58 protein-coding genes, 1 pseudogene and 2 other annotated features are annotated in these 55,687 nt (G+C 42.0%); of the genes and pseudogenes, 55 read left to right on the top strand and 4 right to left on the bottom strand.

From position 1 onward, the window contains the following. The 18 genes from cpu_RS13930 to ptsP form a co-directional block, all read left to right on the top strand. Positions 1 to 203: hypothetical protein (locus tag cpu_RS13930; RefSeq protein WP_234970190.1), on the top strand; the 203-nt coding region annotated here is incomplete at its 5' end. Positions 204 to 226: 23 nt separating this feature from the next. Next, positions 227 to 442: a binding site (T-box leader), on the top strand. A gap of 92 nt (positions 443 to 534) precedes the next feature. Beyond that, positions 535 to 1,416, top strand: coding sequence for a branched-chain-amino-acid transaminase (ilvE, locus tag cpu_RS05005; protein ID WP_075858949.1), 882 nt, complete (start codon positions 535 to 537; stop codon positions 1,414 to 1,416). A gap of 12 nt (positions 1,417 to 1,428) precedes the next feature. Further along, a complete protein-coding gene (gene ilvD, locus cpu_RS05000) occupies positions 1,429 to 3,090 on the top strand; it encodes a dihydroxy-acid dehydratase (RefSeq protein WP_075858948.1) in 1,662 nt (553 codons plus the stop codon). 11 nt (positions 3,091 to 3,101) lie between these two features. Next, positions 3,102 to 4,760, top strand: coding sequence for a biosynthetic-type acetolactate synthase large subunit (gene ilvB, locus cpu_RS04995; RefSeq protein WP_075858947.1), 1,659 nt, complete (start codon positions 3,102 to 3,104; stop codon positions 4,758 to 4,760). Between the two features lie 11 nt (positions 4,761 to 4,771). Next, on the top strand, positions 4,772 to 5,284 hold the full coding sequence (gene ilvN / locus cpu_RS04990) for an acetolactate synthase small subunit (RefSeq protein ID WP_075858946.1): 513 nt from the start codon (positions 4,772 to 4,774) through the stop codon (positions 5,282 to 5,284). 1 nt (position 5,285) lies between these two features. Then, positions 5,286 to 6,278 carry a ketol-acid reductoisomerase gene (gene ilvC / locus cpu_RS04985; protein WP_075858945.1) on the top strand — a complete coding sequence of 331 codons (993 nt, stop codon included), beginning with the start codon at positions 5,286 to 5,288 and terminating at the stop codon, positions 6,276 to 6,278. A gap of 12 nt (positions 6,279 to 6,290) precedes the next feature. Further along, positions 6,291 to 7,955 carry a biosynthetic-type acetolactate synthase large subunit gene (ilvB, locus tag cpu_RS04980; RefSeq protein ID WP_075858944.1) on the top strand — a complete coding sequence of 555 codons (1,665 nt, stop codon included), beginning with the start codon at positions 6,291 to 6,293 and terminating at the stop codon, positions 7,953 to 7,955. Positions 7,956 to 8,027: 72 nt separating this feature from the next. Then, a complete protein-coding gene (locus cpu_RS04975; RefSeq protein WP_200800640.1) occupies positions 8,028 to 9,557 on the top strand; it encodes a 2-isopropylmalate synthase in 1,530 nt (509 codons plus the stop codon). Next, positions 9,557 to 10,822 (top strand): 3-isopropylmalate dehydratase large subunit, encoded by a 1,266-nt coding sequence (gene leuC, locus cpu_RS04970; RefSeq protein WP_075858942.1) that lies wholly within the window; start codon positions 9,557 to 9,559, stop codon positions 10,820 to 10,822. Before cpu_RS04975 ends, leuC begins: the two co-directional genes overlap by 1 nt. After that, positions 10,822 to 11,310 (top strand): 3-isopropylmalate dehydratase small subunit, encoded by a 489-nt coding sequence (gene leuD, locus cpu_RS04965; protein WP_075858941.1) that lies wholly within the window; start codon positions 10,822 to 10,824, stop codon positions 11,308 to 11,310. The genes leuC and leuD overlap by 1 nt, the downstream gene beginning before the upstream one ends. Then, positions 11,279 to 12,403 (top strand): 3-isopropylmalate dehydrogenase, encoded by a 1,125-nt coding sequence (leuB, locus tag cpu_RS04960; RefSeq protein ID WP_075858940.1) that lies wholly within the window; start codon positions 11,279 to 11,281, stop codon positions 12,401 to 12,403. The genes leuD and leuB overlap by 32 nt, the downstream gene beginning before the upstream one ends. Continuing rightward, on the top strand, positions 12,381 to 13,955 hold the full coding sequence (gene cimA / locus cpu_RS04955) for a citramalate synthase (RefSeq protein WP_075858939.1): 1,575 nt from the start codon (positions 12,381 to 12,383) through the stop codon (positions 13,953 to 13,955). The genes leuB and cimA overlap by 23 nt, the downstream gene beginning before the upstream one ends. Positions 13,956 to 14,191: 236 nt before the next feature. Continuing rightward, positions 14,192 to 14,959 carry a DeoR/GlpR family DNA-binding transcription regulator gene (locus tag cpu_RS04945; protein WP_075858937.1) on the top strand — a complete coding sequence of 256 codons (768 nt, stop codon included), beginning with the start codon at positions 14,192 to 14,194 and terminating at the stop codon, positions 14,957 to 14,959. A 20-nt stretch (positions 14,960 to 14,979) separates the two neighbouring features. Next, positions 14,980 to 15,918 carry a 1-phosphofructokinase gene (pfkB, locus tag cpu_RS04940; RefSeq protein ID WP_075858936.1) on the top strand — a complete coding sequence of 313 codons (939 nt, stop codon included), beginning with the start codon at positions 14,980 to 14,982 and terminating at the stop codon, positions 15,916 to 15,918. A 29-nt stretch (positions 15,919 to 15,947) separates the two neighbouring features. Continuing rightward, the gene (locus tag cpu_RS04935) at positions 15,948 to 17,312 is read left to right on the top strand and encodes a PTS fructose transporter subunit IIC (protein ID WP_075858935.1); all 1,365 of its coding nucleotides are present in this window, start codon (positions 15,948 to 15,950) and stop codon (positions 17,310 to 17,312) included. Between the two features lie 78 nt (positions 17,313 to 17,390). Beyond that, on the top strand, positions 17,391 to 17,843 hold the full coding sequence (locus tag cpu_RS04930; protein WP_075858934.1) for a PTS sugar transporter subunit IIA: 453 nt from the start codon (positions 17,391 to 17,393) through the stop codon (positions 17,841 to 17,843). Between the two features lie 21 nt (positions 17,844 to 17,864). Beyond that, positions 17,865 to 18,134, top strand: a complete 270-nt coding sequence (locus cpu_RS04925) for an HPr family phosphocarrier protein (protein ID WP_075858933.1) — start codon at positions 17,865 to 17,867, stop codon at positions 18,132 to 18,134. Continuing rightward, entirely contained in the window at positions 18,134 to 19,870 is a 1,737-nt protein-coding gene (gene ptsP, locus cpu_RS04920; RefSeq protein WP_075858932.1) for a phosphoenolpyruvate--protein phosphotransferase, read from the top strand. Before cpu_RS04925 ends, ptsP begins: the two co-directional genes overlap by 1 nt. A gap of 125 nt (positions 19,871 to 19,995) precedes the next feature. Here ptsP and cpu_RS04915 read toward each other — a convergent pair whose 3' ends face one another. The 3 genes from cpu_RS04915 to cpu_RS04905 are packed head-to-tail and all read right to left on the bottom strand — an operon-like array spanning position 19,996 to position 22,228. After that, the gene (locus cpu_RS04915) at positions 19,996 to 20,421 is read right to left on the bottom strand and encodes a hypothetical protein (protein ID WP_075858931.1); all 426 of its coding nucleotides are present in this window, start codon (positions 20,419 to 20,421) and stop codon (positions 19,996 to 19,998) included. A gap of 17 nt (positions 20,422 to 20,438) precedes the next feature. Then, positions 20,439 to 21,494, bottom strand: a complete 1,056-nt coding sequence (locus tag cpu_RS04910; protein WP_077177176.1) for an RMD1 family protein — start codon at positions 21,492 to 21,494, stop codon at positions 20,439 to 20,441. 5 nt (positions 21,495 to 21,499) lie between these two features. Further along, positions 21,500 to 22,228 carry a metallophosphoesterase family protein gene (locus cpu_RS04905; RefSeq protein WP_075858929.1) on the bottom strand — a complete coding sequence of 243 codons (729 nt, stop codon included), beginning with the start codon at positions 22,226 to 22,228 and terminating at the stop codon, positions 21,500 to 21,502. Positions 22,229 to 22,347: 119 nt separating this feature from the next. Next, positions 22,348 to 22,567: a binding site (T-box leader), on the top strand. Between the two features lie 258 nt (positions 22,568 to 22,825). Between cpu_RS04905 and ileS the strand changes: the two genes are divergently transcribed. The 30 genes and pseudogenes from ileS to cpu_RS04770 all read left to right on the top strand — a co-directional run bounded on the left by ileS (position 22,826) and on the right by cpu_RS04770 (position 47,949). Then, positions 22,826 to 25,600 carry an isoleucine--tRNA ligase gene (gene ileS / locus cpu_RS04900; RefSeq protein ID WP_075858928.1) on the top strand — a complete coding sequence of 925 codons (2,775 nt, stop codon included), beginning with the start codon at positions 22,826 to 22,828 and terminating at the stop codon, positions 25,598 to 25,600. A gap of 120 nt (positions 25,601 to 25,720) precedes the next feature. Beyond that, positions 25,721 to 25,894: a YrzR-like zinc ribbon domain gene (locus cpu_RS13760; RefSeq protein ID WP_200800639.1), complete on the top strand. Its 174-nt coding sequence runs from the start codon at positions 25,721 to 25,723 to the stop codon at positions 25,892 to 25,894. A 22-nt stretch (positions 25,895 to 25,916) separates the two neighbouring features. Continuing rightward, complete coding sequence (locus cpu_RS13600; protein ID WP_159433970.1) at positions 25,917 to 26,075, top strand: hypothetical protein; 159 nt, start codon at positions 25,917 to 25,919, stop codon at positions 26,073 to 26,075. A gap of 22 nt (positions 26,076 to 26,097) precedes the next feature. Next, positions 26,098 to 27,132, top strand: coding sequence for an AI-2E family transporter (locus cpu_RS04895; protein ID WP_075858927.1), 1,035 nt, complete (start codon positions 26,098 to 26,100; stop codon positions 27,130 to 27,132). A gap of 110 nt (positions 27,133 to 27,242) precedes the next feature. Further along, complete coding sequence (gene alaS, locus cpu_RS04890) at positions 27,243 to 29,867, top strand: alanine--tRNA ligase (protein WP_075858926.1); 2,625 nt, start codon at positions 27,243 to 27,245, stop codon at positions 29,865 to 29,867. A 324-nt stretch (positions 29,868 to 30,191) separates the two neighbouring features. Further along, on the top strand, positions 30,192 to 30,449 hold the full coding sequence (locus cpu_RS04880) for an IreB family regulatory phosphoprotein (protein WP_075858924.1): 258 nt from the start codon (positions 30,192 to 30,194) through the stop codon (positions 30,447 to 30,449). Between the two features lie 3 nt (positions 30,450 to 30,452). Beyond that, positions 30,453 to 31,406, top strand: coding sequence for an aldo/keto reductase (locus tag cpu_RS04875; RefSeq protein ID WP_075858923.1), 954 nt, complete (start codon positions 30,453 to 30,455; stop codon positions 31,404 to 31,406). A 16-nt stretch (positions 31,407 to 31,422) separates the two neighbouring features. Then, complete coding sequence (ruvX, locus tag cpu_RS04870) at positions 31,423 to 31,839, top strand: Holliday junction resolvase RuvX (RefSeq protein ID WP_075858922.1); 417 nt, start codon at positions 31,423 to 31,425, stop codon at positions 31,837 to 31,839. Between the two features lie 15 nt (positions 31,840 to 31,854). Further along, positions 31,855 to 32,136: a DUF1292 domain-containing protein gene (locus tag cpu_RS04865; protein ID WP_075858921.1), complete on the top strand. Its 282-nt coding sequence runs from the start codon at positions 31,855 to 31,857 to the stop codon at positions 32,134 to 32,136. 102 nt (positions 32,137 to 32,238) lie between these two features. Next, entirely contained in the window at positions 32,239 to 33,633 is a 1,395-nt protein-coding gene (locus tag cpu_RS04860) for a VanW family protein (protein WP_075858920.1), read from the top strand. Positions 33,634 to 33,650: 17 nt separating this feature from the next. Continuing rightward, a pseudogene (gene galE / locus cpu_RS04855) lies at positions 33,651 to 34,634 on the top strand (UDP-glucose 4-epimerase GalE). After that, positions 34,635 to 36,170, top strand: coding sequence for a murein biosynthesis integral membrane protein MurJ (gene murJ / locus cpu_RS04850; protein ID WP_075858919.1), 1,536 nt, complete (start codon positions 34,635 to 34,637; stop codon positions 36,168 to 36,170). It begins immediately after the preceding pseudogene. Positions 36,171 to 36,300: 130 nt separating this feature from the next. Beyond that, positions 36,301 to 37,314, top strand: a complete 1,014-nt coding sequence (gene mltG, locus cpu_RS04845) for an endolytic transglycosylase MltG (RefSeq protein WP_075858918.1) — start codon at positions 36,301 to 36,303, stop codon at positions 37,312 to 37,314. 11 nt (positions 37,315 to 37,325) lie between these two features. Next, complete coding sequence (locus tag cpu_RS04840) at positions 37,326 to 38,561, top strand: peptidase U32 family protein (RefSeq protein WP_075858917.1); 1,236 nt, start codon at positions 37,326 to 37,328, stop codon at positions 38,559 to 38,561. Beyond that, positions 38,533 to 38,745 (top strand): DUF4911 domain-containing protein, encoded by a 213-nt coding sequence (locus cpu_RS04835; protein ID WP_075858916.1) that lies wholly within the window; start codon positions 38,533 to 38,535, stop codon positions 38,743 to 38,745. The genes cpu_RS04840 and cpu_RS04835 overlap by 29 nt, the downstream gene beginning before the upstream one ends. A gap of 141 nt (positions 38,746 to 38,886) precedes the next feature. After that, positions 38,887 to 39,657, top strand: a complete 771-nt coding sequence (locus cpu_RS04830; protein ID WP_075858915.1) for a helix-turn-helix domain-containing protein — start codon at positions 38,887 to 38,889, stop codon at positions 39,655 to 39,657. Positions 39,658 to 39,737: 80 nt separating this feature from the next. After that, on the top strand, positions 39,738 to 39,944 hold the full coding sequence (locus tag cpu_RS04825; protein ID WP_075858914.1) for an FmdB family zinc ribbon protein: 207 nt from the start codon (positions 39,738 to 39,740) through the stop codon (positions 39,942 to 39,944). Positions 39,945 to 39,978: 34 nt separating this feature from the next. After that, positions 39,979 to 40,713 (top strand): class I SAM-dependent methyltransferase, encoded by a 735-nt coding sequence (locus tag cpu_RS04820; protein WP_075858913.1) that lies wholly within the window; start codon positions 39,979 to 39,981, stop codon positions 40,711 to 40,713. 15 nt (positions 40,714 to 40,728) lie between these two features. Further along, positions 40,729 to 41,052: a thioredoxin gene (gene trxA, locus cpu_RS04815; RefSeq protein ID WP_075858912.1), complete on the top strand. Its 324-nt coding sequence runs from the start codon at positions 40,729 to 40,731 to the stop codon at positions 41,050 to 41,052. Between the two features lie 32 nt (positions 41,053 to 41,084). Further along, positions 41,085 to 41,276, top strand: coding sequence for a 4Fe-4S binding protein (locus cpu_RS04810; RefSeq protein WP_075858911.1), 192 nt, complete (start codon positions 41,085 to 41,087; stop codon positions 41,274 to 41,276). Positions 41,277 to 41,285: 9 nt separating this feature from the next. Next, positions 41,286 to 41,900 (top strand): methyltransferase domain-containing protein, encoded by a 615-nt coding sequence (locus tag cpu_RS04805; RefSeq protein WP_075858910.1) that lies wholly within the window; start codon positions 41,286 to 41,288, stop codon positions 41,898 to 41,900. Positions 41,901 to 42,038: 138 nt separating this feature from the next. Beyond that, positions 42,039 to 43,397: a radical SAM/SPASM domain-containing protein gene (locus tag cpu_RS04800; protein ID WP_075858909.1), complete on the top strand. Its 1,359-nt coding sequence runs from the start codon at positions 42,039 to 42,041 to the stop codon at positions 43,395 to 43,397. Between the two features lies 1 nt (position 43,398). Continuing rightward, on the top strand, positions 43,399 to 44,091 hold the full coding sequence (locus cpu_RS04795) for a DUF5714 domain-containing protein (protein ID WP_075858908.1): 693 nt from the start codon (positions 43,399 to 43,401) through the stop codon (positions 44,089 to 44,091). A gap of 50 nt (positions 44,092 to 44,141) precedes the next feature. Beyond that, a complete protein-coding gene (locus cpu_RS13755; RefSeq protein ID WP_200800638.1) occupies positions 44,142 to 44,285 on the top strand; it encodes a hypothetical protein in 144 nt (47 codons plus the stop codon). A 25-nt stretch (positions 44,286 to 44,310) separates the two neighbouring features. Next, on the top strand, positions 44,311 to 45,591 hold the full coding sequence (gene trxB, locus cpu_RS04790) for a thioredoxin-disulfide reductase (RefSeq protein WP_075858907.1): 1,281 nt from the start codon (positions 44,311 to 44,313) through the stop codon (positions 45,589 to 45,591). Positions 45,592 to 45,723: 132 nt separating this feature from the next. Next, complete coding sequence (locus cpu_RS04785) at positions 45,724 to 46,011, top strand: CC/Se motif family (seleno)protein (protein ID WP_264175347.1); 288 nt, start codon at positions 45,724 to 45,726, stop codon at positions 46,009 to 46,011. A gap of 23 nt (positions 46,012 to 46,034) precedes the next feature. Continuing rightward, entirely contained in the window at positions 46,035 to 46,499 is a 465-nt protein-coding gene (locus tag cpu_RS04780; protein ID WP_075858905.1) for a cytochrome c-type biogenesis protein, read from the top strand. A 31-nt stretch (positions 46,500 to 46,530) separates the two neighbouring features. Continuing rightward, the gene (gene lgt / locus cpu_RS04775; protein ID WP_268761774.1) at positions 46,531 to 47,265 is read left to right on the top strand and encodes a prolipoprotein diacylglyceryl transferase; all 735 of its coding nucleotides are present in this window, start codon (positions 46,531 to 46,533) and stop codon (positions 47,263 to 47,265) included. Continuing rightward, positions 47,246 to 47,554 (top strand): mercuric transport selenoprotein, encoded by a 309-nt coding sequence (locus tag cpu_RS14380; RefSeq protein ID WP_501161793.1) that lies wholly within the window; start codon positions 47,246 to 47,248, stop codon positions 47,552 to 47,554. The genes lgt and cpu_RS14380 overlap by 20 nt, the downstream gene beginning before the upstream one ends. Positions 47,555 to 47,571: 17 nt before the next feature. Beyond that, positions 47,572 to 47,949, top strand: coding sequence for a rhodanese-like domain-containing protein (locus cpu_RS04770; RefSeq protein ID WP_075858903.1), 378 nt, complete (start codon positions 47,572 to 47,574; stop codon positions 47,947 to 47,949). Positions 47,950 to 47,969: 20 nt separating this feature from the next. Here the strand turns inward: cpu_RS04770 and cpu_RS04765 are convergent, their stop codons facing one another. After that, on the bottom strand, positions 47,970 to 48,209 hold the full coding sequence (locus cpu_RS04765; protein WP_075858902.1) for a glutaredoxin family protein: 240 nt from the start codon (positions 48,207 to 48,209) through the stop codon (positions 47,970 to 47,972). A 148-nt stretch (positions 48,210 to 48,357) separates the two neighbouring features. Between cpu_RS04765 and cpu_RS04760 the strand changes: the two genes are divergently transcribed. The 7 genes from cpu_RS04760 (at position 48,358) to cpu_RS04730 (ending at position 55,545) form a co-directional block, all read left to right on the top strand. Beyond that, complete coding sequence (locus cpu_RS04760) at positions 48,358 to 48,783, top strand: ferritin-like domain-containing protein (RefSeq protein ID WP_075858901.1); 426 nt, start codon at positions 48,358 to 48,360, stop codon at positions 48,781 to 48,783. Positions 48,784 to 49,067: 284 nt separating this feature from the next. Further along, positions 49,068 to 50,069, top strand: a complete 1,002-nt coding sequence (locus cpu_RS04755; protein WP_075858900.1) for a phosphatase PAP2 family protein — start codon at positions 49,068 to 49,070, stop codon at positions 50,067 to 50,069. Positions 50,070 to 50,168: 99 nt separating this feature from the next. Beyond that, positions 50,169 to 51,107: a methylmalonyl Co-A mutase-associated GTPase MeaB gene (meaB, locus tag cpu_RS04750; protein ID WP_075858899.1), complete on the top strand. Its 939-nt coding sequence runs from the start codon at positions 50,169 to 50,171 to the stop codon at positions 51,105 to 51,107. Beyond that, positions 51,107 to 51,688, top strand: coding sequence for a cob(I)yrinic acid a,c-diamide adenosyltransferase (locus cpu_RS04745; protein WP_075858898.1), 582 nt, complete (start codon positions 51,107 to 51,109; stop codon positions 51,686 to 51,688). The genes meaB and cpu_RS04745 overlap by 1 nt, the downstream gene beginning before the upstream one ends. Positions 51,689 to 51,803: 115 nt before the next feature. Beyond that, positions 51,804 to 53,438 (top strand): AMP-binding protein, encoded by a 1,635-nt coding sequence (locus cpu_RS04740; protein WP_075858897.1) that lies wholly within the window; start codon positions 51,804 to 51,806, stop codon positions 53,436 to 53,438. 30 nt (positions 53,439 to 53,468) lie between these two features. Next, positions 53,469 to 55,121, top strand: coding sequence for an acyl-CoA mutase large subunit family protein (locus cpu_RS04735; RefSeq protein WP_075858896.1), 1,653 nt, complete (start codon positions 53,469 to 53,471; stop codon positions 55,119 to 55,121). A 16-nt stretch (positions 55,122 to 55,137) separates the two neighbouring features. Then, entirely contained in the window at positions 55,138 to 55,545 is a 408-nt protein-coding gene (locus cpu_RS04730) for a cobalamin B12-binding domain-containing protein (protein ID WP_075858895.1), read from the top strand. Positions 55,546 to 55,687: the final 142 nt, after the last annotated feature.

Here is a 55,687-nt window from a genome sequence, read left to right as displayed (position 1 = left end):
TGATGGCATACTCATCATCTCCTTTGTTCTCTATTATACAAAATAAAAAGATAGTAGACTTTTATCTGTCTACTATCTTTTTACCAGTTCCGATTACCTTTCCCGGTTATTTTTTTGTAAAGGTTATGAGAAAAAAGAGAAAAATTTTTGAACATTGTATACATTTTGTTATTTTATTGACAAGTAAGCTTGGTCTTTTATAAAATTATCAGCAAAACATTTTGCAGAAAAGGCAGTGAATGGGAGCGGTGCAAAAGGAAGGCCCCAGAGAGCCGGGGGTAGCTGGGAACCCGGTGCCTGAGTTTTGCACAGATCGCCCGGGAGCTTTCCGGTCGAAGGTTTTAGTAGGCCGGAACGGTTTATTACCGTTATCCCAATTAAGCGGCCAGGAACCTTTCCTGGCAAGCAGGGTGGTACCGCGGGCAAAACCCCCGTCCCTGAATAGTTCCAGGGACGGGGGTTGTTTTTATATATTTTTAAGATTTTTTTGCATAAAAATGAAAAAATTTTAATAAAATTGCGGAGGTGTGGGCTATGGGGTTGATTATTTATTTAAATGGGGAGTTTGTTCCGGAAGAGGAGGCTAAAGTTTCGGTATTTGACCACGGGCTTTTATACGGGGATGGGGTGTTTGAAGGGATTAGAGCATATCATAACCGGGTTTTTAAGTTAAAGGAACATATAGATCGACTTTACGAGTCGGCAAAGGCGATTCTCTTAGAAATCCCCCTATCCAGGGAAGAAATGGCTGAAGTTGTGCTGGAGACAATGCGGCGAAATAATTTACGGGAAGGCTATATTCGGTTAGTAGTTGCCCGAGGGAAAGGAGATTTGGGCTTAGACCCCCGAAAGTGTTCCAAGGCTACGGTATTTTGTATTGGAGCATCCATTACCCTTTATCCGGAGCGTTTTTATGAAGAAGGGCTTGAAGTAATCACTGTTCCTACCCGGAGAAACCTAAACGAGGCTTCAAGCCCCAGGATTAAGTCATTAAACTATTTAAACAATGTTCTAGCCAAGATTGAAGCTAATCTGCACGGGGTTTTAGAAGCTATTTTATTAAATCAAGAGGGTTATGTAGCTGAGGCTACCGGTGACAATATTTTTATTGTTAAAAATGACCGTTTAATTACTCCCCCTCCTTATGCAGGCATTTTAGAAGGGATAACCCGTAATACGGTAATGGATTTAGCACGAAAACGGGGTATCCAGGTAGAAGAAAAGCTGTTTACCCGTTATGACATTTTTAATGCCGATGAATGCTTCTTAACCGGTACTGCAGCGGAGGTAATTCCTGTAGTTAAGGTTGACGGCAGAATTATTGGTAACGGCGTTCCGGGGCCAGTGACCAAAACGTTAATAAAAGATTTCCGGGAATATGTTTATACTGATGGTCCATTTATTTTTAACGAGTAAAGGAGGAAGAAAATGCCAAGTAACCTCATAAAAAAAGGAATCAGCAAAGCTCCCCACCGGAGTCTCTTAAAAGCTTTGGGAATAACTGATAGCGAAATGAGCCGTCCTTTTATTGGAGTAGTACACAGTTTTTCCGAAATTGTGCCGGGACACCTGCACCTTAGGACGGTAGTAGATGCGGTAAAATCTGGAGTGAGGAATGCTGGCGGTGTTCCCTTTGAGCTTCCGGTAATAGGAGTTTGTGATGGGATTGCGATGAATCACGAAGGGATGAAATACTCCCTGGCTAGCCGTGAGCTTATTGCTGACTCGGTGGAAGTCATGGTAAAAGCCCACCAGTTTGATGCTCTGGTGTTTGTTCCCAATTGCGATAAAATCGTTCCGGGAATGTTAATTGCTGCAATGCGTTTAAATCTTCCAGCCATCTTTGTAAGCGGCGGACCAATGTTAGCAGGAAAGGTAAATGGCAAGGCAGTTTCTTTAAGTAATGTTTTTGAAGGGGTTGGGGCAGTTGCCGCCGGAAAAATGACCGATGAAGAGCTTTTGGAGTATGAAAATCACGCCTGCCCTGGTTGTGGCTCTTGCGCTGGCATGTTTACTGCCAACTCAATGAACTGCCTGACCGAGGCTATAGGGATAGCCCTTCCTGGAAACGGCACTATTCCGGCGGTGTATGCCGAGAGGTTAAGACTGGCCAAACTTACCGGGGAAAAGGTTTTAGAGCTTTTACAAAACAATATCCGTCCCCGGGATATTTTTACCCGGGAAAGTCTCTTAAATGGTTTAGCCGTAGATATGGCTCTGGGGTGTTCAACCAATACTGTTTTACATTTAGCGGCGGTAGCCTATGAAGCAGGGGTGGAGTTTGATTTAAATTTAGTTAACGAAATTAGTGAAAGAACTCCTAATCTCTGCCGGTTAAGCCCTGCTGGCCCCCATCACATGGAAGACCTTTATTTTGCCGGGGGCATTCCGGCGGTGATGAAAGAGCTTTCCAAGAAAGGTTTGATTAATGAAGAACTTTTGACCGTTTCGGGGAAAACGGTAGGGGAAAATCTGAAAAATGCTGTCAATAAAAATTCCGAAGTTATCCGTCCCATTGATCATCCTTACTCGGAGACGGGGGGCTTAGCAATTTTGTTTGGAACCCTGGCACCCCAGGGAGCGGTGGTGAAAAAATCAGCGGTTTTACCGGAAATGCTAACCCATACCGGTCCTGCCCGGGTTTTTGATAGTGAAGAGGAGGCTACCAACGCGATTTTAGCGGGGCAAATAAATAAAGGGGATGTGGTGGTAATTCGCTTTGAAGGCCCCAAAGGGGGGCCCGGGATGAGGGAGATGCTAACTCCTACGTCAGCGCTTGTCGGTATGGGCTTAGACCGGGACGTGGCTCTAATTACCGATGGCAGGTTTTCAGGAGCAACCCGGGGAGCAGCGATTGGTCATGTTTCCCCGGAAGGGTATGAAGGTGGGCCGATAGCTTTGGTTCGGGAAGGAGACTTAATAAAAATAGATATTCCGGGACAAAAGATTGATCTTTTGGTAGAAGAAGAAGAACTTAACCGGAGAAAAGCTCAACTGAAACTTCCCGAGCCCCAAATTAAAGCAGGCTACCTGGCTCGGTACCAAAAACTGGTGAGTTCTGCTAATTTAGGTGCGGTGTTTTTAAAGTAGAGGTGAAAGATATGGAGCTAACCGGAGCACAAATTTTAATTAAAGTTTTGGAGGATTTAGGGGTAGATACGGTTTTTGGGTATCCAGGAGGAGCGGTTTTGCCGATTTATGATGCCCTTTACGATTCAAAGATTACCCATTACTTGACCCGGCATGAACAGGGGGCTGCCCATGCGGCGGACGGATATGCCCGGGCATCAGGCAGGGTAGGAGTATGTTTTGCCACATCCGGTCCGGGCGCAACTAACTTGGTTACTGGCCTCGCAACCGCTTATATGGATTCGGTGCCGGTGGTTGCCATTACCGGACAGGTGGCTACTTTCCTTTTAGGGAGGGATTCTTTTCAGGAGGCCGATATTACCGGAATAACTATGCCAATCACCAAACATAATTACTTGGTGAAAGACCCGGGGGAAATTGCCCAAACGGTGGTGGAAGCATTTTACATTGCCCGGACGGGACGACCGGGACCGGTTTTAATCGATATTCCCAAAGATGTCTCGGCAGCAAAAGCCCATTATAAATTTCTCGAAAAAGTTGAACTTCCAGGGTACAAACCAGTTCTTACTCCACGGGAGGAGGAAATAAAAAAAGCGGCGGCGCTTATAAACGACTCCGAGCGTCCGGTGGTTTTTACCGGGGGCGGAGTAATAAATGCCGGTGCTGAGCAGTTATTGCTACAATTGGCTGAAAAAATAAATGCACCGGTAGTTGCGAGTTTAATGGGGCTGGGCGGATTTCCGGGGAATCATCCCTTATTTTTAGGGATGCTGGGAATGCATGGAACTAAACCGGCAAACTATGCTGTTAGCGAATGCGATCTCTTGCTGGCAGTGGGGGTACGGTTTGATGATCGGGTTACCGGAGATGTAAAGAGCTTTGCACCTAAAGCCAAAATTATTCATTTGGATATTGATCCTGCCGAAATTAACAAAAATGTGCGGGTAGAAGTGCCACTGGTGGGGGATGTAAAGAACAGCCTTCAACTTTTGTTAGGGATGATAGAAGAAAAAAAGCCGGAAAAATGGTTGGAGTTTGTTGATGAGTTAAAGGAAAAATACCCTTTAACTTATAATCAAGAGTGTGGTTTAAAGCCCCAAAAAGTTATCGAAATTCTTTATCAGCAAACTGGCGGAGAAGCGATAATTGTCACCGATGTTGGACAAAACCAGATGTGGGCAGCCCAATATTACAAGTTTAACACACCCCGTAGCTTCATTTCGTCAGGAGGACTTGGAACCATGGGTTTTGGCCTTCCGGCGGGCATTGGAGCACAAGTGGCAAGACCGGACCGCCAGGTGGTGGTAGTTACCGGTGATGGCGGCATTCAGATGAATAGCCAGGAACTTATGACTGTCGCTGCTTATAATATTCCGATAAAGGTGATTATTTTAAATAACGGTTATTTAGGAATGGTGCGGCAGTGGCAGGAACTTTTCCACCAGCGCCGCTATTCCCATACGGAACTTGTAAATCCAGAATTTGTTAAATTAGCGGAAGCTTACGGAATTTTTGGAGTTCGAATTAAAAAGGAAGATAATTTGGAGGAAAAGCTTTGGGAAGTTTTAAAACACCCGGGGCCGGTAGTAGCCGATATTTGGGTAGACCGGGAGGAAAATGTTTTTCCCATGGTGCCGCCGGGAGGCGCTATTAACAAAATGTTAGGCTAAGGGGGGATTAGATGCGGCATACTTTAGCGGTATTGGTGGAAAACAATCCGGGGGTCTTAGCCAGGGTCGCAGGGCTTTTTAGCCGGCGGGGATATAACATTGATAGCCTGGCGGTAGGCAGAACCGAAAATCCGGATATTTCGCGCATGACTATTGTAGTAGAAGGGGATGACCGGGTTTTAGAGCAGGTAGTAAAGCAGCTGCGAAAACTTGTCGACGTAATAAAAGTTCAGGATATTACCTCGGAACAGTATGTGAGTCGGGAACTCCTTTTATTAAAAGTAAATGCTGATTCCGAAACCCGGGGAGAGATTATGCAGATAGTGGAAATTTTTCGGGCCCGGATTGTCGATATTGGCCCTAAATCTCTGACCATTGAAGCCACCGGGGATGAGGAAAAAATCGAGGCAATTGAGAATGCTCTGAGGCCTTTTGGGATAAAAGAGCTGGTGCGTACTGGGAAAATTGCCCTTTTACGGGGTTCTAGAACATCAAATATCAATGGGACTAAGGAGGAGGAATAACATGAAAAAAGTTTACTATGATCAAGATGCTAATTTAGAACTTTTACGGGAGAGAAAAATTGCGGTTATTGGATATGGCAGCCAGGGTCATGCTCAGGCACAAAACTTAAAAGACAGCGGTTTAAATGTAGTGATAGGCCTTCATGAAAAGAGTAAAAGCCGGGAAAAAGCAGAAGCCGATGGTTTTACAGTAATGAATGTGGCTGAAGCTGCGGCCTGGGCGGATATTATTCAGATATTGGCTCCGGATCAGACCCAAGCCCAAATTTACCGGGAAAGCATTGAAAAACATTTAACGACCGGAAAAGCTTTAATGTTTTCCCATGGCTTTAACATTCACTACGGGCAAATTGTACCGCCAGCCGATGTAGACGTGTTTTTGGTGGCACCGAAAAGTCCGGGCCATTTAGTGCGGCGGATGTATGTGGAAGGCAAAGGAGTGCCAGGATTAATTGCGGTTTACCAAGATGCTACCGGAAAAGCGAAAGACTTAGCCCTTGCCTATGCCAAAGGGATTGGCTGTACCCGGGCAGGAGTTTTTGAAACTACCTTTAAAGAAGAAACGGAAACGGACCTTTTTGGCGAACAGGCGGTATTATGTGGAGGGGTTACGCACTTAATTAAAGCGGGTTTTGAAACTTTAGTCGAAGCGGGATATGCTCCGGAAATGGCTTATTTTGAATGTTTACATGAAATGAAGTTAATTGTGGATTTAATTTATGAGGGTGGCTTCTCGTTAATGCGGTATTCCATTTCCGATACCGCTGAATACGGTGACTACATGGTTGGTCCCCGGATTATTACCGAAGAAACCAAAAAGGAAATGAAAAAGGTTTTAGAAGAAATTCAGAACGGTACGTTTGCGAAAAACTGGATTTTAGAAAATATGGCGGGACGCCCGGTATATAACGCCATTAAACGTCAGGAAAAAGAACACCTCATTGAAAAGGTGGGAGCGGAACTTCGGCAAATGATGCCATGGCTGAAAAAGTAGGGGGGATGTCTTTTGGAGATTACTGGTGCCAGGGCTTTAGTAAAAGCTCTTGAACTGGAAGGTGTTTCAACGGTTTTTGGCTATCCCGGGGGAGCGGTGGTGCCTCTTTATGAGGCCTTACGCCAATCAAAAATTCAGCACGTTTTAGTGCGCCATGAGCCGGGGGCAATACATGCCGCTAACGGTTATGCCCGGGCTTCGGGGAAAGTAGGAGTATGCATTGCTACCTCCGGACCGGGGGCCACCAACCTGGTAACCGGAATTGCTACGGCTTACATGGATTCAGTACCGGTAGTGGTGATTACCGGCCAGGTACCCACTACAATGGTGGGGACTGATGCTTTTCAGGAAGTAGATATTACCGGCATAACCATGCCAATTACCAAGCACAACTTTTTGGTGAAAAATCCGGCGGATATACCAGCAATTGTGAAAAAGGCCTTTTATATTGCTTCTACCGGTCGACCGGGCCCGGTATTAATTGATCTACCAAAAGATGTAGCCTCTCGAACTATCAACTTTCAATATCCGCAGAAAGTAGAGATCCGCGGGTATAAGCCTAATTTAAAAGGCCATCCCCAGAAAATTGCCGAAGCGGTAAAGGTCATAAGTCAGGCGAAAAGGCCGGTAATTATTGCTGGCGGCGGCATAATAGCCGCTAACGCCAGCCAGGAACTCTATGAGTTTGCCGTAAAGGCAGATATTCCGGTAACTAATACCCTCATGGGACTTACTTCCTTTCCCCAGGACAGCCCGCTTTTCTTAGGGATGCTCGGACTGCACGGGACCCGTTATGCTAATTTAGCGGTAACCGAAAGTGATATTTTAATTGCCCTGGGGGTACGGTTTGCCGACCGGGTAACGGGAGAGTTATCCGGCTTTGCTCCAAAAGCAAAAATTATTCATATTGATGTAGACCCGGCGGAAATCGGCAAAAACGTTAGGGCTGACGTTCCCATTGTTGGTGATGTAAAAAATGTTTTACAGGAGATGTTAAAATTAATTGAACCGCAAAACCACCAGGAGTGGCTGTCTAAAATAAACTCCTGGAAAGAAGATTTTCCCTTAAAATACGAAAAAGATGAGTATATAAAACCGCAGGAAACTATTAAACTTTTAGGAGAAAAGGTTTCGGATGATACCATAATTGCTACCGATGTGGGACAGCATCAGATGTGGACAGCGCAATTTTACCCTTTTAGAAAACCCCGTACTTTCTTAACCAGCGGTGGCCTTGGCTGCATGGGTTACGGGTTGCCGGCAGCTATTGGTGCGGCAATAGCTTTTCGGGATAAACAGGTAGTATTAATCACCGGCGATGGTAGCTTTCAAATGAATATGGGAGAGCTTGCTACTGCCAGGGAACAGAATTTATCTTTAAAGATTATCTTGTTTGTTAATAGAAAACTGGGAATGGTTAAGCAGTTGCAGGAATTTTATGCTAACAAAAATTACTTTGGTATTGATTTAGGTTTTATTCCGGATTTTGTGGCTTTAGCAAAAGCTTATGGGATTCCAGGACGGAAAATTACCAAACCGGAAGAGGTAGACGAGGCTTTAAACGAAATGCTTGGGCATAAGGGAATGTACCTTCTAGAAGTAGAAATAAGTCCCGAGGAAAAAGTGCTTCCTATGGTGCTCTCGGGGGCACCTATCGGGGAAGCGGTGGATTGGTAATAACGGTGGTAAGTGGTCGGTGGTCGGTCTTCCTCACCGATTACTTGCAAAAAAGCTGGAAGGGTGAGATTGATGGATAGGGTTAGGATTTTTGATACGACCTTAAGGGATGGGGAGCAGTCTCCAGGAGTTAGTTTAAACGTCCACGAGAAATTGCAAATCGCCCGGCAACTACAAAAGCTGGGCGTTGATATTATAGAGGCTGGTTTTCCGGTAACGTCGCCAGGAGATAAAGAAGCCGTTTTCCTAATTGCCCGAGAAGTAAAAGGGGTGGTAGTGGCAGGGCTTGCCCGGGCTTCAGCGTTGGATATCGAAACCGCTTGGGAAGCCTTAAAAGAGGCCGAAAACCCAAGGATTCATACTTTTATCGCTACTTCCGATATTCATTTAAAATACAAGCTGAAAATGGACCGGGAGGCGGTAATTGAACGGGCAGTAGCAGCAGTAAAACTTGCGAAAAAATACACTTCCGATGTGGAGTTTTCGGCGGAAGATGCTTCAAGAAGTGATTTGGACTTTTTGTGCCGGGTCGTGGAAGCAGCAGTAAAAGCAGGAGCTACTACTATAAACATTCCCGATACCGTTGGTTATGCGGAACCGGAAGAGTTTGGGGAATTTATCCGCAAAATTTTAGAAAAAGTTCCGGTAATGGACCGGGCAGTCTTAAGCGTTCACTGCCATGATGATTTGGGCCTTGCGGTGGCTAATAGTTTAGCAGCTATAAAAAATGGCGCCCGGCAGGTGGAATGTACCATTAACGGAATTGGCGAACGGGCTGGAAACTGTTCCTTGGAAGAAATAGTCATGGCTCTTTATACCCGAAAAGATCTTCTACCCTTTTATACCGGAATTAAAACCGAGGAGATTTACCGGACCAGTAAGCTTGTTAGCAATTTAACCGGTATGCCGGTGCAGCCCAACAAAGCAATTGTGGGGAAAAATGCCTTTTCCCACGAATCGGGTATCCACCAGGATGGGGTTTTAAAGGAAAGGACTACTTATGAAATAATGAACCCAAAGCTAGTAGGTATTCCCGAATCCCGTCTCGTCCTTGGAAAACATTCGGGAAGACATGCGTTAAAGGAGAGGTTATTAGAGCTTGGTTATGAATTAACCGAGGAGCAATTAAACGAAGCTTTTATTAAATTTAAAGCTTTAGCCGATAAGAAAAAAGAAGTTACCGACCAGGATTTAGAAGCAATGATGGAAGAAGAAATAAGAAAAGTTCCCGAAACTTTTACCCTGGAGTATTTCCATATTTCTACCGGTTCAACGATTATCCCCACGGCCACGGTGGGCTTATTAAAGGAAGAGGAAAAATTAGAAGAAGCTGCCACCGGCGATGGACCGGTAGATGCCATTTATAAAGCTATCAATAAAATAACCGGTTTAACCCCGGTTTTAGAACAGTATTCAATTAACGCTGTAACTTCCGGTGAAGATGCCCTGGGAGAAGTAGTGGTGAAATTAAAAAATGGCCGCGGGAAAATTATTACCGGTCACGGAGTTTCCACCGATATTTTAGAAGCCTCAGCCAAGGCTTATTTAAACGGTATTAACAAAATACTGTTTGAATTTTCACTGAAAGGGGAGAAGCAGTAATGGGGATGACAATGACCGAAAAAATCCTGGCCTTCCATGCTGGCAAAGGCAAAGTTGAGCCGGGAGAGCTCGTATCCTGCAAGGTAGATGCGGTTTTAGCTAACGATATAACCGGGCCGGTGGCAATTAGTGAGTTCAAAAAAATTGGGGTGGAAGCAGTTTTTGACCGGGAGAGGGTTTATTTAATACCGGACCATTTTACCCCTAACAAAGATATTAAAAGTGCTGAACAGGCCAAAATTTTAAGGGATTTTGCCCGGGAGCAAAACCTTACCTATTATTTTGAAGTAGGTAAAATGGGCATTGAGCATGTGCTCCTGCCGGAAGAAGGGCTGGTATTGCCGGGAGAGGTGATTATCGGTGCCGATTCCCACACCTGTACTTACGGGGGGCTGGGGGCTTTTGCCACCGGGGTAGGATCTACTGACCTGGCAGCAGCTATGGCGCTGGGGGAAACCTGGTTTAAAGTTCCCGAGAGCATTAAGTTTTATCTTTATGGCGAAAAGCTTTTACCCTATGTTTCGGCAAAAGATATTATCCTTTATATTATAGGCCAAATTGGAGTTGATGGAGCGTTATATAAAGCTATGGAATTTGCTGGCTCAGCCCTAAAATTAATCTCCGTTGAAGGACGGCTTACTATGGCTAATATGGCTATTGAAGCCGGGGCAAAAAACGGCATTTTTCCGGTAGATGAGCTAACTTTAGAATACGTAAAGAGTAGAGCAAAACGGGAATTTCAAGCTTTTGCCAGCGATCCCGATGCCCGATACGAAGCGGTTTACGAAATTAACGTGGAAGAAATCGAACCGCAGGTAGCTCTTCCCCATCTTCCAGAAAATGCCGTGCCGGTAAAGGAGGTATCCGGCAAGGACATTGACCAGGTGGTAATTGGGTCCTGCACCAATGGCCGAATTGAGGATTTACGGGTAGCGGCTGCGATTTTAAAGGGGAAAAAAGTTAAAGATTATGTCCGGTGTATTATCATACCCGGATCCCAAAAGGTGTACCGCCAGGCTTTAAGGGAAGGGCTTATAGATATTTTCCTTGAAGCGGGAGCGGCAGTCTCTACCCCTACTTGTGGTCCCTGCTTAGGTGGACACATGGGGATTTTAGCCAAAGGGGAAAAGGCTGTTGCCACTACTAACCGAAATTTTGTAGGCCGGATGGGCCACGTGGAATCGGAAGTTTATCTAGCGGGACCGGCGGTAGCAGCAGCTTCAGCGGTAGTCGGAAGAATTGCCCATCCCGAGGAGGTGTTATAATGCGGGCTTTTAAGTTTGGAGACGATATTGACACCGATGTAATTATTCCGGCGAGGTATTTAAATACATCTGATCCTGCAGAACTTGCCAAACACTGTATGGAAGACGGGGATCCTGACTTTGCCAAAAAAGCAAAGCCCGGAGATGTGATTGTGGCAGGGAAAAATTTTGGTTGTGGAAGTTCAAGAGAACATGCGCCAATAGCTATTAAAGCTCTAGGCATTGAAGCGGTAATTGCCAAATCCTTTGCCCGAATCTTTTACCGGAATAGTTTTAATATTGGCCTAAAAATTTTGGAATGCCCCGAGGCGGCCGAGAAAATCCGGGATGGGGATGAGCTTTCCATAAATTATGATACCGGAGAAATAAAAAATCTTACTACTGGCGAAAGCTATTTTGCCAAGCCGATACCGGAATTCATGCAAAATATTATTGCCAAAGGAGGACTAATTAACTATGTCCGGGAGAAATTGCAAGGGACCGTTTAAGATTCTTGTACTGCCGGGGGATGGCATCGGACCGGAGATAACCCGGGAAGCGGTTAAAGTTTTAAAAGCGTTGAGCGAAAAAAGCGGCATTACCTTTAATTTTCAGCACGGGTTAATTGGCGGAGCAGCAATCGATGAAGTTGGTGTACCACTTCCGGCGGAAACAGTGGAACTGGGGAAAAAGAGCGACGCCATTTTATTAGGCGCCGTTGGCGGCCCAAAGTGGGATAATCTACCGCCGGAAATCCGCCCGGAATTAGGGGGACTTTTAAAAATCCGTAAAGTTTTTGACCTGTATGCCAACTTACGGCCGGTTATGTTTTTCCCGGAACTGAAAAATGCTTCCCCTTTAAAGCCGGACATAATTGAGGGTGTGGATATTTTAATGGTCCGGGAGTTAACGGGTGGCCTTTATTTTGGCGAGAAGAAACGGATTACTACGGAACAAGGGGAACAAGCGGTAATTGATACCTTGATTTATACCGAAAAAGAAGTGGAAAGGGTAGTAAGACTTGGTTTTGAGTTAGCACAAAAACGAGGAGGTAAACTTACTTTAGTGGATAAAGCCAATGTTTTGGAAAGTTCCCGTTTTTGGCGGGAAGTAGCAGAAGAGGTGAAAAAGGATTATCCTGAGGTAACTTTATCTTATATGTATGTAGATAACTGTGCAATGCAGCTTATAAGGAATCCCCGGCAGTTTGATGTAATCGTTACCGAAAACATGTTTGGGGATATTTTAACCGATGAAGGCTCGGTTTTGGCCGGTTCCATTGGACTTTTACCCTCGGCCAGCTTAAACGGAAAGTTTGGGTTATATGAGCCGATCCACGGTTCTGCACCGGATATTGCCGGACAAAACAAAGCTAACCCCCTGGCAACAATCTTATCGGCTGGAATGATGTTAAGATACAGTTTAGACTGCCCGGAAGAAGCGTTACTTATTGAAAAAGCAGTAAAAGCAGTATTACAAAAAGGTTACCGGACGGGTGATATTTTGGAGCCGGGTACTACGTTAGTTACCTGTGAAGAAATGGGTGATTTAGTAGCGGAAGAAATCTTAGGTGGGGTTTATGATGAAGGTTTACCTTTATGATACTACTTTAAGAGACGGAGCCCAGGCCGAAGGGATAAATTATACGGTTTCCGATAAATTAAAAATTACCAAGAAACTAATTGCCTTTGGCATTGATTATTTAGAAGGTGGGTGGCCGGGAGCAAATCCTAAAGATTTAGAGTTTTTCCAGGAAGCCAAAAAGCTTGATTTTAATAAAACTAAGCTTGCGGCTTTTGGTTCAACCCGCCATCCAAGGCTTTCGGTAAAGGATGATTCCAACCTCCATAATCTTCTTAAAAGCGAGGCACCGGTAATTACGGTTTTTGGCAAAGCCTGGGATTTACATGTGGAAATGGCGTTGGAGACGAGCTTGGAAAACAATCTTTTAATGGTTTATGAAACCGTAGCCTTTTTAAAAGATGCCGGCCGGGAAATGGTTTTTGATGCGGAACATTTTTTTGACGGTTTTAAAAATAATCCCGATTATGCTCTTAAAGTTATCGAACAGGCCGCCAGGGCTGGAGCCGATTTCATAGTATTATGTGATACCAACGGCGGAAGTTTGCCCAAAGAGATTCGGGCCGGGGTGGAAGCAGCTTTAAAAATTCACTCCCGTATCGGCATTCACGCTCATAACGATTCGGAACTGGCGGTGGCCAATAGTTTAGAAGCGGTAAAAGCCGGGGCCATTATGATTCAGGGAACAATAAACGGTTATGGCGAGCGGTGCGGCAATGCTAATCTTTGCTCACTTATTCCTAATCTTTGCCTAAAAATGGGGGTAGAGCTAAACTGTCAGGACAATCTTAAAAACCTGACCCGGCTTTCTAGGTATGTTGCGGAAATTGCCAACCTTCATCCTAATCCTTATCAGCCGTATACCGGGCAGAGCGCTTTTACCCATAAAGGCGGTGTTCACGCCAGCGCTCTTTTAAAAGATAAGGGAACTTATGAACATATACCTCCCGAGCTGGTAGGCAACCACCGGAAAGTTTCCATATCCGACCAGGCCGGAGTTTCAAACCTTCTTTTTAACAGTGAGAACCTGGGGTTATCGGAAGAAGAGGTAAAAACCTATGGCAAAGAACTGGTGGCGGCAATTAAGGCGATGGAGCACCAGGGTTACCAGTTTGAAGGGGCCGAAGCATCTTTGGAACTTTTAGTCCGAAAAGTTTCCGGAAAATTGCTTGAACCTTTTAAAATTGACAATTCAAAGCTCATTATTGAAATTAAAGAAGATGGTCGGGTCTTATCCGAAGCGGTGGTTAAAGTCCGGGTGGGGGATACCACAATTCATACCGCTTCCGATGGCAACGGTCCAGTAAACGCTTTAGATAATGCCTTAAGGAAAGCTCTTTTAGAAATATACCCCAATCTTTCGGAACTTAAGCTTACCGACTATAAGGTCCGGGTCTTAAACGAAAAAGCCGGAACCGAGGCGGTAGTGCGGGTGTTAATTGAATCGTCAGCCGGCGAGAAAAGTATCAATACCGTGGGAGTTTCCACCAATATCATTGAAGCCAGTTTAAAAGCTTTAACCGACAGTTTAATCTACTTTTTAATTAATAATAGTGAAGGGACTGTTTCTTAAAACAGTCCCTTTTTTAATGTTGGCGCTTGCTGACCTGGCTCATTTTTTATTTTGCAAAGCAAAATTTTTAATTGATTATTACCAAAATAACCAAATAAGCGGAATTTTTTTGCTTCATTTTTCTGAAAATATACTTGACAGGGTTCAAATTCCGTAATATAATCAAAAACAAACAAATACAATCAAAAATAATCACAAAATAATCAAATATAAACAAAAGCTTTGGGGGGACTGTTTTGTTTGGCGAAGAACGAAAACTAAAAATACTTAAATACATCCAAAAAAATACTCGAGCTTCGGTTCAGGAATTAAGCCAGTATCTTGCGGTTTCCGAAGCTACCATTCGCCGGGACTTAAAAGAACTGGAGAAAGCAAGGCTTATAAACCGCACCCACGGCGGAGCAATGGCTCTTCATGGGGTAAATTTTGAGCTGACCTTTCGGGAAAAGGAAGATAAGTTCAAACAGGAAAAAGAGGCTATTGCCCAAAAAGCTCTGGAATTTATTGAAGAAGGAGATACCATTATTCTCGATTCCGGTACAACGGTTTTTCAGCTGGCTCAAAGGTTGAAAAATTTTGCTCGTCTTACGGTGGTAACTAATTCGCTAATAATTGCCCAGGAACTGCAGCTAACCTCGGGAATTGAAGTGCATTTAACGGGCGGGATTTTAAGGCGGGAAACCCTGGCTTTAGTGGGCCCGATTGCTGAGGAGAGTTTAGAACAGATTAGGGTTGATAAAGCTTTTATCGCCACCAACGGTATTGATTTAAAAGAAGGATTAACCACGCCAACTCTTGCGGAAGCGGCGGTGAAAAGAAAAATGATTAAAGCGGCCAAAGAGGTCTTCTTACTGGCCGACCACAGTAAAGCGGGAAAAGTTACTTTTGCTCGCTTTGCCAAAATTACTGATTTAAATCACTTTATCACCGATTCCGGTATCAGTAAGAATTTCGCTATGGAATTAGGAAAGCTTGGGGTACAAGTAACAATTGCTGAGGTATAAAAGTCTTGGAGGCTAAAAAGATGAACAAATTAGTTTTTACAGTAACCTTAAATCCTGCCGTTGACAAAACAGTAACCGTGGAAAAACTTATAGTAGGTGGAGTAAACCGGGTACAAGAATTGCGGATTGATCCGGGAGGCAAAGGTATTAATGTGGCGAGGGTATTAAATAACTTTGGTACAGAAGTAGCAGCCTTTGGCTTAATTGCCGGCCACCAGGGTAGATTTATTCAAAGTAAGCTTGAAGGGGAAGGAATCAAAACTTATTTTATAAATGTTCCCGGTGAAACCCGAACTAATTTAAAAATTGTAGATATGGCTTCAACAACTACAACCGAAATAAATGAACCGGGCTTTTGGGTCGAGGAAAAAAAGCTTTATGAGTTTACGGAATTGCTATTATCACGTTTAAAGGAGGCTTCCTTTTTAGTTTTAAGCGGAAGTTTGCCGGCGGGCGTTTCTCCGGCTATTTATAAGGACTACATTGAAAACGCCCGTAAATTTGGAATAAAGACCTTTTTAGATGCCAATGGGGATGCGTTAAGAGAAGGAATTGCCGGTAAGCCTTTTGGGGTAAAGCCCAATCTTTTAGAACTTCAGGAATTAATGGGCCAAACCCTTGACACCACTGAAAAAATTGTTGATGCGGGGAAAACCCTGCTTAAAGAAGGAATAGCGCTGGTGGTCATTTCGCTAGGAAAAGATGGGGCAATTTTCTTAAGTAACCAGGAAGGATTTAAAGTCACTCCCTTTCCCGTGACACCACTTAGTACTGTAGGTGCGGGAGACACTATGGTAGCGGCAATAGTTTTTGCCCTCTTGCAGGGAAAACCGTTAATTGAAATAGCCCGCCTGGCTACCACGGCGGGAACAGTTGCGGCGGCTAAATCGGGAACCCAGGCGTGTACTTTGGCGGAGGTACTAGAAAAGCTTTCGCTGGTGCACGTTGAGAGGTTATAGAGTATTAAAACCAAGAAGGAGGAGTAATTATGAAAAAAATCCTGGCGGTAACCGCATGCCCTACAGGGATTGCTCACACCTATCTGGCGGCTGAAGCTTTAAAAAAGGCTGCCCAGGAAAAGGGTATAGAGCTCAAGGTTGAAACCCGGGGTGCGGTCGGAGTGGAAAATGAGCTAACGGCTAAGGAGATTGCCGAAGCTCAGGCTATTATTATTGCGGCGGATACCGAGGTAAATGAGTCCCGGTTTGCCGGCAAACCGGTTATTAAGGTTTCTGTGGGGGAAGCGATTAAAAACCCGGGAGCCTTACTGGATGAAGCCTTAAACAAAAAGGCTACAGCCTCTGATTTTATTAATCAAGTGCAACAGGTTAAAGAAGAAAAAAGTAATCAACGTACAGGGGTTTATAAACACCTAATGACCGGCGTTTCCTATATGATTCCCCTGGTGGTAGCCGGAGGCTTAACAATAGCTCTTTCCTTTGTCTTTGGTATTAAAGCTTTTGAACAAAAAGGTACTCTGGCGGCCGCACTTATGGATATCGGTGGCGGCGCGGCGTTTGCCTTGATGGTGCCGATTTTAGCAGGTTTTATTGCCTATTCCATTGCCGAAAAGCCAGGTCTGGCTCCAGGATTAATTGGCGGTATGCTGGCTTCTAAAATAGGGGCAGGTTTTCTTGGGGGAATTGTAGCAGGATTTCTGGCGGGTTATATTGCTAAAGGATTAAAAGATTATGTTAAATTGCCAAAAAATTTGGAAGGTTTAAAGCCTGTACTGATCATTCCTCTTTTCTCTTCTTTGGCCGTGGGCCTTTTGCTGATTTATGTAATTGGTACTCCGGTTAAGAGTATTATGGATGCTTTAACTACCTGGCTTAAGGGTTTAAGCTCCGGAAACGCCATTTTGCTGGGACTGATTTTAGGAGCAATGATGGCTTTTGATATGGGTGGTCCGGTAAATAAGGCTGCTTACACCTTTGCCGTAGGCTTACTGGCCAGCAATATTTACGAGCCCATGGCGGCAGTGATGGCGGCAGGTATGACGCCTCCTTTGGGATTGTGGCTGGCAACGGTCCTGGCTCCCCAGAAATATACCGAGGAAGAACGGGAAGCGGGTAAAGCGGCGGCAATTTTGGGCATATCTTTTATCACCGAAGGAGCGATACCTTTTGCGGCGGCCGACCCTTTACGCATAATTCCCTCCATCATGACTGGCTCGGCTATTGCTGCTGCTCTTTCCATGGCGTTTCACGTAACCTTGCGGGCGCCTCACGGTGGAATTTTTGTGCTCCCGATACCCAACGCAGTAGGAAATTTAGGGATGTACGTAGTGGCAATTGCTGCAGGAACTATCGTTACGGCCTTAATGGTTAACCTGTTGAAGAAAAACAAATAAGTTTAAACTTTTGAGGGATAATAAGGAGTGGGCTAAGTCCCATTCCGTAATTTTTTGCTTGGTTTAGGGGGTATAACGATGGAATTACAAAATTTAATTACCAACGATACAATTTTAATTGGCTTAAATGTTTCTAATAAAGAGGAGTGCCTTTATAAGTTAGTGGAAAGCCTTTATAAGGCAGGATTTGTTTTTGATAAAAAGGAGTATTTTGATGCTGTTTTAAGCCGGGAAAAAAGCGGTACGACAGGGATTGGTTTTGGTTTTGCCATTCCTCACGGTAAATCTAAAGGTGTGCAAAAAGTGGGGCTGGCTTTTGCCCGATTGGATAAGCCGGTGGACTGGCAGTCTTTGGACGGTAAGCCGGTAGAAGCGGTATTTATGATTGCCGTTCCCGAAGAGTCGGCTGGGAATGAACATTTAAAGATTTTAAGCGAGCTTGCTCGTAAATTAATGGATGATAAATTTCGGAATGAGGTTCTAAGTGCGTCTTCGGCTAGCCAAGTGGTAGAAATCTTAGGTAAATTATAAAGAACAGAGGCTGGTGAAATTATGTTTGCTAGAGAAGTAATCTTAACTAATAAAACCGGATTCCACCTGCGGCCGGCACAGCTTTTTGTCGAAAAGGCGGCAAAATACGAGGCAAAAATTTCGGTAAAAACCGATACTGGCGCAAACGTAGATGGCAAAAGCATTTTAGGGCTTATGGCTTTAGGACTAAAGCCTGGCGCAAAAATTACTATTCAAGCCGAAGGAATTGATGAAGTTGAAGCAGTAAATGCTCTGGTAGAGTTAGTAGAAAGAAAGTTTGGTGAGGAATAATGGGAGAGAAAAGAGTAACTGGTCTTGGTATTTCCGAAGGTATAGCTTTGGGCAAGGTATTAATTTATAAATCTTTTGCAGCTCAAAAAACCCGGAAATTTATTACGGAGCTGGAGGTAAAAGCGGAAAGCGAGCGTTTAAAAGCGGCAAAAGAACGGATAATTTCGGAGTTAGAAGAGTTAATTGCTAAAACGGAAAAAACCTTGGGGACAGAAAAAGCAGGAATATTAAAAGGCCAAAAAAGTTTTTTAGATGACCCTGCCTTTTACCCGGAAATTGAAAAACTAATTTTAGAGAGAAATTATTCTGCCGAAGCCGCAGTACAAGAGGTTGTTGAAAAGTTTGCTGAAATTTTTGCCGGCATGGACAGCGATTATATGCGGGAGCGGGCTCAAGATATAAGGGATGTAGGAAGGAGACTTTTGGTTCAGTTAACCGGCGAAAAACCTTTTCAACTAACTGAAATAAATGAGGAAATAATTTTAGCGGCAGAGGATTTAACACCTTCCGAAACCGTGCAGTTAAATAAAAAATTTGTTTTAGGTATTATCGGTAAAATTGGCGGTAAAACTTCTCATACTGCTATTTTAGCGCGCTCTTTAGGAATTCCTGCAGTTTTAGGTTTAGGTGAAGGATTTTTGGAACTAAAAGATGGAGATTATATAATTTTAGATGGCAGTAATGGACTTGTTATTATAAATCCTGAAGAAAAAACTCTTGAAGAATACCGGGAAAAGGTAGCTATAGAACAAGAAAGGAATCAAAACCTTAAAGAAATAATTATACTACCCGCAATTACCCGTGACGGTAAAAGAGTAGAGGTAGCGGCAAACATTGGGACACCTGAGGAAGCGGACCTTGCTTTGAATCAAGGAGCAGAAGGCATTGGCTTGTACCGAACAGAATTTTTGTTTATGAGCAAAAAAGAAATGCCTTCGGAAGAAGAACAATTTAAAGACTACCGGCAGGTTGCCGAAGTAATGGGGGATAAGCCGGTGATAATAAGAACCCTTGATATCGGGGGTGATAAGGAATTACCGTATCTTAACCTCCCCCAGGAAAGGAATCCTTTCTTAGGTTACCGGGCTATTCGTATTGGTCTTGAGCAAAAAGAGCTTTTAAAAATTCAGCTGCGGGCAATTTTAAGGGCCAGTGCCTATGGAAACCTTAAGGTAATGCTACCGATGATTTCAAGCCTTGAAGAATTTCGCAAAGTAAAAATGATTTTCGAGGAGATTAAAGATGAACTTAAAGCTTTAGATATTAGCTTTAATCCCAAAATAGAACTTGGAATCATGATTGAAGTCCCCTCAGCGGCACTTTTAGCCCCGGCGTTTGCTCAAGAAGTGGACTTTTTCAGTATTGGGACCAATGATTTAGTGCAATATTGTTTAGCGGTGGACCGAATGAATGAAAAAGTGGCTTTTCTTTACGACCATTTTCACCCGGCGGTTTTAAGATTAATAAAAATGGTGGCGGATGCTGCCAAAGCTGCAGAAAAATGGGTTGGCATGTGTGGTGGTATGGCGGGAGACCCTTTAGCGACTCCCCTTTTAGTGGGCTTAGGTTTAAAAGAGCTCAGTATGGAGGCAGGAAAAATTGGGAAAATAAAACAAATTATAAGAAAGCTTGACGCTCGGGATTGCCAGAAGCTTGCGGAAGAAGTATTAAAATTGCCTACCACCCAGGAAGTTCGGGAAAAGCTTTTGGAATACTCTAAAGCTAATATCTTATAAAAATTAAAACATTAATTTATCTAAAGTTAGGTGGACTGGCTTTAACCAGCACATCATTATAAAAAAACTCCGCGGATGCTGCGGAATTTTTTTTAGAGATAGTTTTGGTAGCCGAAAAATCTTTCTTAACGGCGGGATTTTTTCCTTTTTTTATCGTAATTCGACCAGACAATTCCGACTGCCGTTACAGCAGCTAAGGTAATCCCTTTAACTAATGCCCGCTTTGCAAGTTCTGGCTTTAAAAGGGGCGAAATTTTTAAGGCAAAAGGTAAAATTTTAGCAACTATAAGACTGATAAAGCCATTTAACCTTAAAAAGGAAGGGGCACCGTATAAAAGAAGAACTAAAAGAGGATGAAGGTTTAAGCGATTTACCAGAAAGCTTGCCAAAATGGTTAAAAGAATAAGGCTTGGGAGAAAAGTAATTAGAGTAGTTTTGGCTAAAGCGATAATTTTAGGCGTCCCGAGAAAAAGGAAATCATTGTAGGTAACATATAAGGCTGCAATAAAGCCAGCTATTGCCCAAAAAATCTTGTCAGCATATTTTTCCATTAAACGGCCTCCTTTAATTACTTAAAATAGGGTAAAAGTGCTAAAATAAATTCCAATAATATCAATAAGACAATAGTAACTTCTAACGCTAAAAAGCGGCTGGTTACTACTTCTTCCGAAAGCATGGAATAACTTCGCTCTAAAACATTTAATTTATGGCGAATTTGCTCTGCCCAGATATTGGTTCTAAAAATCCTTAAAGCCTGGGAATAGACCCGGGCGTAAAATACATCTTCAGTAACTTTTAAAGCATTTTGCACCCGCTCGGTAATTTCAGTAATATCAGCCACGGTTTTTAAAAGTCTTTTCATTATTGTCCGGTACTTGCCAAGTTTTTTGTAGCCCCATTCTTTTTCGGCCCGGTCGATATCCTGATACATTTCGTTTATTTCTTTTGTTAATAAACTGTCATAATACCGTAGCTCTAAGAGCTGGGATACGGCAAATTCTAGGAGATCGAGAACATCCATATTGCCGTCAGCGTCATAAACAAAGGCTGCATCCCAGGTAATAATGGTCAGATCGGTGTCGGCATAGGAAAAGCGGTTATTTAAAATTTCGGCCCGGGTAGCGGAGGACAGTGGCTCGTTGTCACCCAGAAGCAGAGGGACTGGATCATAATTAGGCTTTTGAGTTGTAAAAAATATCAGAAAATCTTCTTCAAAAAGTTCCAGCGAGGGCTTAATTAAAGCGGGAGTTAAAAGGTCTTTTAGAAATTTTACTTCTTTTTTAAAGACTTTATCAAACTCCTCGGTATTATTTAAATAAATCATAAGATCTACTAACTCGTCGTAGCCATTTAAACCTTTAAGATCCAAACTTAAATTTAAACTTAAGACTCCCCAGGCAAAAATTTTTCCTGATATTTTTGCTTGGAAAGTCTTACCTTTATAAGAATAGGAGCCGGTAGAATATTCAAAAATTAATGGCGGCTCCTCAATGTGAATAGCTTTGGGGGGAATTTTCTTAAGCTTTAACCGAAAGGGCCTTTTTTCCCCCAGGACTTCTTCAGCTTTTAAGAGATTTATTTCCTCGGCTATGTCAAAAAGGCGGTATAAAAAGACTTGATCCAAAACGATCACCCTCCAGTTACCTCTCCTAAAATAATCCGGGCCAGTTCCTCGGGCAGGCCATTTTTTCTAATTTCGGAAGCGGTTATTTCATAGGGATAGGAGATAAGGCGAAAATTTACGGCAAGGGTATCTTCTTCTACCTTTGCCAAAGCATAAATTGCCCGGGGGTCTTTGGTTTTAGGTTTGCCTACTGCTCCTGGGTTTAAAAAGTGACGTCCCCGGTGGGTAAAATAAAAAGGATAATGAGTGTGACCAAAAACAAAAACATCAATCTCCGGATAATCTTCGATAAGTTTATCAAATCGGGCAGGGAAAAGGTCTGGGGTTAAATACTCGTTTAACCGCTCAGGGGAGCCGTGAAACAAGAAAAATTTTTTACCTGCCACTTCAAACTTTATGGATTGGGGAAGGCTTTTTAAAAGTTCCTGATTTCCGTAAGTTAAAGTTTTTACAGTAAAAGTCAAAGATTTAGTTCCGATTTCATGTTCTTTTTCGGTTTTATAATCACAACCGCAGGTGGGCTTCTTAAAAGCTACACCATCATCATAATTACCAAGAACACCTTCAATTTTATTGTCCTTAATAAACTCGACGGTTTCATTGGGGTAAGGACCATAACCTACTAAGTCACCGGTATGGTAGATTTTAGCTACCTTATTTTTTTGGGCATCGGCCAAGACTTCTTTTAATGCAGGAAGATTGGCATGAATATCACCGAGAAAAGCCATGAGCATAGCTGTCACCTCATCTCAAGGTTAATTTTAGTATTCAAATAAGGCCTTATGCGTTCCTTGCGTGCAATTATTGACGAAATTTCATTTTAACAATATAATAACATATAAAATTAATTACGAAAAATCCTATGAACGGGACGAGTAGCAGGCCGATAAGTCCCAAAGCGAGCCGGGGAGGGTGGGAGCCTGGCGGGCAGGGTTTGGCGAAAATCCCCCGGGAGGAGGCGGCCGAAAGGCTTTAGACCGAGTAGGTTTGCCCGGCAGCTTGCCGTTATTTTAAAGAAGCGACCGGAGTTACCGGTAATTTGGGTGGTACCGCGGTTATAAGCCGTCCCTTAACCTTTTATGGTTAGGGGATTTTTTAGTTTAAGCGTCCTGGAAAGGTTTTTGTAGGGCGCATTCCTGTGCGTAATATTTTGTCGCCATCGAGCCGACCTTACGATTTGAGAGGTGTGAGGTGCGATGTGAGATATGAGATTATTAGGTTTAGCTTTCGCTGCCTAAGAATTAAAGCCAGCAGGAGCCGGCCCTATCTTTGTTTGTAGATTTAGTTTTGATTCACAAAAATTAACCTTATAAAAGGAGAGGATAGAGCCAATGGATTACGGAAAAACCTTAAACCTTCCAGTTACCGACTTTCCCATGCGGGGAAACCTTCCCGAGCGGGAACCGGAAATTTTAGAATATTGGAATAGTATTGACCTTTACCGGAAAGTGCAGCAAAAAAATCAGGGGCGCCCGAAATTTATCCTACACGATGGCCCGCCTTATGCCAACGGCGATATTCATATGGGCCACGTCTTAAACAAAGTGCTAAAAGATATTATTGTGAAATTTAAAAGTATGGATGGCTATGATGCCCCTTATGTTCCGGGCTGGGATACCCATGGCCTTCCCATTGAACAGCGGGCTATAAAAGATTTAGGAATTAACCGAAAAGAAGTAAGTCCCCTGGAATTTCGGGCCAAATGCAAAGAGTATGCCAAAAAATATGCCGAAATTCAAAAAGAGCAGTTTAAACGTTTAGGCGTCCGGGGCGATTGGGAGAATCCCTACTTAACCTTAATGCCTCACTTTGAAGCCAAACAAATTGAAGTTTTTGGGGAAATGGCCAAAAAAGGCTATATTTATAAAGGCTTAAAGCCGGTTTATTGGTGTCCGGTGTGTGAGACGGCACTGGCGGAAGCGGAAATTGAATATGCGGATAAAAAGTCTCCTTCAATTTATGTCCGGTTTAAGGTAATCGATGGGAAAGGGAAAGTTCCTGAAGACGCGTATCTGGTCATCTGGACGACAACTCCCTGGACCCTGCCGGCCAACGTGGCGATAGCTGCTCACCCGGAGTTTGATTATGTGCTAGTAAAAACTGAAAAAGGAGAATATGTAGTTGCCGAAGGGCTTTTGCCCCAATTTTTTGAAGCAACAAAATTAAGCGGTGAAATTATTAACCGCTATAAAGGAGAAGAACTTTCCGGGGTTGTCACCCGTCATCCGTTTATAGAAAGAGAGTCTATGGTTGTGCTTGCGGACTATGTAACTTTAGAATCCGGTACCGGTCTTGTGCATACTGCTCCCGGCCATGGTACCGAAGACTTTGAAACCGGAAAAAAATATAACCTTCCGGTATTGTCTCCGGTAAACCACCAGGGGGTCTTTACCGAAGGGGCAGGAAAATATGCGGGAATGAAAATTGATGAGGGCAACAAAGTTATTACTCAGGATTTGGAAGCCTCCGGGGATTTACTGGCCATGTCGTTTATTAAACACTCGTACCCCCATTGCTGGCGGTGTAAAAACCCGGTGATTTTTAGGGCTACCGAGCAGTGGTTTGCTTCTATTGACGGTTTTAGAGAACAGGCTTTAAAGGAAATTGATAATGTCGAATGGATTCCTGCCTGGGGTAAAGATAGGATTTACAATATGATAAGGGACCGGGGAGACTGGTGTATTTCTCGCCAAAGAACCTGGGGTGTGCCTATACCGATCTTTTACTGTGAAAATTGCGGCAAAGAAATTGTTACCGATGAAAGTATTAAAGCTGTTTCCGCTCTATTCCACCGGGAAGGTAGTGATGCCTGGTGGAAATACGAGGCGGAGGAGATTTTGCCCAAGGGCTTTAAGTGTCCCACATGTGGTGGGGAAAAGTTCCGTAAAGAAACTGATATCATGGACGTCTGGTTTGATTCCGGATCCAGTCATGTGGCGGTGTTGGAGCAGCCGGAATACTGGCCGGATTTGCGCTGGCCTGCTGACCTTTATTTGGAGGGTTCGGACCAGCACCGGGGTTGGTTTAATTCTTCCCTTTCTACGGCAGTTGCTACTAAAGGAAAAGCACCGTATAAAGCGGTATTAACCCATGGATTTTTGGTGGACGAAAAAGGAAGGAAAATGTCTAAGTCTTTAGGCAACGTGGTCGATCCTTTAAAAGTTATTAAAGAACTGGGGGCAGATATTCTGCGGCTTTGGGTTGCCTCCGCTGACTACCGGTCTGACCTTGCTATCTCCAATAACATTTTAAAACAGACCGCCGAAGGCTACCGGAAGATTAGAAATACTATTCGTTTCCTCTTAGGAAACCTCTATGATTACGACCATGAAAAGCATCGGGTGCCCTATGAGCGGCTCTTGGAAATCGACCGCTGGGTACTTGCCAAATTACACCGTTTAATTGCCCGGGTGGAAAAAGCTTATAAGGATTATGAGTTCCATGTAGTATTCCATGCGGTTCATAACTTCTGCGCGGTGTATATGAGTGCTATTTATTTAGACATTATTAAAGACCGCCTATATGTGGAACTTCCCGATTGTGAAAAGCGCCGTTCGGCCCAGACAGTGCTGTACGAAATCTTAGATACCCTTTTACGGCTACTGACTCCGGTTTTGGCTTTTACCACTGAAGAAGCTTACCGGTACTTTCCGGCAAAAGATAAAAAAGAATCGGTGCAGCTTTTGGATATGCCAAAAGTAGAGGAAAAATATTTAGATGTAGCTTTAGAAGAGACCTGGGATAAAATTTTAGAAATTCGTGATAAAGTCTTAAAAGCTTTAGAAACTGCCCGTCAGGGAAAATTAATAGGACATAGTTTAGATGCCTGGATTACTTTAAAAGCAGCCGGCGATCTCTACGAATTTTTAAGGGAAAGGGCTGCTATCTGGCCGGAAATCTTTATTGTTTCGCAGGTGGATATTAAAAATGAAGAAGTTTTTGGAGAAAACAACGAGTTACCTTTAGACGTGGTAGTTAATAAAGCTTTAGGAGAAAAATGCCAGCGTTGCTGGATGTATTCTCCGGAGGTAGGAAGTGACCACGAATTTCCCGGCACCTGTCCCCGATGTGCCGGTGTTTTGCACGAACTTAGTAGAAACGGATAATTTCCTAAAAATCGCCTGACTTCTTTGTCAGGCGGTTTTTTTCTTAAATTAAAGAAGGTATGAAATTTCCGCATCCCGGTAATAATACCATTAAAATTACTGCGGTGCGGAGGGGATATAATGAATTGTCCGATATGCCAAGGCAGAGCTACCGGTAAGATCGGAACTGACCAGTATTTTTGCTGGAACTGTTGTGTGGAATACCGGATTAATAAAGAAGGGGTGCAGATTTACGAATTGGGTGAGGACGGAAGTTTGATGGCTTTTGATCCTTACAATCAGCAGCTCTATTAAAAAGTAAGGGAGGTAGCAGTATATGCGGCGGGATTTTATCGGCGGCTTGTTAGCTGGAAGTTTAATTGGGCTTACCTTAGCGGCATCGGTTACTACCCGGAAAGACGGCCGGAAAATGGTTATGCGGGAGGGTGGCAGGATCCGAAAAAAATTTATGGGCATTCTCGATGATTTAACCTAGAGGTGGAAATAGGTGACATACCATGTTTTTTAGAAAAAATCTTTTTTTTCTTTTAAAACTTCTCGGAATAATTGCTGCCCTTATCTTTTTTTACCGGATAAGGGCAGTTTTTTTCCCTTTTATTTTAGCGGGCTTTTTAGCTTATCTCCTGCACTGGCCGGTGGATCTACTGGAAAAATGGGGAATAAAGCGGGGGTTTGGAATAATACTCCTGTATCTGGTCTTAGGCTTTATAATCTTTCTTATAGCAAAATTTTTACTCCCTTCTTTTGTACGCCAAGTCAATGATTTATTGGTGGTTCTTCCCGGTTATTTAAACCAGGTCCAGGCCTTTTTAGACCGCCAGCAGGAAGGAATTGATCGGGGCACTCTTCCGCCAGAAATAAAAAAAAGCTTAATGACCCAAATTGATACCTTGGAAAAAAGTTTAGCCCAAATGTTAAAAAGTATTTTAAGCGCCTTATGGGGAGTATCTTCCCGTTTATTTGATTTTCTTTTAGCCCCCATCTTAGCCTATTATATCCTAAAAGATGTCCATAAATTAAAAAAAGGTTTTTTATCTTATCTTCCCCCTCATTTACAGGATGAGGCGCTTATTTTCCTGAGGGTTTGCGACAATGTCTTTGGCCGGTTTATAAAAGGGCATTTGTTAATTTGCCTGGCGGTAGGAATAGTAACCGGTTTAGTGCTTTACTTGCTAAAGATGCCGTATAGTTTTCTTTTGGGGCTTCTGGCGGGGGTAATGGAGTTAATTCCGTATTTTGGACCAATTCTTGCAAGCATCCCCATCCTGGCTATCGCTCTATTAAAGGGAAAAATTTTATTTTTTAAAACTTTGGTGGCAATCGTTTTAATTCAACAGCTGGAAGGAAACGTCCTTGCTCCTAAAATTTTGGGAGATAGCTTAGGACTTCATCCTTTAACGGTTATATTTTTGCTGCTTTCCGGCTTTACTTTGGGAGGAGTTGCCGGCATGATTTTAGCAGTGCCTGTAGCTGCTACTGCCCGGAATCTTTATATTCTTTTCCGGCGAAGGGGTATTACTACTAAAAATTAGTACTTTATTTTTAGAAAATAAACCATAGGGAAATTTCATCTTGTTGACAGTAAAATTTTTGGTAAAGTATAATTAGATAAAATTAAAGCCGTTTGAATGGGGGAAATTGTGTGTTAGGACACGAAATCCGGGAAAAATTCTTGAAATTTTTTGAAAGCAAAGGTCATAAAATCCTGCCCAGTGCTTCCCTTATCCCTGCTAATGACCCGAGCCTTTTATGGACAGCTGCAGGAATGGTGCCCTTTAAACCATATTTTACCGGAGCGGCAGTGCCCGAGGTAAGACGGGTTACTACCTGTCAGAAATGCCTGCGGACTCCGGATATTGAGTCGGTAGGGCGGACTGCCAGGCACCATACTTTTTTTGAAATGCTGGGAAACTTTTCCTTTGGGGATTATTTTAAAAAAGAAGCGATTACCTGGGCCTGGGAGTTTGTTACCGAACACTTAGGTATTTCTAAGGATAAATTGTACATAACCATTTACTTGGACGACGACGAAGCCTTTGACATCTGGCATAACGTGGTGGGCGTTCCCGCGGAGCGGATTACCCGCCTTGGTAAGGATACTAATTTCTGGGAGATAGGTGTTGGTCCCTGCGGGCCTTGTTCGGAAATTTACGTAGATTTAGGTCCAGATCGAGGCTGTGGGAGTCCCGACTGCAGTGTGGCCTGTGATTGTGGACGTTTCCTGGAAATCTGGAACCTGGTGTTTATCCAGTTTTTCCGGGATGAAGAAGGAAACTATACTCCTTTGGAGCATAAGGGTATTGATACCGGCATGGGTTTGGAAAGGGTGGCTTCGGTCCTTCAAGGTGTGCCTTCGAACTTTGATACTGATATTTTCCGGGAAATAATTGACTATGCCGCTCAAATCCTTGGCGTTAAATATGGGTACGATGAAAAAGTGGATGTGGCTTTAAAGGTGATTGCCGACCATACCCGGGCAATTACTTTTGCCATTACCGATGGGGCCCTTCCTTCCAATGAAGGTCGGGGGTATGTCATAAGACGGTTACTGCGCCGGGCTTTACGGTTTGGACGGCTATTAGATCGGGAAGAGCCCTTTTTACATCAGGTAGCTAATAAAGTTATAGATCAGATGGGCGATGCTTACCCCGAACTTAAAGAAAAAGCAGAACATACCTTAAAAATTATTAAACTTGAAGAGGAAAAATTCCGGGAAACCTTAAATCAGGGTCTTGCTATGCTTGCTGATTTAATGGAACGTTTAGCCCAGGAAGGAAAAACCGAAATTCCCGGACTTCTTGCCTTTAAACTTTACGATACTTACGGCTTTCCCATTGAACTTACCCGGGAGATAGCCGAAGAAAAAGGCTTTACCGTGGATGAGGAAGGTTTTAAGCAGCAAATGGAAGAACAACGCCGCCGGGCCCGGGAAGCAAGGGAGGATGTAGATTATCTTTCTACCAGGGATGCTTTCTTAAAAGAATTAAAAGAAGAGCTGGGAGAAGTAACTTTTGTTGGTTATGATAAGCTTTTAGACAGTTCTGAAATAATCGCCATTATTAAAGACGGTCGAAAAGTTGATAGACTTACTGCCGGGGAGGAAGGGGAAATCATTACCCGGATAACCCCCTTTTATCCCGAAGGCGGCGGGCAGGTGGCTGATATAGGGGAAATATCTGGCGATGGCTTTAGGCTTTCCGTCTTAGATGTAGAAAAACCTTTGAGCGACTTTATAATTCACAAGGTAAAAGTTATTGATGGTAAGGTAAAAGTAGGGGATACAGCAACCTTAGCGGTACTTGAAGAAACCAGGATGAATACCGCCCGTAACCACACTGCTACCCACCTTCTACATAAAGCTTTAAAAATGGTCTTAGGCGAACATGTAAACCAGGCAGGTTCACTGGTAACTCCAGAGCGGCTTCGTTTTGACTTTACCCATTTTGAGGGGCTTAAAGAGGAAGAAATACGGGAAATTGAAAATATTGTAAACAACGCAATTTTAAAAAATCTCCCGGTGATGATTGATTACACTACTTTAGATGAAGCCCGGAATGCGGGAGTAATTGCGTTATTTGATGAGAAATATGGAGAGCGAGTCCGGGTGGTTCGGGTAGGTGATTTTTCTGCTGAGCTTTGTGGTGGAACCCATGTTTCTTCTTCCGGTGTTATTGGTTTCTTTAAAATCTTGGGGGAAAGTAGTATTGGGGCTGGAGTTCGGCGGATTGAGGCGGTAACTGGCGTTGGAGCCCTGGAATACGTAAGGAGTTTAGAAGATACTCTTAAGACCGCAGTTGAACCTTTTAAATGTACTTTTGCCGAATTACCTGAAAAAATTTCCGGTGTTTTCAAAAACCTTAAAGATAAAGACCGGGAAATTGAAGGCCTTAGGCAACGGCTGGCTGCTTTTGAAGTAAAAACTTTACTTCATTCTGTTCGGGAAATTAATGGGGTTAAGGTACTTGCGGCCGAAATTGAAGGGGCAGACATGGATGGACTCAGAAAAGCTTACGATCTAGTGAAAGCTTCCCTGGCCAATTATGTTTTACTGCTGGCGGGAGTTAAGGATGGTAAGGTAAGTTTCCTGGCCGGGGTTGACAAAAATCTCACATCTAAATATCATGCCGGAGAACTGGTTAAAGAAGCGGCCAAAATTGCCGGAGGCGGTGGCGGTGGCCGACCTGACATGGCCCAGGCCGGTGGTAAAAATCCGGAAAAAGTAAAAGAAGCTTTACAGGTTATTGACGAGTACGTTCAGTCTAAATAAAAAAGTATAAAACCCCCCTTTTTCTGGGAAAATTCCCATAAAGGGGGGCTTTTCGTATGAAAATCCATTGTCAGTCGGAATGCTTACACGAAGTAAATGGGTTTTGCAATCAAGAAAAAGTAGAGTTAAAGCAGGAAGGATTGATGGTTATCTGCTCATCTTTTGTCCGTAGAATTCCTGATAAAGATACGACTACAGTGTTTTATTATCACTACAACGATAACCTTTGGACTTAAGGAAAATTTTTAAAGTTTAAAGGAAATGAAGAAAAAGTTGCCGAATAATTATATATAAGGGATCCGGTCGTTAAAGGGGGTGCTCGGAATGAACGACGAACTGGAAAAAACGATGCGCTTTGGTTTTGATAAAGAGAAAAACACCAAACATAAAGCCCTGCTTCTTACCATTTATGAAGCATTACAGGAAAAAGGTTACAATCCTATTAATCAACTGGTAGGTTATCTCCTATCAGGAGATCCGGCATATATCACTAGCCATAAAAATGCCCGAAATTTAATTCGCAAGATTGAGCGGGACGATCTTTTAGAAGAACTCTTAAAAGTGTATTTAGAAAGGGAGTAAGATTTGGAGAAAAGAGTCCTTGGGAATACCGGAATTGAAGTTTCACGCCTTTGTTTTGGGGCTCTCACAATTGGCCCCCTGCAGCGAAATTTATCGTTAAACGAAGGAGCGCGCATAATTCGTTTAGCTCTCGAAAAAGGGGTTAATTTTATTGATACGGCCGAGCTATACCAAACCTACCCGTATATTAAAAAGGCATTAGAGGGTTTTCCGACCGATCGGGTGGTTATTGCTACGAAATCTTATGCAGCAACCGCCCAGGAAATGGAAAAAAGCCTTAAAAGAGCTTTATCTGCCCTTGGACGAGATTATATTGATATTTTTCTTTTGCATGAACAGGAATCATATTTTACGTTAAAAGGCCATGAAGAAGCCCTTTTCTTTCTGGTAAAGGCCAAGGAAAAAGGTTATGTTCGGGCTGTAGGGATTTCCACCCACCATATAGCTGGGGTGCGGGCGGGGATGATGCATCCGGCGGTAGAAGTAATTCATCCGCTTATTAATTACCGGGGGATTGGCATTGCCGATGGTTCCACCCAGGAAATGTTAGAAGCAATAGCGGAAGCTTATCTCATGGGCAAAGGGCTCTATGGGATGAAACCTTTAGGTGGAGGCCACTTGGGCAGTGATTTTAAAAAAGCTTTTGATTTTGTCCTAGGGATAAAAGAACTTTCTGCTATTGCTGTCGGGATGAAGTCGGAAATTGAAGTAATTGCTAATATAAACTACTTTCAAAAGGGCGAAATTGATGGTAATATAGAAGAGAACCTAAAAAAACTTTCCAAAAAACTCCACATTGAGAGCTGGTGTCAGGGCTGTGGGCAGTGTATAGATGCTTGTTCCCAGAAAGCTTTGGCTCTTGGACCTACCGGTAAAATTCAAGTAAATAAGGAAAAATGCCTGTTTTGCGGTTACTGTGGAGCGCGGTGTCCTCATTTTGCCATAAAAGTAATCTAAGGCGGCGGATGCATTGATGAAAGTTCTTGGGCTTGATGTTGGGGATAAAAAAATTGGTGTTGCTTTATCCGATGAGTTAGGTTTTATGGCCCATGGCTTAACGGTTATTAACCGTAAAAACCTGAAAGAAGATTTAAGGGAGCTTAAAAAAATTATTGACCTACATAATGTCACCGAAGTTGTTATCGGTTATCCCCGTAATATGAATGGAACCACTGGCCCTCGAGCTTTGATGGTGGAGCGGTTTGCGGAAGCGTTTTACCAATTTACCGGGATTAAACCCGTTTTTTGGGATGAACGTTTATCTACCGTGGAAGCGGAAAAGCTATTAATAAGCGGAGATGTAAGCCGTCAAAAAAGAAAAAAGGTCATTGATAAAATGGCGGCAACGCTCATCCTTTCGGGTTATCTAAATTATAAAAGTAAAACTTAGAAAGAGGTGGAATTCATGGAATTGGGCGAAGTTATTACGCTCGTCGATGAGGAAGAAAATGAGTTTGAATTTGCTGTTATTGACCTTTTAGAAGTAGAAGGCAAACAGTATGCAGTCTTAGTACCGGCGGTGGATGAAGAGGAAGAGGAATTAAATGATGAAGAAGAGGCGGTAATCTTGCGCCTTGAAGTGGACGAGGAAGGCAATGAAGTATTGGTTGATTTAGATGATGAGGAGTGGGAAATGGTTGCCGATGCCTGGACCGAAAAATTGGAAGATGAAGGTTCTGATGAGTAAAAAGAAAGCTTTTAGAGCTTTCTTTTTTTATGGGTAAGAGGAAAAAACAAAAAGTGGTAGTATTATATAAGGGTATAAAATTTTTGATTTAGGTGGGGGAAAATGAAAAAGCTCTATATCATTCTAACGGTAGTTTTCGCTTTTACGTTTATGGTAGTGGGTGGCATTGTGGGGTTTGCCTACTACACCTATATAAAACCTTACGAGGGGAAAATCGCCTATGGCGTATCAGTTGAAGGTAAACCCGTAGGCGGCATGACTTTTAACGAATTTAGGAAATATCTTCAAGAACTAAATGACGAAGTTAAAAACCAAAAAGTAGTATTTACCCTTGGAAATAAATCCTGGACTTATACTAAAGGCGAACTGGGCATTTCTCTAAAAACCGACTTAATGTATAAAAGAGCCTATGAAATTGGTCGGAAAGGGTTTTTTTTCAAACAAGTTTTAGCAAGAAAACAACTTTTAAAAAATCCTGTAGATCTTAAATACCTTGTGAAGTTTGATGAAAAGCTCCTTTTGGCCAAACTTAACCAAATCAATAAAGAGATTTATGTAGAACCAAAAAATGCTGAGTTCCGTCTTTTACCCAATGATACTTTTGAAATTATTCCCCATAAAACGGGTATAACCTTGGATATGGCCCAGGCCCAAACAGAAGTGCGTAAAGGGCTGTTAGCCAAGCCTTTAGAAGTAAATCTTAAACTAAAAGAAGTATTACCGGATAAAACCACCGAAGACATAAAAAAGATGCGGCTAACCGGCCTTTTATCGAGTTTTACCACTAGCTTTGATATATCCAAAGTCAACCGGTCTTATAATATCGGAGTGGCCGCAGGAAAATTAAATGGTATCCTGGTTGCTCCAGGAGAAGTTTTTTCATTTAATAAAACCGTTGGACCGAGAAGTGCAAAAGAAGGGTATAAAAATGCTCCGGTAATTTTGCGGGATCAGTTGGTGGAAGCGTTAGGCGGCGGAGTTTGTCAGGTTTCCACTACGCTTTATAATGCGGTATTACTGGCTAATTTACCGATTGTCGAGCGTTCAAACCATTCGCTGCCGGTAGCCTATGTACCACCGGGCCGTGATGCTACTGTTACCGATACAGGAAAGGACTTAAAATTTAAAAATAATCTGCCGTGTTATCTTTATATAAAATCTTACGTTAATGGTAATCGGATTACTTTTAAAATTTTTGGCGATGCCAGTTTAAGAAAACACGTGGTAATTAAAAGCTGGGTTACAAAAACATATCCTTACAAGACCATTCTGATAAAAGACCCCACACTGCCCGAGGGCCAAAAGGTAGTCAAACAGCAAGGTATTAATGGTAAATATGCTAAGGCCCAGCGGGTGATTTACGAAAATGGCCGGGTAGTAAAAGTTGAAAGCCTGCGGGATAGCTATTATAAGCCAATGAATAAAATTATACTGGTAGGAAGTAAAAAAGTTCCAGTGAAAACTAAAGAATCTTCGGTAGATGATTTTGTATATTAAAAGGGGAGAGGATAAGGATGATCTTAGTTACCGGAGGGGCGGGATATATCGGCTCCCATATCGTTCGCCAACTTTGCCGGGAAGATGAAGAGGTTTTAGTTCTGGACAACCTTTCCAAAGGTCATCGAAAGGCTGTAGATAAAAAAGCGAAATTAATTGTGGGAGATTTTGGGGATGAAAATCTTTTAACCGAAATATTTCAAAAACACGATATTAAAGCGGTAATTCATATGGCTGCATAAAGTTTAGTGGGGGAGTCAATGTTGCAGCCGGAAAAATATTTTGAGGAAAATATCAGTAAAACTTTAACTTTACTTAAAGTAATGTTAAAAGCTAACGTTAAAAATATTGTTTTTTCCAGCACTGCAGCGGTTTATGGAGAACCTGCAACCTGGCCAATTAATGAAGAGTTTCCGCAAAATCCAACCAACGTTTACGGTTACACTAAGCTTTGTATTGAACAGTGTCTGGAGTGGTATAGAAAAATCCATGGGTTTAATTATGTTTCCTTAAGGTATTTTAACGCGGCAGGTGCGGATCCCGAGGGAGGCATCGGCGAAGACCACAATCCTGAAACCCATTTAATACCCATTGTTTTAAAAGTTATCTTGGGTGAAATTGAAGAATTAACGGTATATGGAACCGATTATCCTACTCCCGATGGAACCTGTATTCGCGATTATATTCACGTTAATGACCTGGCTTGGGCCCATATTCTGTCTTTAAAAAAACTTTATAAAGAAGAAAGTGGTATTTATAATCTTGGTAACCAAAAAGGTTTTTCCGTAAAAGAAATTATTAAAGTTGCCGAAGAAGTTACGGGATTTAAGGTAAAAGTTCGCTATGGACAACGTCGTCCCGGGGATCCCGCAGTACTGGTTGCTTCCTCGGAAAAAATTCAGCGGGAGCTTGGTTTTACCCCAAGATACGAAGATATTAAAATAATTGTAAAAACTGCCTGGGATTGGCACGAAAAAAATCCCCGGGGGTATGAGCGGTAAATGTCGAAAAAAGTAGTGTTTAAAGCAACAATCCTTATAATGGCTCTAACGTTATTAAGCAGAATATTGGGCTTCGTTCGGGAAATGGCTTTGGCAGCTATATTTGGAGCTTCAAAAATAATTGATGCTTATCTTGCAGCGCAAGTTGTACCTACTTTTTTTGCAAGCTTTATTGGGGGCGGATTAATGGTAGTAGTTATTCCGATAATTAATGAATACCTTTCCCAAAAAGAGTATAAAGAGGCAACATATGTTACTAATTCGATTCTGACTCTGGCTTTTTTAGCTTTAGGGTTAATAATGGTTATAGGCGTTTTTACTGCTCCTTACTTAATGAACTTTGTTGGTTATGGGTTTCATGGAAGCACTTTGACTACAGCCCGGATGCTTGCTACCTGGCTCTTTCCTTTAGCTGCTTTAATGAGTTTAGCCCAGATTTTTACCGGGGTTTTAAATGCCTATCAGCATTTTTTTACCCCGGCATTAGGCCCGGTGCTAAATAATGTTCTTTTAATTGCCGTCCTTTTCCTTTTTGGAAAAACTCAGGGAATTCTTGCTCTGGTAGGAGGGACCTTGGCGGGTTGGATTATTTACCTTTTAATAATGCTGCCAGCTTTGAAAAAAATAGGTTTTAGTTATAAGCCGGTTTTTGATATCCATCACCCGGCAGTAGTTAAAGCCTGGAAGATGTTTTTGCCGGTAATTATTGGGACTACCTTTTCCCAAATAAATTTATTAGTAGACCGAATGTTAGCATCTGGTCTTACAGAAGGTAGTATTTCGGCTTTAAATTATGCTTCAAAACTTTACCAGCTACCCCTAGGGGTAATTTCTTTAGCAGTATCAAGTGCAATTTTTCCAAGCCTATCGGTTTTTGCCGCCCAAGGGGAAAAAACGAGACTAATTGAACTAACCCGCTTTGGTTTAAAAATAAGCAGTGTGATTTCTCTGCCAGCCCAGGTCGGAATGATGGTTTTAGCTACGCCCATTGTGGCCGTACTTTTTGAACGGGGAGCTTTTGATGCCCGGGCTACGGCCTTAACTTCTGGTGCCCTCTTTTTTTATAGCCTGGCCATCGTATTTTACGTATTTAATGCGGTTTTAACGCGCTTTTTTTATTCACTAAACGATACGATTACGCCCTTAAAAGTTGGAGCTTTAGCTGTTTTGGGAAATATCGGGCTTAACCTTATTTTTGTTCGCTTTATGGCACATCGTGGCTTGGCTTTGGGAACAAGTTTTGCCGTAATTTTAAGTAATTTACTTTACTTTTACTTTGCCCAGAAGAAAATCGGGAATCTTTTCGACCGGGAAATGAAAAGTTTTTTTGTTAAATCTTTAGTTGCCTCTTTTATAATGGGGATTTTTGTCTATAAAATTTACGCCTGGTTACTATTTAAAGGACAGGCCTTCGCCCTATTTGTTGCTATTTTGCTTGGGGTAGCTTTATATTTTGTTTTACTTGTGGTTTTTAAGGTGGAAGAGGTAAAATATATTAAAACGCTTGTTTTGAAGTTTAAGGCAAAGCTTTCTTAAGATTAAATTCTTTTTTTAAAATAGAATAAGTTTCAGGAAAAATTCTCAAAAAATAAATTTGCAAATAGCAGGAAAATTCGGTTAAAGTTACACTTGGCTTCTTAAATCGTTGGGAAAAGAGTGGTAGCGGATGAAAAAAATTCTTTATAGTATAATAGCTTTAATAATTGTAGTTTTAGCTGGATTTTTTGGCTTTTGGTACTGGTGGCAAAAAAATATAAGCCCTGTAAACTTGGCTGACCATAAACTTATAATTGTTAATATCAAAAAAGGGATGCCACCGGAAACAATTGCCCGAACTTTAAAGGAAAAGGATTTAATAAAAAATGAAACTGCTTTTCTTTTATACCTTCGCTATCGGGGGTTGGCTCCTAAATTACAGGCTGGAACTTATGCTTTAACTAAAAGCATGAGCACACCAGAAATTGTAAAAACAGTAGTTGAAGGTAAAAGTCTAACCTTTAAAATTACTATTCCCGAAGGGTATAATGTAGTAAAAATAGCTAAACTCCTGGCTAGCTTCGGTTATAATGAGCAAAAAGTTTTAGCTTTAGCCCAAAACCCTCCTTATAATTACCCGTATTTAAAGGAAGTACCGGAAAAGGTCCAGTACAAACTGGAAGGTTATCTTTTTCCGGCAACCTATGAAATTTCTTATAATGATGATGAAGAAGAAATCCTTGGCAAGATGCTAAAAAAATTTAACTCAATTGTCCAAACTGAAAACCTTATAGTAGAAGCACAAAAACGAGGATTTACTTTGCATCAGTTGATAACATTAGCGTCCCTCGTGGAATTAGAAGCAAAGATGGCAGCGGAAAGGCCTTTGATTTCCGGGGTAATTTATAACCGTTTGCAGAAAGGAATGCTTTTAGAACTTTGTCCCACGGTTGAATATGCTCTGGGGCGGCATAAACTCAGGCTTTCTGCGAAAGATTTAAAAATAGATTCACCCTATAATACTTATAAATACCGGGGATTACCCCCTGGGCCAATTGCCAGTCCTGGACTTTCTTCGATTAAAGCAGCTTTAAATCCAGCAAAACATGACTACCTTTTTTATGTGGCCCGACCGGATGGTTATCATGCCTTTGCCAAAACCTATCAGGAACATTTGCAAAATGTGAAAAAATATCTGCCTTAAGGAGGCGTAATGTGAACTACGAAATTTTAGCCCCCGCAGGAAATTTAGAAAAGCTTATTTTTGCCTTTGTTTATGGTGCCGATGCGGTTTATCTGGCAGGACCTAAATATGGCCTTCGGGCTCGAGCTGGAAATTTTACCTGGGAGGAATTAAAAAAGGCCCGGGAAATAGCCCGGGGATTTAAGCGCAAAATTTACATTGCCATTAATATTTTTGCCCATAATGACGATATTAAAGAACTTCCTTCCTATTTGGAATTTTTAAGCCAGATAGAACCGGACGGGGTGATTGTGGCTGACCCGGGGGTTTTTCGCTTGGTAAAAAACTACCTTCCGGGTGTACCGATCCACATTAGTACCCAGGCCAATACTACGAACCTTGAAGCAGTAAAATTCTGGGAAGAATTGGGGGCAAAAAGAATTGTTTTAGCCCGGGAGCTCACCTTAGAGGAAATTGCGGAAATTCGTAAAAATACGGAAATTGAACTGGAAATGTTCGTCCATGGAGCCATGTGCATTTCCTATTCCGGAAGATGCCTTTTAAGTAATTATCTTACCGGACGGGATGCTAACTTAGGGGATTGTGCACAAGTATGTCGCTGGCCTTTTCATCTTTATGAAGAAAAAGCACCGGGCCAGTTTTTCCCCATTGAAGAAGATGAGCGGGGAAGCTATATTTTTAACTCCTATGACCTTTCATTAATTGAAGAATTGCCCGAATTGGTAGGAATTGGGATAAACAGTTTTAAAATAGAAGGGCGGATGAAATCAGTTCATTATGTAGCAACTACAGCCCGAATTTATAAAGAAGCTTTAACTTTAGCTTTAGACGGTAAAACCCTTAACCCGGAAAAAAGGAAGGAGCTTTTAAAAATTAGCCATCGGCCCTATAATAAAGGATTTTTATATGGGAAACCCAAGCAAGGTAGAGTGGACAAAGAATACTATACTTTAGAATATGAGTTTGTTGGAATTATCCGGGGCTTTGAAGCAGGCTTATGTCATGTGGAACAGAGGGGAAAAATAGAAGCGGGAGATCCTTTAGAAATTTTTACTCCCGAGGGACAGGTAATTAAAGGGGTAGCGGAAAAACTTTACGATGAGGAGTTAAAAGAAATTACTTCTACTCCTCATCCCCAAATGCATTATTATTTAGAAGGATTTCCCCCGGTGCCGGAATATAGTTTAATTCGCAGACTACCCAGGGGGGGTGTGAAGAATGAACAAACAGGAAACAGTACTGGTTGAGGTAAATCCCAGGGAAATTGTTTTTTTAGATTTTCTTTTAGAAGGTTTTAACGGCCTGGGGATAGGTCATACGGTAGACCCGAAAAAAGCAAGAGTTGCAATTTACACTACCGAAACGATGCGGGAGGAGCTTATTGCAACCTTAAAAAATTTGCCGTTAGAGATAAAGATAATTGATTGGTAAACATTCCCCTACTGGCACAAAATAACGCTGGTAGGGGTTTTACGTAAATAGCGAAAATTTCGCTAAAAATTGTTGACGTTTTTAGTATAAGTAATATATGATAATAGTATAATCAAAAAATGAAAAAAAGAGGTGTAGGGGATGACTGTAAAGGGTAATAAAATTCGCGAACTTAGGGAGGAACGGGGGCTTACGCTTAATGATCTTTCGAAAAAAGCTGGTCTTTCCATATCTTATTTAAGTGAAATTGAAAGAGGTTCCAAAAAGCCTTCCCTTAAAACCATTGATAAAATTGCCAAGGCTCTAAATGTCAATAAAGCGCAAATTTTAGATACTGACCAATTAGAAACCAGTCTTACTTTAGGGGAAAAAATCCGGTTAGTGCGGGAAGAAAGGAAGCTTACTATCGGCGAACTTGCCCAGCGGGCAGGGATTTCCGTTTCCTATTTGAGTGAAATTGAGCGGGATACGGTTAACCCTTCTATCGCCACTTTGCGGAGGATTGCCGAGGAGTTAGGGGTATCGGTTGCCGATTTAATGGGGAAAGAGCATTCCCTTGGTTATAAATTAAAGAAACTGCGGGAAGACATGGGACTAACCCAAGCAGAATTAGCGAACCAGGCTGGTGTTTCTCCGGGATTAATTGGCCAAATTGAGCAAGGAAAAGTTCAACCGTCTTTGAAAACTATTGAAAAATTAGCGGAAGTTTTAGGAACTACTCCCTGTTACTTTATTTTAGAGCAAACATCGCCGGAACAAATGCTAAACTTAATGAGTCCGGAATTAAGGGAACTTTTACTTACGCCTAATGTGCAGTCTCTTATAAGCAGTATTTGTACCTTAAATGAAAAAGAGCTGCAATTTATCTTAAATTTCATCCAGCTCTTTAAAAAATCAGGGATTTTGGAGTAACATAAAATTTACACAAATAATATTGACAGCGAAAGAAACATCATACTATAATCGTAAAAGAGTAAGGGAGGAGGTTAGAAATGCCACGGTACGATTTCCGCTGTGAAGCTTGTGGCGAAAAATTTACTGCCTGGGCTTCTATTAACGAGCGGGACAAAGTGGTATGTCCTAAATGTGAAAGTAACCGTGTAAAACAGCTTTTAACTGGTTTTGGCATTTTAGGGGGAAGCCAATCTAGTAGTGGTTCTATCTCCATTGGAAGTTCCGGTTGTACATCCTTTGGTTGAGGAATTTAACCTTTAGCCTGGGAGGCTAAAACTTATGGATCAGTTAGCAAAATTAAAAGAATTAGAAAAGCGGTATCGGGACCTTTTAGCCCGGTGGCCGGCCCATTCGGTCAAACCGGAAATGGTAATTGAAAAAGAAGAATTGGAAGAGGAGATTGCTGAACTCAAAAAGGCGATTGGCGAAAAAGAGGCGGGACATGTTTTTAATCCCACGAACCGGCAGAAACTTAAAAGCGAAATGCGAAAAAAACTTTTACCACCGGACGAAACAGTGGCTAAATTCCCGATAACCCCTGGTGATATAATTTTAGATTACGGGGCGGGGATAGGCTATTTTGCTTTGCCGTTAGCTAAAAAGACCGGTAATGCTGGGATGGTTTATGCCGTTGACATTTCCCCGGAAAATCTTGTGGATTTAGAAGAAGACGCTGCTAAAGAGGGGCTTACCAATATAAAAACTGCGTTGGTTTCAGGAGATGGTACATTACCTTTGGATTTTCCCGAGTTTGATGTTATCTTTCTTGCTACAGTACTTCACGAACTTTCCGATAAAGAAGCGGTATTAAAAAAATTAATTCAAAAATTAAAGAAACAGGGAAAACTAATTATTATTGACTGGGAGAAAAAAGACATGGCCTATGGTCCGCCAATCCACCACCGGATTTCGGTGGAAGAGGGGCTATTTTACCTTGAAAAAGCAGGGTTAACACCTTCTGCAAAAATAAGCGTGAGTGAAGCTCACTGGGGAATAATAGGTATAAAAGATTAAAAGGAGGAGAAACAAATGGTTTTAAAATTTACCGATGCTAATTTTGAAGAGGAAGTCATAAATTCCCAAATGCCGGTTTTAGTTGATTTTTGGGCCGAATGGTGCGCCCCTTGCCGGATGGTGGCGCCTATTATTGAACGGCTTGCCATTGACTACCTGGGTAAAGTCAAAGTTGGTAAATTAAATGTTGATGAAAACCGGGAGACGGCTATTGCTTTGGGGATTATGAGTATTCCTACCATCATGCTCTTTAAAGATGGAAAAGTGCTTGACACTATTATTGGCTACCAGCCGGAAAATGTTTTTCGGGAAAAGTTAGAAAGAGCTTTAGCGAAGTAAGTATTCTAAAAAAGAGAAAAGGGAGATTTACAGTGTTTGCAAAAAAGCAAGCGGTAATAATTTATGAGCGGTGCCAAAATTGTGAAGTTTGCCTGCCCCAGCAGAATTGTCCAGCTTATGCTATTGTTAAAGAAGATGACGAATATTATGTGGGACCGTCCTGCCAGGGCTGCGGTTATTGCCGAAAATTCTGCCCCTATAACGCTATTGACCTTACCAATTAGGGGGTAATTATGCTTGAGAAAATAATTGCCCGGTATGAAAAAGAATCCGGAGAAGGGCTCTCCTGTGGCAATAACCTGGCGGTGGGAAGTTTAAAACCTGGCATGACAGTTTTAGACTTGGGGTGTGGTAACGGCCAGGAAACGATAAAAGCGGCAAAAATTGTAGCTCCAGGCCTTGTGGTAGGTCTTGATATTACTGAAAAACTTTTAGAAAAGGGATTAAGGCAGGCAAAAGAACAGGGCGTTAATAATGTTTTGTTTGTAAGAGGAGAAATTGAGCACCTGCCTTTTATTGCCGAAAGTTTTGATGTGATACTTTCCAACTGCGCCCTAAATCACGCCCGGGATAAACTTAAAGTTTATCAAGAAATTTACCGGGTTTTAAAAGCCGATGGCTATTTTGTGGTATCTGACCCGGTAAGCCTGGTAGAACTTCCACCGGAGATAAAAAAGGATGAGGAACTCTGGGCTCAATGTTTTGCTGGAGCTGAAGAAGAATCTAAATATTTACGTTATATTGAGGAAGCAGGATTTAAATTAGAAATCTTAAAACGGCGGGAATATCAAAAAAATGGCTATCCTTTTGCCAGTTTAACTATTAAAGGCACCAAGAAAAGGAGGTGAAATGATGAAAGCAATTACCAGAAAACAAACCGCCAAATGTGATTACAATCTTGGTTGCGCTCAGTGCTGCTCCAAGACTTCCAAGGTGGTAGCGGGCTGCCACGACTAATAATCTTACCCCGGAAAAGAGGAGAAAAAATGTATTACAGTAAATATAATTTAGTTTTACCTTTTGAGGATAGATACTTACTTTTAAATCCTCTTTCCGGAGCGGTGGACTTGCTGGAAGAAAAAGATCTTAACGACTTAGAGGAGCTAAGAAAAGGCTCCTCTAAAAATTTTGACCGGCAATTTACCGCCTATCTAGAGGAAAGAGGCTATATATACCAAAACCGGGAACTTGAGGAGAAAAAGCTTTTAGAAACCTATCAGGAATTTTTAGAAATAAGTAAGACATCACCGACCCAGATCTTTTTTGCGCCAACGTATAACTGTAACTTAGCCTGCAGCTACTGCTTTCAGCAGGGGATAAAAGATAAAAAAGACTTACCAACGAAAGAAGTTTTAGACGCCTTTTTTAGTTATGTAAACCAAAACTTTAAAAACGAGCCCGAAAAACCGTTTTTAACCCTCTTTGGTGGAGAGCCATTAATTGATTCGGAGTACCAAAAGGAAGTAATAGCTTACTTTCTTTATCAAGCTAAAATTAACGGTTATGAAGTTTCAATAGTTACAAACGGTTATGCTCTTAAGGAATATATGCCAATTTTAACTAAAGGTGTTATACGGGAGGTTCAAATTACCGTTGACGGGCCACCGGAAATTCATGACCAACGGCGGATTACCAAAGGTGGCGGTAAAACTTTTGCCCGGATTTTTGAAGGAATGCTTCTTTTAAAAGAGGCGGGTATACCGATAAACTTGCGGGCAGTGGTGGATAAAAGTAACCTCATTACTTTAGTGGATTTAGCAAAAATTTTAGAGGACAAGGGCTTTTTGGATTTGCCAAAAAGTAAATTTAAAACCCAAATTGGGCGAAATTATGAGCTTTTCGAGTGTCAGGATGAGAGTCAAAGCCTCTTTGACCGCCTGTCCCTATGGGCGGAGTACGCGAAACTTTCCAAAGAATATCCAATACTCCAAAAATTTCACCTCCCGGAATTTAAAGGCGTAAAGTATTTGGTGGATAATGGGGAAATGCCATTTCCTACTTACGATAACTGCCCGGCCTTGAAAAAAGAGTGGGCCTTTGACTACCAGGGTAAGATTTACGGTTGCACAGCCAATGTTGGCCGGGATGAATTTATGGTAGGTACCTTTTATCCCGAAGTAAAACTATGGGAAGAGAAAATTAAGCCCTGGCAACAAAGGTCAATCTTAACCATTCCCAAGTGTCGCGATTGCGAAGTAGCTCTCCTGTGCGGGGGTGGATGCGGAACGGTTGCCTATAACCGGGAAAAAACGGTGTTTGCTCCCGACTGTCGCCCCCTTCGCGAACTTTGGGAAATTGGGGTTAATTATTATAACGAAGAAATAAAGGCATTAGGAGAGGAATAAAATGGCGTATGCCGAAGGTTGCCTGGTATGTGGTGCAGAACTTAGCTATGAAAAAGAACCAACCTTAAAAAAATGTCTTATTTGCGGTAAGGAAGAATTAAGCCAGGCCCAGTGCAGTCAAGGACACTTTGTTTGCAGTGACTGCCACCGGGGAGAGCATTTAAAAACTATTACCAACTATTGCCAAAATACTTTTGAGAAAAACCCTGTAGACATTTTTGAGTTTATTGCCCAGGTACCGGGCTTTCCCATGCACGGACCGGAGCATCATGCTTTAACCGCTGCAAGCTTGGTGGCAGCTTATCAAAATTTAACCGGCCCAAAAAACCCAAAGGCTATTAGGGATGCAGTAACCAGGGCCAAGCAATTAATTGGTGGTAGTTGTGGGCTTTGGGGGGCCTGTAGTGCAGCCCTGGGCATAGGAATTGCTTTTTCGGTAATCTTCGGCACAACCCCCCTTTCCCGGGAAAGTTGGGGAGAAGTTAATAAAGCGACCGGAAAAATCCTGCAAAAAATTGGAGCTTTGGGAGGGCCGCGGTGCTGTAAAAGGACAGCATATATAAGTCTTATTAACGGTGCCAAAATTTTAGAAGAAATTACTGGGGTAAAATTTCCTTCCATGAAACCAAAATGTATGTTTAGTAAAAGAAATAAAGAATGTTTAAAAGAAAAATGCCCCTTTTATCCGGGATAAACTTTTAATTTCCGGAAAAACTACGAAAAAATATCACAGGGGGCATGAAAATGACCGAGGTAGTTTTAACACCAGCAGAAAAAGAAGTTCTTTTAAAAGCAATTGACTATTGTCTTAAAGCTTGTAAAGCCGGGGGAGTAGAAAGCGGTTGCCCTGATTGCGAAACCCTGGAAAAAATAAAGCAAAAATTATAAAAAGACCCAAAGGGGGAGAGGTACAATGAGCGAAAAAGTTATCTATTTAAATCAAGAACAGTTTGAGGAAGTAGTAGTAAAAAGTAATATACCGGTAGTTGTGGATTTTTATTCGGAAGATTGTCCACCTTGTGAAGCGTTAGCACCAGCTTATGAAAAACTTGCCGGGCAGTATGGGGACAAGTTTAAGTTTGTGAAAATCTTTCGCCAGCAAAACCGCCCCTTGGCCGAGAAACTGGGGGTCAAAGGAAGCCCCACGGTTCTATTTTATGTCAACGGTCGAGAAGTGGGCGAACGGCTTACCGGATATATTTCAAAGCGCCAGCTGCGGGAAGCCATGGAAAAAGCTTTTAACCAAAAATTGCTGCCGGAAGTTCCGGAAACGGTTAAATATGACGTAATTGTTTTAGGCGGGGGCCCTGCTGGCTTAAGTGCTGCCTTATATACTTCCCGGGCTAAGCTTAGAACTATTGTGGTAGATGAAAGCGTACCCGGAGGGCAGGCAGCAACTACTTTCCATATCGCTAACTATCCTGGAACGCCCGGAACGGTTAGAGGTAAAGAATTAACCCAAAATATGTTAATGCAGGCGGTTTCTTTTGGTGCTCAAATTGACGATTTAAAAGAGGTTTTAAAAGTAGAATTGGAAGGGGAAGTTAAGAGAGTTATCACCGAAGATAAAATCTACGAAGCACCAGCCATTATCTTAGCTACCGGAGCAGAGCCCAGAAAACTTCCTGCCGAAGGGGAAGACGTCTTTAGAGGACGGGGGGTACACTACTGCGCAACTTGCGATGGTGCAATGTACCAGGGGATGAAAGTAGTAGTGGTTGGTGGCGGCAACTCGGCGGTAGAAGAAGCGGTATTTTTAACCCGGTTTGCTACGGAAGTTACGATAATTCACCAGTTTGACCACTTCCAGGCTTCTAAAGTGGCTCAGGAAGAAGCCTTTGCCAATTCCAAGATCAAAGTTATCTGGGATTCGGAAGTACGGAAAGTTGAAGGAGATAAGCACGTTACGGGTGTTGTGATTGAAAATTTAAAAACTAAAGAGCTTTCTAAAGTACCTACTGATGGTGTTTTTGTCTACATTGGAACCCAGCCCAAAACCAGCTTATTTGCCGGGCAAGTACAGATGAACGATTGGGGTTACATTATTACCGATGAGGAAATGCGTACCAACTTGCCCGGAGTCTTTGCGGCAGGAGACTTACGACAGAAAACAGTGCGCCAAGCGGTAACTGCGGCTGCGGACGGGGTTATTGCTGCGGTAAATGTGGAAAGATACCTTGCAAGCAAAAAGTAAATTTAGTATTATTGAAAAGGGGCACCCCGCGGGTGCCCTTAATTAATAAAGATAGATTTTAGCCATAAGAAAGAAATATACCCCCCAAAAAAAATTTGTGTGGTATAAAGATTATGAAAGGGAGATGAGAAAATGAACATTATCTTTACCGAAGAAGCTAAAAAATATTTAGAAGGTAAAGGGGATACCATTAGGGTAGAGTTTATGGCGTATGGTGGTGGCTGATGCCCGGTGCAACAACTACCCACCGTGTTTGTGGGTAAACCCCAGGATGAAAGATTTTTTAATCTTTATGATGTAGAAGGAATTAAGGTTTATGTGCCGAAAAATACAATAGCGGTAAAAGATGAGGTCAAAATCTACTTAGAGGGTAAATGGATGTTTCAGCGCCTGGAGGTAGATGGCCTGGATCTTGCTTAAAGCCTTTTTAGGGGGGTAATATTTTGCCGGCAAAAAAATTGTTTATTCTTATTACTTTAATTATGCTATTGGTGGCTGGGCTATCTCCAACTTTTGGAGAAGTGGACAAAGATGTTTTAAACAATGTCATCCATACTTTTTGGGCACCGGATTTTTGCGGTATGAACCTTGCTGACTGTCCTGCTTCCTCGGCGGAAGAGATGCGCAATCAAATTAAACAAATGCTAGAGCAAGGTAAAACAAAACAAGAAATAATTAAATTTTATACCGATATATATGGCACTAAAATTTTAGCAGAACCGCCTAAAAGTGGTTTTTTTGCGACTGTCTGGATAATACCGGCGGTTGCAGTTATTGCTGGAGGGATTTTGGCATTAACAGTAGTGAAAAACCGCCGGAAAATTGAAAATATAGAAGAAGAGAAAAATATTAAAGTGGATGAAAAAATTGCCACGGAAGTGGAAAAGGAGTTGAAGAAGTATTTATAATTGGTTTATTTTTGGTGTCTCTCCTATTGCTTTGAAAATCGGCTCATTGGAAATTCGCTGGTACGGGGTTTTAATGGCGGTAAGTGTTTTAATTGGCACTTATCTTGCTTTAAAAGAAGCCCGGCGGAAAAATGTGCAGGAGGACCATGTTTACAATCTCGTTCTACTCGGGGCTCCTCTAGGTTGGATTGGAGCTAGGATCTGGTATGTCCTTTGGAACTGGGACTATTACCGCCAGTATCCAGCTGAAATTCCTGCTATTTGGCATGGGGGACTTGCTTTTCATGGCGGAATTTTAACTGCCCTTTTAGTAGGTGTTGTTTATACCCGGATTAAGAAACTTTCCTTTTGGCAACTGGCGGATCTTTTTGCGCCAAGCATAATTTTGGGTCAGTCTATAGGTCGCTGGGGAAATTATTTTAATCAGGAAGCTTACGGCTATCCTACCAATCTTCCTTGGGCGATGTATATTGCTGGTGCTTGGCGTCATCCCACCTTTTTATACGAATCACTCTGGGATTTTGGGGTCTTTCTCTACCTTTGGCTGAACCGGAAAAAACAAAAATATTCTGGGGAAATCTTTTTAAAATACCTTCTCTGGTATTCGGTGGGACGTTTTATAATCGAAGGTTTTCGGATGGATAGTTTTTGGGTTGGACCCTTTAGGCTAGAACAGCTTTTAAGCGTTCTCTTAATTATTTTTAGCCTGTGGTTTATGAGGGTTTTGGGGAAGAGGAGTGAAGTGGGTGAAAGAAAAAATAAGTAGTATTATTTCCGTAATTACTGCCCTGTTAGGATGTATTACTTGAATAGGCCCGGTAATTTTAGCCTCCTTAGGCCTGGGAGGAGCATCTTTTTCTTTTTTTGCCTCCCTAGCTCCTTATAGGAGCTTTTTTTTAGGGATAACTTTTGTATTTTTAGGTTATGCCTTTTATGAGACTTACTTCAAAGGAAAAAATTCTAAGTTAAACAAAATCGTTCTTTGGACTGCCACAACTTTAGTGGCGGTTGTGCTAACTTATACTTATCGCTATACCTTACTAAATTTATTTTAAGGGGAGGGGTAAAAAGTTTGCCGAAAAAAATCATCGGCTTAGTTGTTTTACTGCTTGCTGTGGTTGCTTTCACTGGTTGTCTTAAGACTGGCTATCAGGATTTAGAACCAGCTGAGGCAAAAAAGTTAATTGATGAAAATCCCATGCTTTTTATAATGGATGTACGAGAGCCCGTAGAATATGCAGAAGTAAGAATTCCGGGCTCCCATAATATTCCCATGGGGGAAGTGGAACAACAGCTTTCCTCAATTGATAAAGAACAGGAAATTTTGGTGGTTTGTGCTACCGGAAGCCGTTCGGCAAGTGTCGCTCAAATGCTGGTAAGTAAAGGCTATAAACATGTCTATAATTTAAAAGGAGGCATTGCCAACTGGCCCTATGAATTGGAGAAATAACACACGGTTTATACCATGTGCTATTTTTTTTGCATAACTTTACGGATTTTTTCTTCGTCAAAACCAATTATTACCTCCTGATCATTTATGATTAATGTAGGTACGGTTGTATATCCTGTGGTTTTAAACATTTTTTCAAAAGCATCAAGGTCGGTGGTGATATCGTATTCGATATAAGGAAAGCCGTTTTCATTTAAAAACTTACGTACCATCCGACAGTAAGGGCAAGTAGGAGTACTGAAAAACTCAATTTTTGCCATGATTATTCCTCCTTCATTCATAGTATAACTTTAACCTGGATAAAATAATACCATAAAAAAATTTTACCAAAAGGTCTTGACAAAAAAAATAAATTTTTTAAAATAATAAGTGTAAATAATAATTATTATTAATAATGGAGGGATTGAAATGGAATTAAATCTCATCAACGAAAACCAAATTGGTGTAGCCAAGGAAACCGAAGCTCTTAGTGCGGTGGAAGGAGAATTTAAAGGCGAGACCTATGAAGTAGGGGTTTATCTTGCCATGGCCCGGCAGGCAGAAAGGGAAGGACTTCCGGAAGTAGCCCGGGTTTTAGAGAAAATTGCTTTAGAAGAAGCCTGGCATGCTGCCCGTTTTGCCGAACTTGCCGGTAAAATTTCTACCAGCACCAAAGAAAATATTGAAAAAATGCTAAAAGGGGAAATGGAAGCTAATAAAGGCAAGAAAGAGGCTGCTAAAAAAGCAAAGGAATTAGGATTAGACGAAGTGCATGATGCCTTAGATGAATCGTCCCGGGATGAAGCAAGACATGCTCGGGCTCTAAAAGGATTATTGGACAGGTATTTTAAGTAAAAAAATAAATATTAATAAAAGTCCGGTTACAATCCGGACTTTTATTTTTTTTGTTTCATAAAAAGACAATAAGAAGGAAAAAATCCTTTAACTGTCGAAAGATAATGAACTAAATATTAGAAAATGTATAAATTTTTAAACTAATTTAATTTAAATTTAAGAAGAATTGAAGTTGCAGGTTAATACTTCGAAATTGTTTTAGACTTTTTATTTTCTTGACACTTTCTTTAAGGTTTAATATAAACTTAATAGGGAAATAAATTGATTATAAGTGGGGGACTGCGGTGTTTGGAAGTTTTTACTGGAAAATCATCTTGAGCTTTTTAGCATTTTTTCTCTTAACGGTCATTTTATCCGGGGGAATCAAAGGATATTTTAAAAGCCTTCTGGTAGCAATAAAAAGGTTATTGACTACCCGGGAGTACTTTTTCTACTTCCTCGGGATCCTTATTCTTTTATTTTTTGATATACTTGAATTAAAAGGAGAAAGTAGTTTTCCCTCTTCTTATCTTTATTCGTACTTTATTGCTAAAATAGAAGCTCCTTTTATTATGAAATTACAAAGCTTTCACCCTGCCTGGTTAGTGTTTTTGTTTAGCTATGTATATGTTTTTCTTTTTCCGGTATTGTTTGTGGCTGTCCTTTATTATGGCCTAATATACGATAAAAAAAACTTAATTGCCGGGCTTTTTTACATCTATCTCATCAACTATTTAGTAGCAATGCCTTTTTACGTAAACCTGCCAGTATATGAATCTTGGTCGGTTTACCCGGGTATTAAACTTTTGTTAGAGAAGTATTATCCTCAATTCAATGCCCAGTACCGGGTGTTTTCGGGAATCAATAACAATTTTCCCAGCCTTCATACTGCCCTTTCGGTAAGCTTTTTCTATTTAGCTTATAAGCTTCAGGAAAAAAGGTTGATGGGCGTATTAGGAATTTCATCGGTATTAATAATAATTTCTACGGTTTATCTTGGCATTCACTGGATAATTGATATTATTGCGGGAATATTTTTAGGAATTGGGGTAGTTTATTTTTACACCTATCAACTGGAAGAGCGGAAAGTTTTATACAATTTTTATAAAAAATTAGCCTTTGGCTTTTTAGCGGTGGTATTTTTCCTTGGGGGACTGGTGAATGGTGGAGCCCATGCGGAAAAATATTATGCCTACTTAAAACGGCAAGTAAGTTATTATGAATTCCACGAAAAAGCAACTAATAAATTAAAAAATTTGTATAAGTTTTTTAAAACTGAGCTTGAGGAATTTTCCGGCAAGTTTTAAGGCGCCGGAATTTTTTTTGAGGCAGGATTTTAGGAAAAAATAGCGAAAGCATATAATATTTTAAGAAAAATCAAAAAATTAAATTAATGGGGTGAGGAGATGGAATTATTGGAGCGGTTTTGGCAAGGGGAAAAGAGAGCCCTTGCCCGGATTATATCGTTGGTTGAAAACGGCGGCGAGGGTAAAGAGGAAGTTTTAACAAAGCTCTATCCCCATACCGGTAAAGCGCAAATAATCGGGATTACCGGAGCACCGGGAGCAGGGAAAAGCTCTTTGACCGATTGTTTAATTGAACTTAGTCGCAAGGAAAATAAGACTGTTGCTGTAGTAGCGGTTGATCCTTCAAGTCCTTTTACTGGAGGAGCTCTTTTAGGGGATAGAATTAGGATGCAAAATCACGCGGTGGATGACGGAGTATATATAAGGAGCATGGGGAGCCGGGGGAGTCTGGGAGGTATTTCGGCGGCAACTAAAGATGTGGTTAAGGTATTAGATGCTTTTGGTTTTGATTATATAATTATTGAAACGGTGGGTGTGGGCCAGGGGGAATTAGATGTAATGCATGTGGCCGATACCGTACTGGTGGTTTTAACTCCAACCGCTGGTGACAGCATTCAAACTATTAAAGCTGGGATTATGGAGATTGCTGATATTTTTGTGGTGAATAAAGCAGATTTGCCGGGAGCCGGAAAAATGGTGATGGATATAAATACAATGCTTGATTTAAAAGGTGAACAGCTTATTTGGCGACCGCCGGTGATAAAAACATCTACCAATACAGGAGAAGGTTTATCAGAATTACTGGGATTTATAAAAAAACACTTTGAGTTTTTAATAAATAGTCAGCTTTTAGAAAAAAAGCGTCAAGACCGGCGGGAGCGCGAGATAATAGAAATTTCTTTAAACATAGTTTCCCAAAAACTTCAGCTTTTACTGGATAAACCAGAGATTCAATCGTTAATTGCGGAGGTAAATCGTAAACTAAAGCCTCCCCAGACAGCAGCGGTAGAGCTTTTAAATCGCTTGGGGGTGAAGTAATGCTGCATCTTTATTACGGTCCGGGAAAAGGAAAAAGCACTGCGGCTTTGGGCCAAATGTTAAGGGCCTATGGCCATGGTTTTAAGGTAGGTTACTTTGGTTTTATGAAGGGAGAAGGGTTTTACGGGGAATTTGAAACGTTAAAGCTTTTAGATATTGAAAAATATTGTTTGGGAAAAAGCTGTCCGTATGCCGGTTTAATAAAGGCAGGCGTGAAGTCCTGCCCGGTTTATATTGGCTGTAATCTTTGCCATGTAAACCTCCAAAATCCGGAAGAGGAAGAGAAAAAACTTTTTTTAGAAGGATTTTTTTTGGCAAAGGATAAAATTAACACTTCCCAGTACCAGTTAGTAATATTAGATGAGCTGGCTTTAGCAGCAAAGATTAATTTAATTGAGGAAGAAATTTTAACGTCCTTTCTTAAAGAGATAAAAGGTAAAAAAAATTTGGAAATAATTATAACCGGGCGGGAAGCGCCCCTATATCTAAGAGATTATGCCGAGTACGTTACCTATTTTGCCCAAGAAAAACATCCTTATGATGACCATGGAATTACATCGAGAAGGGGAGTGGAGTTTTAGCGGCCAAAATAACCGTTTACCCCTCAAAAATTGCAGTTCACGGTAAGTTTATTGGAAGCGACAGTTTTTTGGATTATAACTTAAGTAGTAAAACTTTTTTTGAGGGGGAGTTTTTATGCCAAACATGGTAGATTATGAAAAAACTTACCGGGAATTTCGGCACCAGGTGCCCGAGTATTTTAACTTTGCCCGGGATACGTTTGATATCTGGGCCAAAGACCCAAACAAGCTTGCTATGCTTTGGGTGGACGATTACGGTAATGAACGGCGTTTTACTTTTAAACAATTTTCAGAATTATCAAAACAGACTGCCAATTTCTTTAATTCTCTTGGCGTAAAGCAGGGGGACAGAGTTTTAGTTATTTTACCTCGCCTTCCGGAATGGTGGGTAATCTTTTTAGCAGCAATTCGGGCGGGAATAATTTTTATCCCTGGTACTACCCAGCTTACCGCTAAAGACATTAAATATCGGGTAGAAACCGCGGAAACCGCCGTAATTATTACCGATGAAGACAACGCCCCGAAAGTAGAGGAAATTAAAGCGGAGGTGCCAGCCTTAAAACAGCTGGTGGTGGTAGGCAAGAGGGAAGGCTGGCTTTCCTTCAATGAAGAAATTGCTAAATTTAGTCCGGAGTATGAAACTGTCTCGACTAAAAGCGATGATCCTGCGATATTATTTTTCACTTCCGGGACTACTGGCTATCCCAAAATGACTATCCACACTCATGCCAGTTACCCTATCGGCCATTACATCACTGGAAAATATTGGCTTGATTTAACTCCTGATGACCTCCACTGGAATATGTCCGATACTGGCTGGGCAAAAGCGGCCTGGTCAAGCTTTTTTGGGCCCTGGAATTGCGGGGCAGCAATTTTTGTCCATCATTCAGTGGGCAAATTTGATGCCAAAAAGACTTTAGAACTTTTAGCTAAATACCCCATTACCACTTTTTGCGGACCGCCCACCGCTTACCGGGTATTTGTTTTAGAAGACTTAAAACAGTATAATTTTCCTCATTTACGCCATTGCGTAGCTGCAGGGGAACCTTTAAACCCTGAGGTAATAAAAGTATGGAAAGAAGTTACCGGTCTTACCATTCGAGATGGCTACGGCCAAACGGAAACTTGCGTCTTGGTAGCGAACTTCCCCTGCTTTGAAGTAAAACCCGGATCAATGGGTAAACCTGCTCCAGGTTATTACATTTCAATTATTGACGATGAAGGTAATGAGCTACCTCCGGGAAAAGAAGGAAACATTGCCATTAAAATTAAACCGGAGCGGCCGGTAGGGTTATTTAAAGAATACTGGAAAAATCCGGACAAGACCGCGGAGGTATTCCGGGGTGAGTGGTACTTAACCGGGGACCGGGCTATTAAAGATGAAGAAGGCTACTTCTGGTTTGTTGGCCGGGCCGATGACGTTATCTTAGCTGCCGGCTACCGCATCGGGCCCTTTGAAGTGGAAAGTGCCCTGGTCGAACATCCGGCGGTAGCCGAAGCGGCGGTAGTAGCAAGCCCTGATGAAATTCGCGGTGAAATTGTCAAAGCTTTCGTGGTTTTAGCGCCGGGCTATACCGGTTCCGAGGAACTGGTAAAAGAGCTGCAAGAACACGTTAAAAAAGTTACGGCTCCCTACAAATATCCCCGGGAGATTGAATTTATCGATGCTCTACCCAAAACCGTATCGGGAAAAATTCGCCGGGTTGAACTGAGGGAAAGAGAGTGGGCAAAAAAACTCGGTAAAAAATAATCCGTTTTAAAGGCAAAGGGAGGGAGATTGATGAGCGATTTAAAAAAGGCCTATGAAGAGTGGTACAAGAAATATCAGGAAAGGTGCCCCGATTGCGATGAAGATTTTGTAACCATTTCCGGTGAGCCTATAAAAAGCCTTTATACACCGCTGGACATGGAAGGTCTCGATTATCTCGAAAAATTGGGATTCCCGGGCGAATATCCTTTTACCCGGGGAATCCACTACAACATGTACCGGGGAAAGGTTTGGACTTTCCGCCAGTTCTCCGGTTTTGCTACGGCAAAAGAAACCAATGAACGGTATAAACTTCTTTTGGCTAAAGGGCAAACGGGTTTGTCTGTTGCTTTTGACATGCCGACCATTATGGGTTATGACTCGGACCACCCCCGGGCCGAAGGTGAAGTAGGACGCTGTGGAGTTGCTATAGACTCGCTTGCTGACATGGAAGAGCTGTTTGACGGCATACCTCTTGATAAAGTCAGCACCTCGATGACCATCAATGGACCGGCTGCGGTCTTATGGGCCATGTATATTGCCTGTGCGGAAAAGCAGGGAGTGCCTTCGGAAAAGCTTTCCGGCACCATTCAAAATGACATCTTAAAAGAGTATATTGCCCAGAAATCCTGGATTTTCCCGCCGGAGCCCTCGATGCGAATTATTACCGATATTTTTGCCTTTGGTGCCAAGTACGTGCCCAGGTGGAATACAGTGAGTATTTCCGGTTATCACATCCGGGAAGCGGGTGCAACCGCAGTCCAGGAATTAGCTTTCACTTTAGCCGACGGCTTTGCCTATGTGGAAGCGGGAATTAAAGCCGGGCTGGATGTGGATGAATTTGCCCCAAGGCTTTCTTTCTTCTTCAACTCTCACATGGATTTCTTTGAAGAAATCGCCAAGTTTCGGGCGGCCCGGCGCATTTGGGCCCGGCGGATGAAAGAAAAATATGGGGCGAAAAATCCCCGTTCCTGGCTTTTAAGATTTCACACCCAAACAGCGGGATGTAGCTTAACTGCCCAGCAGCCGGAAAACAATATCGTGCGTACTGCTTTTGAGGCTTTAGCTGCAGTTTTAGGTGGTACCCAGTCTTTGCACACCAACTCCATGGATGAGGTTTTAGCCCTTCCTACAGAAAAAGCAGTGACCATTGCGCTTAGAACCCAGCAAATTATTGCCCATGAAACCGGCGTTATTAATACCATTGACCCGCTGGGAGGTTCCTATTTTGTGGAAGCGTTAACCGATAAGATGGAAGAAGAAGCGGAAAAATACTTCCAGAAAATCGAGGAATTGGGCGGGGTTATTGAAGCCATTAATAAAGGTTTCTTCCAGCAGGAAATTGCCGATGCTTCCTACCGCTATCAGCAGGCGGTGGAGCGGAAAAAACGGATTATTGTGGGTGTCAATGAATATGTGGAAGAAGAAGAAAAGATTGACATTCCAATATTAAAAATTGACCCCGAGGTGGAGGAACGGCAAAAACGGAAGGTAAAATCCTTAAGGGCGACCCGGGATAATGAAAAAGTGGAAATAGCCTTAAGGGAGTTAAAAGAAGCAGCGCGGGGTACTGAAAATTTAATGCCCTATATTTTAAATGCGGTACGGGTTTATGCTACCGAAGGAGAGATAATTCAAAGTTTAAAAGAAGTGTTTGGTGAATATAAAGAAAAACCTGTTTTTTAAGGGAGGAGGGGAGAAGATGACACGGAAAATAAGAGTACTGGTAGCTAAACCCGGACTGGACGGTCACGATCGCGGTGCCAAGGTGGTGGCCAGGGCGCTTCGGGATGCGGGCATGGAGGTCATTTACACCGGATTGCACCAGACCCCCGAGCAAATCGTGCAGGCAGCCATTCAGGAAGATGTGGATGTGGTGGGTATCAGCATTTTATCTGGTGCCCATATGACCGTTTTTCCCAAAGTAAAAAAGCTTTTAGAGGAAAGGGGAGCGGGAGATATCATCGTTATGGGAGGTGGAATAATACCTGACGATGATAAAAAGGAGCTTATTAAGAAAGGTTATGCTGCCGAGCTTTTTACCCCAGGAACACCGTTAGAGGAGATTATCGAATGGGTCCAGAAAAATGTAAAACCGAAAGAGTATTAAAGGATTTTTGACACCCGCTATTTTAAAAATAAAAAAGCCCCGGTTTTGGCTGAACTGGTCAAGACTTAGTAGACACAAAAAATACTAGATGAACCCCTGTTCAATTCTATATTGGACGGGGGTTTTGTAATTAAGGGCAAAT

It is taken from the genome of Carboxydothermus pertinax (assembly GCF_001950255.1).
Classification (GTDB): domain Bacteria; phylum Bacillota; class Z-2901; order Carboxydothermales; family Carboxydothermaceae; genus Carboxydothermus; species Carboxydothermus pertinax.
This window is presented reverse-complemented; position numbering and strand designations above follow the sequence as displayed.

Bases quoted from the DNA above. Each gene is read 5' to 3' on its own strand.
- cpu_RS04895 (WP_075858927.1), top strand. From the start codon at position 26,098: ATGTTTTTTAGAAAAAATCTTTTTTTTCTTTTAAAACTTCTCGGAATA.
- ruvX (WP_075858922.1), top strand. From the start codon at position 31,423: ATGAAAGTTCTTGGGCTTGATGTTGGGGATAAAAAAATTGGTGTTGCT.
- cpu_RS13600 (WP_159433970.1), top strand. From the start codon at position 25,917: ATGCGGCGGGATTTTATCGGCGGCTTGTTAGCTGGAAGTTTAATTGGG.
- trxA (WP_075858912.1), top strand. From the start codon at position 40,729: ATGGTTTTAAAATTTACCGATGCTAATTTTGAAGAGGAAGTCATAAAT.
- cpu_RS04800 (WP_075858909.1), top strand. From the start codon at position 42,039: ATGTATTACAGTAAATATAATTTAGTTTTACCTTTTGAGGATAGATAC.
- cpu_RS04905 (WP_075858929.1), bottom strand. From the start codon at position 22,228: ATGCTCATGGCTTTTCTCGGTGATATTCATGCCAATCTTCCTGCATTA.
- cpu_RS04880 (WP_075858924.1), top strand. From the start codon at position 30,192: ATGAACGACGAACTGGAAAAAACGATGCGCTTTGGTTTTGATAAAGAG.
- cpu_RS04860 (WP_075858920.1), top strand. From the start codon at position 32,239: ATGAAAAAGCTCTATATCATTCTAACGGTAGTTTTCGCTTTTACGTTT.
- cpu_RS04795 (WP_075858908.1), top strand. From the start codon at position 43,399: ATGGCGTATGCCGAAGGTTGCCTGGTATGTGGTGCAGAACTTAGCTAT.
- leuD (WP_075858941.1), top strand. From the start codon at position 10,822: ATGCGGGCTTTTAAGTTTGGAGACGATATTGACACCGATGTAATTATT.
- cpu_RS04735 (WP_075858896.1), top strand. From the start codon at position 53,469: ATGAGCGATTTAAAAAAGGCCTATGAAGAGTGGTACAAGAAATATCAG.
- pfkB (WP_075858936.1), top strand. From the start codon at position 14,980: ATGAACAAATTAGTTTTTACAGTAACCTTAAATCCTGCCGTTGACAAA.
- cpu_RS04825 (WP_075858914.1), top strand. From the start codon at position 39,738: ATGCCACGGTACGATTTCCGCTGTGAAGCTTGTGGCGAAAAATTTACT.
- cpu_RS04930 (WP_075858934.1), top strand. From the start codon at position 17,391: ATGGAATTACAAAATTTAATTACCAACGATACAATTTTAATTGGCTTA.
- leuB (WP_075858940.1), top strand. From the start codon at position 11,279: ATGTCCGGGAGAAATTGCAAGGGACCGTTTAAGATTCTTGTACTGCCG.
- cpu_RS13755 (WP_200800638.1), top strand. From the start codon at position 44,142: ATGACCGAGGTAGTTTTAACACCAGCAGAAAAAGAAGTTCTTTTAAAA.
- cpu_RS04865 (WP_075858921.1), top strand. From the start codon at position 31,855: ATGGAATTGGGCGAAGTTATTACGCTCGTCGATGAGGAAGAAAATGAG.
- cpu_RS04765 (WP_075858902.1), bottom strand. From the start codon at position 48,209: ATGGCAAAAATTGAGTTTTTCAGTACTCCTACTTGCCCTTACTGTCGG.
- cpu_RS04730 (WP_075858895.1), top strand. From the start codon at position 55,138: ATGACACGGAAAATAAGAGTACTGGTAGCTAAACCCGGACTGGACGGT.
- ilvB (WP_075858947.1), top strand. From the start codon at position 3,102: ATGGAGCTAACCGGAGCACAAATTTTAATTAAAGTTTTGGAGGATTTA.
- cpu_RS04745 (WP_075858898.1), top strand. From the start codon at position 51,107: ATGCTGCATCTTTATTACGGTCCGGGAAAAGGAAAAAGCACTGCGGCT.
- ptsP (WP_075858932.1), top strand. From the start codon at position 18,134: ATGGGAGAGAAAAGAGTAACTGGTCTTGGTATTTCCGAAGGTATAGCT.
- leuC (WP_075858942.1), top strand. From the start codon at position 9,557: ATGGGGATGACAATGACCGAAAAAATCCTGGCCTTCCATGCTGGCAAA.
- cpu_RS04805 (WP_075858910.1), top strand. From the start codon at position 41,286: ATGCTTGAGAAAATAATTGCCCGGTATGAAAAAGAATCCGGAGAAGGG.
- ilvE (WP_075858949.1), top strand. From the start codon at position 535: ATGGGGTTGATTATTTATTTAAATGGGGAGTTTGTTCCGGAAGAGGAG.
- cpu_RS04925 (WP_075858933.1), top strand. From the start codon at position 17,865: ATGTTTGCTAGAGAAGTAATCTTAACTAATAAAACCGGATTCCACCTG.
- murJ (WP_075858919.1), top strand. From the start codon at position 34,635: ATGTCGAAAAAAGTAGTGTTTAAAGCAACAATCCTTATAATGGCTCTA.
- ilvN (WP_075858946.1), top strand. From the start codon at position 4,772: ATGCGGCATACTTTAGCGGTATTGGTGGAAAACAATCCGGGGGTCTTA.
- cpu_RS04935 (WP_075858935.1), top strand. From the start codon at position 15,948: ATGAAAAAAATCCTGGCGGTAACCGCATGCCCTACAGGGATTGCTCAC.
- cpu_RS04740 (WP_075858897.1), top strand. From the start codon at position 51,804: ATGCCAAACATGGTAGATTATGAAAAAACTTACCGGGAATTTCGGCAC.
- cpu_RS04830 (WP_075858915.1), top strand. From the start codon at position 38,887: ATGACTGTAAAGGGTAATAAAATTCGCGAACTTAGGGAGGAACGGGGG.
- cimA (WP_075858939.1), top strand. From the start codon at position 12,381: ATGATGAAGGTTTACCTTTATGATACTACTTTAAGAGACGGAGCCCAG.
- cpu_RS04760 (WP_075858901.1), top strand. From the start codon at position 48,358: ATGGAATTAAATCTCATCAACGAAAACCAAATTGGTGTAGCCAAGGAA.
- cpu_RS04820 (WP_075858913.1), top strand. From the start codon at position 39,979: ATGGATCAGTTAGCAAAATTAAAAGAATTAGAAAAGCGGTATCGGGAC.
- cpu_RS04915 (WP_075858931.1), bottom strand. From the start codon at position 20,421: ATGGAAAAATATGCTGACAAGATTTTTTGGGCAATAGCTGGCTTTATT.
- ileS (WP_075858928.1), top strand. From the start codon at position 22,826: ATGGATTACGGAAAAACCTTAAACCTTCCAGTTACCGACTTTCCCATG.
- trxB (WP_075858907.1), top strand. From the start codon at position 44,311: ATGAGCGAAAAAGTTATCTATTTAAATCAAGAACAGTTTGAGGAAGTA.
- cpu_RS13760 (WP_200800639.1), top strand. From the start codon at position 25,721: ATGAATTGTCCGATATGCCAAGGCAGAGCTACCGGTAAGATCGGAACT.
- meaB (WP_075858899.1), top strand. From the start codon at position 50,169: ATGGAATTATTGGAGCGGTTTTGGCAAGGGGAAAAGAGAGCCCTTGCC.
- mltG (WP_075858918.1), top strand. From the start codon at position 36,301: ATGAAAAAAATTCTTTATAGTATAATAGCTTTAATAATTGTAGTTTTA.
- ilvC (WP_075858945.1), top strand. From the start codon at position 5,286: ATGAAAAAAGTTTACTATGATCAAGATGCTAATTTAGAACTTTTACGG.
- cpu_RS04975 (WP_200800640.1), top strand. From the start codon at position 8,028: ATGGATAGGGTTAGGATTTTTGATACGACCTTAAGGGATGGGGAGCAG.
- ilvD (WP_075858948.1), top strand. From the start codon at position 1,429: ATGCCAAGTAACCTCATAAAAAAAGGAATCAGCAAAGCTCCCCACCGG.
- cpu_RS04835 (WP_075858916.1), top strand. From the start codon at position 38,533: ATGAACAAACAGGAAACAGTACTGGTTGAGGTAAATCCCAGGGAAATT.